The 56,523-nt window shown below is 61.8% G+C and carries 59 protein-coding genes (2 of these 59 running past the window's edge); 41 read left to right on the forward strand and 18 right to left on the reverse strand.

The genetic code is table 11. The features are described from left to right. The 3 genes in view from hemB to GY725_05115 are tightly spaced (each overlapping or abutting the next) and all read left to right on the forward strand, a layout consistent with a single transcriptional unit that may run on beyond the window. Positions 1 to 409, forward strand: the end of a protein-coding gene (gene hemB / locus GY725_05105; protein ID MCP4003553.1) for a porphobilinogen synthase. The gene continues 566 nt to the left of window position 1, outside the view; 409 of the gene's 975 nt are visible here — the last part of the coding sequence; its start codon lies off the left edge, out of view; its stop codon occupies positions 407 to 409. Then, complete coding sequence (locus GY725_05110; GenBank protein ID MCP4003554.1) at positions 402 to 593, forward strand: DUF4177 domain-containing protein; 192 nt, start codon at positions 402 to 404, stop codon at positions 591 to 593. The genes hemB and GY725_05110 overlap by 8 nt, the downstream gene beginning before the upstream one ends. Continuing rightward, on the forward strand, positions 580 to 1,941 hold the full coding sequence (locus GY725_05115; protein ID MCP4003555.1) for a hypothetical protein: 1,362 nt from the start codon (positions 580 to 582) through the stop codon (positions 1,939 to 1,941). Before GY725_05110 ends, GY725_05115 begins: the two co-directional genes overlap by 14 nt. Here GY725_05115 and GY725_05120 read toward each other — a convergent pair. From GY725_05120 to GY725_05135, 4 genes are read right to left on the reverse strand one after another with little or no spacing between them, the layout of a single operon-like run. Next, positions 1,906 to 2,883, reverse strand: coding sequence for an LLM class flavin-dependent oxidoreductase (locus GY725_05120; GenBank protein ID MCP4003556.1), 978 nt, complete (start codon positions 2,881 to 2,883; stop codon positions 1,906 to 1,908). The two genes, GY725_05115 and GY725_05120, sit on opposite strands and share 36 nt — an antisense overlap. Further along, entirely contained in the window at positions 2,880 to 4,238 is a 1,359-nt protein-coding gene (locus tag GY725_05125) for an AarF/ABC1/UbiB kinase family protein (GenBank protein MCP4003557.1), read from the reverse strand. Before GY725_05125 ends, GY725_05120 begins: the two co-directional genes overlap by 4 nt. An 8-nt stretch (positions 4,239 to 4,246) precedes the next feature. Continuing rightward, entirely contained in the window at positions 4,247 to 5,599 is a 1,353-nt protein-coding gene (locus tag GY725_05130; protein ID MCP4003558.1) for a hypothetical protein, read from the reverse strand. 55 nt (positions 5,600 to 5,654) lie between these two features. After that, positions 5,655 to 6,104 (reverse strand): hypothetical protein, encoded by a 450-nt coding sequence (locus tag GY725_05135; GenBank protein MCP4003559.1) that lies wholly within the window; start codon positions 6,102 to 6,104, stop codon positions 5,655 to 5,657. Positions 6,105 to 6,218: 114 nt separating this feature from the next. On the opposite strand from GY725_05135, the gene GY725_05140 reads away from it, so the two are divergent. Next, positions 6,219 to 6,611, forward strand: coding sequence for a CBS domain-containing protein (locus tag GY725_05140; protein ID MCP4003560.1), 393 nt, complete (start codon positions 6,219 to 6,221; stop codon positions 6,609 to 6,611). A gap of 6 nt (positions 6,612 to 6,617) precedes the next feature. On the opposite strand, the gene GY725_05145 is transcribed toward GY725_05140, so the two are convergent. Next, entirely contained in the window at positions 6,618 to 7,922 is a 1,305-nt protein-coding gene (locus GY725_05145) for an MATE family efflux transporter (GenBank protein ID MCP4003561.1), read from the reverse strand. Here GY725_05145 and GY725_05150 point away from each other — a divergent pair. The 8 genes from GY725_05150 to GY725_05185 all read left to right on the forward strand — a co-directional run bounded on the left by GY725_05150 (position 7,852) and on the right by GY725_05185 (position 14,896). Continuing rightward, complete coding sequence (locus tag GY725_05150) at positions 7,852 to 9,735, forward strand: aldehyde dehydrogenase family protein (protein ID MCP4003562.1); 1,884 nt, start codon at positions 7,852 to 7,854, stop codon at positions 9,733 to 9,735. The genes GY725_05145 and GY725_05150 overlap by 71 nt on opposite strands. Positions 9,736 to 9,745: 10 nt before the next feature. Continuing rightward, complete coding sequence (gene lpxD / locus GY725_05155) at positions 9,746 to 10,792, forward strand: UDP-3-O-(3-hydroxymyristoyl)glucosamine N-acyltransferase (GenBank protein ID MCP4003563.1); 1,047 nt, start codon at positions 9,746 to 9,748, stop codon at positions 10,790 to 10,792. A gap of 65 nt (positions 10,793 to 10,857) precedes the next feature. Then, complete coding sequence (locus GY725_05160; protein ID MCP4003564.1) at positions 10,858 to 11,589, forward strand: ribonuclease HII; 732 nt, start codon at positions 10,858 to 10,860, stop codon at positions 11,587 to 11,589. An 87-nt stretch (positions 11,590 to 11,676) separates the two neighbouring features. After that, on the forward strand, positions 11,677 to 11,967 hold the full coding sequence (locus GY725_05165; protein MCP4003565.1) for a hypothetical protein: 291 nt from the start codon (positions 11,677 to 11,679) through the stop codon (positions 11,965 to 11,967). Continuing rightward, positions 11,964 to 12,917 (forward strand): cysteine synthase A, encoded by a 954-nt coding sequence (gene cysK, locus GY725_05170; protein ID MCP4003566.1) that lies wholly within the window; start codon positions 11,964 to 11,966, stop codon positions 12,915 to 12,917. Before GY725_05165 ends, cysK begins: the two co-directional genes overlap by 4 nt. Positions 12,918 to 12,935: 18 nt before the next feature. Then, positions 12,936 to 13,574: a TetR/AcrR family transcriptional regulator gene (locus GY725_05175; protein ID MCP4003567.1), complete on the forward strand. Its 639-nt coding sequence runs from the start codon at positions 12,936 to 12,938 to the stop codon at positions 13,572 to 13,574. A gap of 96 nt (positions 13,575 to 13,670) precedes the next feature. Beyond that, positions 13,671 to 13,916 carry an acyl carrier protein gene (acpP, locus tag GY725_05180; GenBank protein MCP4003568.1) on the forward strand — a complete coding sequence of 82 codons (246 nt, stop codon included), beginning with the start codon at positions 13,671 to 13,673 and terminating at the stop codon, positions 13,914 to 13,916. Next, a complete protein-coding gene (locus GY725_05185; protein MCP4003569.1) occupies positions 13,913 to 14,896 on the forward strand; it encodes a ketoacyl-ACP synthase III in 984 nt (327 codons plus the stop codon). Before acpP ends, GY725_05185 begins: the two co-directional genes overlap by 4 nt. A 6-nt stretch (positions 14,897 to 14,902) precedes the next feature. On the opposite strand, the gene GY725_05190 is transcribed toward GY725_05185, so the two are convergent. Beyond that, a complete protein-coding gene (locus tag GY725_05190; protein MCP4003570.1) occupies positions 14,903 to 15,346 on the reverse strand; it encodes a gamma-glutamylcyclotransferase in 444 nt (147 codons plus the stop codon). Then, positions 15,343 to 15,615: a hypothetical protein gene (locus tag GY725_05195; GenBank protein ID MCP4003571.1), complete on the reverse strand. Its 273-nt coding sequence runs from the start codon at positions 15,613 to 15,615 to the stop codon at positions 15,343 to 15,345. The genes GY725_05190 and GY725_05195 overlap by 4 nt, the downstream gene beginning before the upstream one ends. Positions 15,616 to 15,692: 77 nt before the next feature. Between GY725_05195 and GY725_05200 the strand changes: the two genes are divergently transcribed. Genes GY725_05200 through GY725_05220 form a run of 5 tightly spaced genes read left to right on the forward strand, consistent with a single transcriptional unit; the run spans position 15,693 to position 21,421 of the window. After that, on the forward strand, positions 15,693 to 16,820 hold the full coding sequence (locus GY725_05200; GenBank protein ID MCP4003572.1) for a hypothetical protein: 1,128 nt from the start codon (positions 15,693 to 15,695) through the stop codon (positions 16,818 to 16,820). Between the two features lie 7 nt (positions 16,821 to 16,827). Beyond that, entirely contained in the window at positions 16,828 to 19,485 is a 2,658-nt protein-coding gene (gene polA / locus GY725_05205; GenBank protein ID MCP4003573.1) for a DNA polymerase I, read from the forward strand. A 54-nt stretch (positions 19,486 to 19,539) separates the two neighbouring features. Then, a complete protein-coding gene (locus GY725_05210; protein MCP4003574.1) occupies positions 19,540 to 20,226 on the forward strand; it encodes a sigma-70 family RNA polymerase sigma factor in 687 nt (228 codons plus the stop codon). Beyond that, a complete protein-coding gene (locus tag GY725_05215; GenBank protein MCP4003575.1) occupies positions 20,223 to 20,843 on the forward strand; it encodes a hypothetical protein in 621 nt (206 codons plus the stop codon). Before GY725_05210 ends, GY725_05215 begins: the two co-directional genes overlap by 4 nt. Continuing rightward, positions 20,843 to 21,421 carry a hypothetical protein gene (locus GY725_05220; protein ID MCP4003576.1) on the forward strand — a complete coding sequence of 193 codons (579 nt, stop codon included), beginning with the start codon at positions 20,843 to 20,845 and terminating at the stop codon, positions 21,419 to 21,421. Before GY725_05215 ends, GY725_05220 begins: the two co-directional genes overlap by 1 nt. A gap of 35 nt (positions 21,422 to 21,456) precedes the next feature. Here GY725_05220 and GY725_05225 read toward each other — a convergent pair whose 3' ends face one another. The 5 genes from GY725_05225 to GY725_05245 form a co-directional block, all read right to left on the reverse strand. After that, positions 21,457 to 22,551, reverse strand: coding sequence for an aromatic ring-hydroxylating dioxygenase subunit alpha (locus GY725_05225; GenBank protein ID MCP4003577.1), 1,095 nt, complete (start codon positions 22,549 to 22,551; stop codon positions 21,457 to 21,459). Between the two features lie 78 nt (positions 22,552 to 22,629). Next, positions 22,630 to 23,067, reverse strand: a complete 438-nt coding sequence (locus tag GY725_05230) for a hypothetical protein (GenBank protein ID MCP4003578.1) — start codon at positions 23,065 to 23,067, stop codon at positions 22,630 to 22,632. Between the two features lie 117 nt (positions 23,068 to 23,184). Beyond that, positions 23,185 to 24,816, reverse strand: coding sequence for an amidohydrolase family protein (locus tag GY725_05235; protein MCP4003579.1), 1,632 nt, complete (start codon positions 24,814 to 24,816; stop codon positions 23,185 to 23,187). Between the two features lie 20 nt (positions 24,817 to 24,836). Then, positions 24,837 to 25,676, reverse strand: coding sequence for a histidinol-phosphatase (locus GY725_05240; protein ID MCP4003580.1), 840 nt, complete (start codon positions 25,674 to 25,676; stop codon positions 24,837 to 24,839). A gap of 39 nt (positions 25,677 to 25,715) precedes the next feature. Continuing rightward, positions 25,716 to 26,867 (reverse strand): glutathione S-transferase, encoded by a 1,152-nt coding sequence (locus GY725_05245; protein MCP4003581.1) that lies wholly within the window; start codon positions 26,865 to 26,867, stop codon positions 25,716 to 25,718. Positions 26,868 to 26,993: 126 nt separating this feature from the next. On the opposite strand from GY725_05245, the gene GY725_05250 reads away from it, so the two are divergent. Next, entirely contained in the window at positions 26,994 to 27,455 is a 462-nt protein-coding gene (locus GY725_05250) for a hypothetical protein (protein ID MCP4003582.1), read from the forward strand. A gap of 4 nt (positions 27,456 to 27,459) precedes the next feature. Here GY725_05250 and GY725_05255 read toward each other — a convergent pair whose 3' ends face one another. Continuing rightward, positions 27,460 to 28,440 (reverse strand): alpha/beta hydrolase, encoded by a 981-nt coding sequence (locus GY725_05255; protein ID MCP4003583.1) that lies wholly within the window; start codon positions 28,438 to 28,440, stop codon positions 27,460 to 27,462. Positions 28,441 to 29,155: 715 nt separating this feature from the next. Between GY725_05255 and GY725_05260 the strand changes: the two genes are divergently transcribed. Continuing rightward, a complete protein-coding gene (locus GY725_05260) occupies positions 29,156 to 30,646 on the forward strand; it encodes a hypothetical protein (GenBank protein ID MCP4003584.1) in 1,491 nt (496 codons plus the stop codon). Positions 30,647 to 30,804: 158 nt separating this feature from the next. Then, positions 30,805 to 30,978, forward strand: coding sequence for a hypothetical protein (locus tag GY725_05265; GenBank protein ID MCP4003585.1), 174 nt, complete (start codon positions 30,805 to 30,807; stop codon positions 30,976 to 30,978). Positions 30,979 to 31,027: 49 nt separating this feature from the next. Here the strand turns inward: GY725_05265 and GY725_05270 are convergent, their stop codons facing one another. Further along, complete coding sequence (locus tag GY725_05270; GenBank protein MCP4003586.1) at positions 31,028 to 31,567, reverse strand: MarR family transcriptional regulator; 540 nt, start codon at positions 31,565 to 31,567, stop codon at positions 31,028 to 31,030. A gap of 231 nt (positions 31,568 to 31,798) precedes the next feature. Here GY725_05270 and GY725_05275 point away from each other — a divergent pair, with 231 nt between their 5' ends. Continuing rightward, entirely contained in the window at positions 31,799 to 32,209 is a 411-nt protein-coding gene (locus GY725_05275; protein MCP4003587.1) for a GNAT family acetyltransferase, read from the forward strand. A 12-nt stretch (positions 32,210 to 32,221) separates the two neighbouring features. On the opposite strand, the gene GY725_05280 is transcribed toward GY725_05275, so the two are convergent. Then, entirely contained in the window at positions 32,222 to 32,983 is a 762-nt protein-coding gene (locus GY725_05280) for a hypothetical protein (protein MCP4003588.1), read from the reverse strand. 260 nt (positions 32,984 to 33,243) lie between these two features. On the opposite strand from GY725_05280, the gene GY725_05285 reads away from it, so the two are divergent. The 3 genes from GY725_05285 (at position 33,244) to GY725_05295 (ending at position 36,793) form a co-directional block, all read left to right on the forward strand. Continuing rightward, entirely contained in the window at positions 33,244 to 34,212 is a 969-nt protein-coding gene (locus GY725_05285) for an SDR family NAD(P)-dependent oxidoreductase (protein MCP4003589.1), read from the forward strand. Positions 34,213 to 34,395: 183 nt separating this feature from the next. Next, positions 34,396 to 35,856 carry a M20/M25/M40 family metallo-hydrolase gene (locus tag GY725_05290; protein ID MCP4003590.1) on the forward strand — a complete coding sequence of 487 codons (1,461 nt, stop codon included), beginning with the start codon at positions 34,396 to 34,398 and terminating at the stop codon, positions 35,854 to 35,856. Between the two features lie 94 nt (positions 35,857 to 35,950). Further along, positions 35,951 to 36,793: a hypothetical protein gene (locus GY725_05295; GenBank protein ID MCP4003591.1), complete on the forward strand. Its 843-nt coding sequence runs from the start codon at positions 35,951 to 35,953 to the stop codon at positions 36,791 to 36,793. Between the two features lie 51 nt (positions 36,794 to 36,844). Here the strand turns inward: GY725_05295 and GY725_05300 are convergent, their stop codons facing one another. Both GY725_05300 and GY725_05305 read right to left on the reverse strand, forming a co-directional pair. Then, the gene (locus GY725_05300) at positions 36,845 to 37,219 is read right to left on the reverse strand and encodes a VOC family protein (protein ID MCP4003592.1); all 375 of its coding nucleotides are present in this window, start codon (positions 37,217 to 37,219) and stop codon (positions 36,845 to 36,847) included. Between the two features lie 70 nt (positions 37,220 to 37,289). After that, entirely contained in the window at positions 37,290 to 38,225 is a 936-nt protein-coding gene (locus tag GY725_05305; protein MCP4003593.1) for a heme A synthase, read from the reverse strand. 389 nt (positions 38,226 to 38,614) lie between these two features. On the opposite strand from GY725_05305, the gene GY725_05310 reads away from it, so the two are divergent. The 9 genes from GY725_05310 (at position 38,615) to GY725_05350 (ending at position 47,102) form a co-directional block, all read left to right on the forward strand. Beyond that, the gene (locus GY725_05310) at positions 38,615 to 39,031 is read left to right on the forward strand and encodes a nitroreductase family deazaflavin-dependent oxidoreductase (GenBank protein MCP4003594.1); all 417 of its coding nucleotides are present in this window, start codon (positions 38,615 to 38,617) and stop codon (positions 39,029 to 39,031) included. Between the two features lie 268 nt (positions 39,032 to 39,299). Further along, positions 39,300 to 40,175: a PstS family phosphate ABC transporter substrate-binding protein gene (locus GY725_05315; protein MCP4003595.1), complete on the forward strand. Its 876-nt coding sequence runs from the start codon at positions 39,300 to 39,302 to the stop codon at positions 40,173 to 40,175. A 48-nt stretch (positions 40,176 to 40,223) separates the two neighbouring features. Next, positions 40,224 to 41,309 (forward strand): phosphate signaling complex protein PhoU, encoded by a 1,086-nt coding sequence (gene phoU / locus GY725_05320; GenBank protein ID MCP4003596.1) that lies wholly within the window; start codon positions 40,224 to 40,226, stop codon positions 41,307 to 41,309. Further along, positions 41,309 to 42,241 (forward strand): phosphate ABC transporter permease subunit PstC, encoded by a 933-nt coding sequence (pstC, locus tag GY725_05325; protein ID MCP4003597.1) that lies wholly within the window; start codon positions 41,309 to 41,311, stop codon positions 42,239 to 42,241. The genes phoU and pstC overlap by 1 nt, the downstream gene beginning before the upstream one ends. A gap of 77 nt (positions 42,242 to 42,318) precedes the next feature. Further along, positions 42,319 to 43,116, forward strand: coding sequence for a phosphate ABC transporter permease PstA (gene pstA, locus GY725_05330; protein MCP4003598.1), 798 nt, complete (start codon positions 42,319 to 42,321; stop codon positions 43,114 to 43,116). Between the two features lie 28 nt (positions 43,117 to 43,144). Next, on the forward strand, positions 43,145 to 43,909 hold the full coding sequence (locus GY725_05335) for a phosphate ABC transporter ATP-binding protein (GenBank protein MCP4003599.1): 765 nt from the start codon (positions 43,145 to 43,147) through the stop codon (positions 43,907 to 43,909). Then, positions 43,909 to 44,694 (forward strand): phosphate ABC transporter ATP-binding protein, encoded by a 786-nt coding sequence (locus GY725_05340; protein MCP4003600.1) that lies wholly within the window; start codon positions 43,909 to 43,911, stop codon positions 44,692 to 44,694. The genes GY725_05335 and GY725_05340 overlap by 1 nt, the downstream gene beginning before the upstream one ends. 32 nt (positions 44,695 to 44,726) lie before the next feature. Then, the gene (locus tag GY725_05345) at positions 44,727 to 45,887 is read left to right on the forward strand and encodes a lipase (GenBank protein ID MCP4003601.1); all 1,161 of its coding nucleotides are present in this window, start codon (positions 44,727 to 44,729) and stop codon (positions 45,885 to 45,887) included. Positions 45,888 to 45,962: 75 nt separating this feature from the next. Beyond that, positions 45,963 to 47,102 carry a class I SAM-dependent RNA methyltransferase gene (locus GY725_05350; GenBank protein MCP4003602.1) on the forward strand — a complete coding sequence of 380 codons (1,140 nt, stop codon included), beginning with the start codon at positions 45,963 to 45,965 and terminating at the stop codon, positions 47,100 to 47,102. Positions 47,103 to 47,138: 36 nt separating this feature from the next. Here the strand turns inward: GY725_05350 and GY725_05355 are convergent, their stop codons facing one another. Beyond that, positions 47,139 to 47,975 (reverse strand): glutathione S-transferase family protein, encoded by an 837-nt coding sequence (locus GY725_05355; protein ID MCP4003603.1) that lies wholly within the window; start codon positions 47,973 to 47,975, stop codon positions 47,139 to 47,141. Between the two features lie 354 nt (positions 47,976 to 48,329). On the opposite strand from GY725_05355, the gene GY725_05360 reads away from it, so the two are divergent. The 8 genes from GY725_05360 to GY725_05395 form a co-directional block, all read left to right on the forward strand. Then, positions 48,330 to 48,851 (forward strand): hypothetical protein, encoded by a 522-nt coding sequence (locus GY725_05360; protein ID MCP4003604.1) that lies wholly within the window; start codon positions 48,330 to 48,332, stop codon positions 48,849 to 48,851. Positions 48,852 to 49,018: 167 nt separating this feature from the next. Beyond that, entirely contained in the window at positions 49,019 to 50,329 is a 1,311-nt protein-coding gene (locus tag GY725_05365) for a DUF1214 domain-containing protein (GenBank protein ID MCP4003605.1), read from the forward strand. Positions 50,330 to 50,536: 207 nt separating this feature from the next. After that, entirely contained in the window at positions 50,537 to 51,691 is a 1,155-nt protein-coding gene (locus GY725_05370) for a pyridoxal phosphate-dependent aminotransferase (protein MCP4003606.1), read from the forward strand. A gap of 133 nt (positions 51,692 to 51,824) precedes the next feature. After that, positions 51,825 to 52,481, forward strand: coding sequence for a TetR family transcriptional regulator (locus tag GY725_05375; GenBank protein ID MCP4003607.1), 657 nt, complete (start codon positions 51,825 to 51,827; stop codon positions 52,479 to 52,481). After that, positions 52,478 to 53,383, forward strand: coding sequence for an SDR family NAD(P)-dependent oxidoreductase (locus GY725_05380; GenBank protein MCP4003608.1), 906 nt, complete (start codon positions 52,478 to 52,480; stop codon positions 53,381 to 53,383). The genes GY725_05375 and GY725_05380 overlap by 4 nt, the downstream gene beginning before the upstream one ends. A gap of 9 nt (positions 53,384 to 53,392) precedes the next feature. Further along, the gene (locus GY725_05385; protein MCP4003609.1) at positions 53,393 to 54,250 is read left to right on the forward strand and encodes a 3-alpha,7-alpha,12-alpha-trihydroxy-5-beta-cholest-24-enoyl-CoA hydratase; all 858 of its coding nucleotides are present in this window, start codon (positions 53,393 to 53,395) and stop codon (positions 54,248 to 54,250) included. Between the two features lie 13 nt (positions 54,251 to 54,263). After that, positions 54,264 to 55,454, forward strand: coding sequence for a lipid-transfer protein (locus GY725_05390; GenBank protein ID MCP4003610.1), 1,191 nt, complete (start codon positions 54,264 to 54,266; stop codon positions 55,452 to 55,454). 128 nt (positions 55,455 to 55,582) lie between these two features. Continuing rightward, positions 55,583 to 56,523, forward strand: the 5' portion of a protein-coding gene (locus GY725_05395; protein ID MCP4003611.1) for an MATE family efflux transporter. The gene runs 556 nt beyond the window's last position; only the first 941 of its 1,497 coding nucleotides appear in the window; its start codon is at positions 55,583 to 55,585; its stop codon lies beyond the right edge, outside the window.

Raw genomic sequence — 56,523 nt, forward strand, 5'->3', positions numbered from 1 at the left:
CCTCTCGTACGCCGCCAAGTACGCTTCCGCTTTCTACGGTCCTTTTCGCGATGCGGCCGAGTCTGCGCCCATGACCGGAGATCGCCGCGGCTATCAGATGGATCCGGCGAACGCGCGCGAAGCGCTGGTCGAGATCGAAGAGGATCTGATCGAAGGTGCCGATATGGTGATGGTGAAACCGGCCATGCCCTGTCTCGATATCGTGCGCGCTGCGCGGGATCGCCTCGATGTGCCGATTTTCGCGTATCAGGTCTCGGGGGAGTACAGCATGATGCAAGCCGCGATCGCCCAGGGTTGGCTCGACGCGGAGCGCGCAATCGACGAAAGCCTGATCGCGATCCGGCGCGCAGGCGCGGACGGCATCATCAGCTATTTTTCAAAGAGTTGGGCGCAACGCTTCCGTGGCTGACCTCGAGTACAAAGTCGTCGAGACTTCGTCGGTGACCGACGACGACCTGCAGCGAATCATCAATGAAACGGTCAAGCAGGGGTGGACGCTCGAGAACATCCAGTTCGCGATGCGCGAAGCGTCGAAGCGTCCTTCGATGGCGTTCGTGATTTTCACGCGCCTCGAAGAGCATGCCTCTTCCTGATGCTGCCGGCCGCTGCACGCGGATGGTCAGCCGGATCGTCGCGCTGGTCTTCACGCTGTCCTGCGCCAGCACGCAAGCGCCGCTTCCCATCCTTCCTCACCTGACCTGGGCGACGCCCGTCGAGCGCGATCCCTCGCTTCCCAGTATCGGTCTTGCCCGTTTCGAGGACACGCGGCCCATCGAAGTCCGGAACGGATCGTCTCCCGGTATTCAGTTCGGCTGGTTCAGTATCCGTCGCGAGGGAGATCACCGGACAGGGGATGCCGCATTTGCAGGCGATCTTGTGATGGGTCTGCGCCGAGATGCACGCGAAACTCTGGTGCGTTCCGGTGATTTCTCGGATGTCCAGACAGTCGAATTTGATCCCTTGGCGCTCGACGAGGCGGAATTGGCGCACGCGCTGAGTTCTGCGCAACTCGACTACGCTCTCTCTGCGACGCTCGATGAGTTCGCTGGAGTCCAGTATCAGAGTTTCAGCATGACACCTATGCGTGTCGGTTGGATCCGCAATCGCTTTGGCCCGGCCTCGGGCCGGGTTTCAGTCAGTTACCGCTTGTATGATAAGAAGGGGATCGTTTGGAGCGAACGCATCAACACGGACCACGAGAGTCCGGACGCAACGATCGTACAAGCCGCCCTCGATTCCATGGCAATTACCAACGAGGCGTTGGCGCAAGCCGTCCACACCCTGGTTGCGGCGCAGCGCCCCCGTAGTATGCGTGTCATTCCGGTACGCGTGCTCGACGGGTGTGATCTCGGTCGAAAGCGGGCGGCCAGGCTGATTGCCGAAGTGAGTCGAGTGTTTTCTCGCGAAGCCGACTTGCTCTTTCGTCCCGAATACCAGATCTGGGACCCACCCGATGCACCCTGGCATCCCGCTCCACTGCTCGATGCTCTGACGCAGATCGATCCCTCCGAGGGAGGTTTCGTCGTCGGTCTGGCTCGATTCGGAAAAGGGCAGACCCCGGGTCTGCCCGATGACCGTTACGGGCTTTCCCGGTCATTTGGCCGCCACGCGATCGCGCGTTGTGAAAGCCGCAAGGTGGAGCCGCTGACGGTGATTCACGAGTTCGGGCATCTGATGGGTGCGGTGCACGTGTCGGATCGTGCTTCGGTCATGCATCCGAAGGCGGTGTTCGACGCGCGCTTCTTTGATCCGCTCAACCGACGGATACTGCTCGCAATTCGCGATCGCGAAATCGGCCGCCCTCTGTCGCGAGAGGTGATCAACCGGCTCGGAGCGATCTATCGGGCCGCATCCAGATTCCCCGACAAGGTCGAACCCCGAGGACTCGAACTGACGCTAAACGCGCTAGAGCGTATTCCCAGCTCGAAGCTCGGCCAGTAGCTCCAGCGAATTTTCAATGTCGACTTCGCTCGCACCGGGTACTCGCAGTCGCGCCACGAGATGGGTCATGGAGATCTGCTCCCGGTAACGGTGGATGCCTTCGGCTACTTGCTCGGGCGTTCCTACCAGGGCCACGGAGTCGATGTCGGCACCGGCCGCCCTCCGCAGGCTGGCGGCTCCCGCTTGCGCGAGAGCTGCATTCTGTTCCGCGAGCGACTTGCGCACACGTTCGACGACGGGTTCGCTATGACTGATGAAGACGGTGCGCATGACCGGTACCGCCAGATCACGGATCTGCACCTCCGGTGGAATGGCTTCGCGGTGCCGCGCGTAGTTGTCGATGAGGACCGGCAAGGGTTCCATCGGTGATGCGAGATAGGGAAGGCCGAGTCCGCCGACTTGTGCCAAAGCCTTCGGTCCGAAGCCAGCGACCCAGATCGGCGGGTGCGGCTTCTGCACCGGAAGCGGGGCGAGGCGAACCGGGCGCTCATCCATCTCGCCTTCGAATGCCACTGGCTCGCCGCGCCATGCACGCGTCATCAGTTCCAGGGCCAGGCCAAAACGATGGCGCTTCTCCTTTTCCGGGACGTCGAAAGCCTTGAACAGCGCCGATCGGAAACCGCGACCAGCGCCGAGGATCACACGTCCGTTCGACAACCGGTCGAGTACGGCAATCTCTTCAGCGACATGAATCGCGTGTCGGACCGTTAGCAGGTATGAGGTGGTTGCGAGCTTGAGTCGACTCGTTCGCGCCGCTACTGCTGCGAGCAGTAGTAACGGTGCCGGTAAGGCAGCTTCGCCGACGAAGTGACTTTCGGGCAGCCAATAGGAATGGAAACCGAGTTCTTCGGCTCGTTCGGCCTGCGAAGTGTGCAGCGCTGCGGAGCCGCTTCCATCGTCACGCCAAGGAGTCAGTCCGACCTCGAGCGGTGTTCGACTCACGATTGGCGAGCCAGCCAGGGGAGCAAGCCTTTGACCAGGTCGAGAGGCGTCCCCAGTTGATGTGCGACGCCGGTGATCAGTCCGAAGACGCGCCCCAATAACCACAGGTGCGGCGGAATGCTGGCGACCGGGTCGTCGCGCAGTAAATCCGCGAGTTGCTGGCCGATTTCACGGGTGGTTTCGTGCCAGCCGTCTTCGCTGCCGCGCTTCACCAGGGCGACCAGCAACTCGGCGGCGCACTCCACGGTTCCCGACTCGGGATCGCTGGTGCGCAGGCCCAGATTGCGCAGATTCGCCGACGTCGCTGCGACGTTTCGCGACAACAATCCCGTGGCGAGAAGCATCACCTGCTCGCGGAAATCTGCTGGCACTTCCTGCATGAGGCCAAAGTCGAGAAAAACCAGCTCGAACTCACCGTCATCGGTGGGGACCACGAGCAGATTGCCGGGGTGTGGATCGCCGTGGAAAAATCCGTGTTCCAGAATCTGCTCGGCGAACGCATTCAGTAGTCGCGCGACGATTGCCGAGGGGTCGATATTGGCACGCTGTAGACGGCGTGTGTCCGTCACTTTGATTCCCGGAATGTACTCCGTGACGAGCAGACGTCTACGCGTCAATGAGGGGACGATCTTGGGAATGCGGATACCCCGACCGTCTGCAAAATTGTCTGCTATGCGCAGAGCGCTCGACGCTTCGAGTCCGAAGTCGAGTTCGCGCTTCAGATTCTCTTCCAGCTGATCGAGCAGGTGCGCGTATCCCAGCGTGCCTTCGATCCTCTCGATCGCGCGCGTGGCCACGCGCAGGTTCCGCAGGTCAGCTCGCACGGCGGCCTCGACCTCGGGTCGTTGCACCTTGACCGCGACCTCACGGCCGTCGAACAGTGTGGCGCGATGCACCTGTGCAAGAGATGCAGAGGCGATCGGTCGGCGCCAGAAGCGCGCGAAGACCTGTTCTGGCGGTGCTCCGAGTTCCTCTTCGATCACTCTGCGAACGACCGGATAGCGATTGGGTCGCACCCGGTCCTGGAGATGTTCGAGTCGGTCGATATAGGCTGGCGGCAGCACATCGGCGCGCGCACCGAGGAACTGTCCCGCCTTCAGCAGCACGCCACCCAGGTCTTCAGCTGCGCCGTGCAGTGTGCGCGCGCTGATCTTGTGCCAACTGTGGCGCGCCCGACGTACAACGCCTCGCAACACGCCGTGGTCCAGAAGGTGAAGCCCTTTGTAGCCGAGGTAGACCTGTGCGATGGCCGCGCCCGTGCGCGTGGCGCGACGAACGCGTTCGCTGCGCCCCAGGAGTGCGTCGGGACTCTCCTGTCGTGGAGCCTCTTCGTTGTTCGTGTCGGCGTCGGTCATATCGCCTCCTACCAGAGAGTAGGCGGCGTCTTCGAACAGCTCCAGGATCCATTGAGTTCGTGCTCAGCCAGGAGGGCCTGGGCGGCCAGATCATCGGCGTTGGGCACGGCGCCGGAGGCGACGTCGGGTTCGTCGAGTTCCCAGGTTTCTGCCTCCTCGGGATTCTCGCTCGGGCCTTCTGCTTCGTCGAGGTCATCGGCGTCGTACTCGAACGGGGGGCTGTACTGACACTGAACCCAGAGGACGCTCGCGAATTCCAATGCGTAGGAGTCGCCAAAACTCGTGTACGTGAACCCATCGTCATCTGCGAGCAGGCCGATGCGAGGCCGCGGGACTCCGTCCAGAAACTCCGGTACCAGCTCCGCGATGTCGTCCGGGTAGGTCTGCTCTGCTGCCTTGAACTCCTCGAGTGCGACCAGCAGGCGAAGCGCGGTCGTGTCGCGCGCCTGGACCTGGAAGGAGGAAGCCGCCGAATTGGAAAGTGAGATCGCCACGAAGACGAAGAGACCGACAGCCATACGCAACAAACCGGCGCGAGAGGCTTCGTTTCGATCGCTGGGTCCGAGCCAGGCGACGGCGCCTGCGTAGGCGAGCGCGGCCAGACCGACTCCGATGCGCGCGGCCGATAGCTGGAAGATCGGGAACGCGAGGACGAATGCAGCAATCGCACTGCAGACCGCACCCGCGGCAAACCCGGCCCCTCCCCCCAAGCGCTTGCCGAGCCAGACTCCCGCCCCGGCAGATGCGTGTAGCGCGGACAGCCAATAACCCACCAGGAGCAGACCGAAGAGCGAAACGATGGGCCACGGACTCACGTTGAATGCGATAGCCGGGTTGGTTCCGGTGATCTCGGTCATCAAAACGAAGATCGTGGCAAATGTGAGTACGGCGATGGCGATGAACGCCAGTGCGCCCCGGCGCAGGGCCGAATGGGCCAGCGACGGCGCGAAGACCGCGCCGGCCACGATCCCGGAGAACACGAGTACGACGGCGGGGAAGCGCCACTCGAAAAAACGCCAGACGCTCTCTGCGGTATAGCCGTAGAAGACGAATACGCACATGACCAGGACCAGAGAAAACAGTCCCGCACGTGCGAGGGCATTTCGGAACAGCCCGAAGCCGATTGCGAGCAGTACCAGGAGCGGTGCCGTGAAAACCGCGATCGGCAACGCGGCGGCAGGAAATCCCTGACGCGCCATATCGGCCAGGGCTTTCGCCGGTAGCCAGCGCAGAGCCCAACCCTTTGGCCGCCACCACTCCAGGTCACTGAACATCTGCGATGCCGTCGGACCGGCGCCGAAGAAGTAGTGGTAGAAAATGACCAGACCGACAAGGGCGATCCAGAGGGCAGCACGCAACATCGAAAGGGCTCCGTGAAGGGAACCCCGATTCTACTCCTTTTCGCTCCTCTCGGAGCTACTTTCGCCGCGGGACGATCTGCAAGGAGGAGCCCTGTTCCGAGTCCTTGGGCTTGGCGGAAATGCTCACGTTCACATTGAACTCGTAACCGTCGAGCAATCCGCGCACGAGCTCGTCGAGGTTTGCGCTCTGCAACCATTCGCCGAATTCCTTGCTGACGCGGGCGATCATCTGCTCGCGCAACTCTTCCCCCTGCTGGCTGACGAAGCTCGTCCAGTCCTTGGGGGCGACCTCGGCGAAAGCCCGGCGCACCGCTTCTTCGGTCATGAAGAAACTCGAGAGCCCGACTCCGGCGGCCCGGCGCACCGCCTCCTGGAAGATGGCTTCGAGAGGACCGGCCCTTCGCCCGTCCTCAGGGATTTCCCCCTCCAGCGGATCTCCTTCCGCGGGGGGCTCGTGGAGAGGTTCCTTCGGGGTGCGGGTCCGCTTGTCTCGCTCGCGTGCCATGCCGGAAATACTAGACCATATGGAGCCAGTCACTCCACAGGGCCTCGCGGCTCGCAGAACGAATTTGGCAGGGCTTGGCTGTCGTGGTACTTCGGAGCGGTGATACACGACATCATGAAAACCAAGATTGCCGCGCTCTCTGCTGGCGACAGCCTGTGGACCGTCAAGGAGATCATGGACCTGGGCAGTGTTCGCCATCTGCCGGTCGTGGGCGGTGGGACCCTCGTGGGGGTAGTTTCCCAGCGCGACCTCCTGCGCGCCTCTCTCTCGAGTGTGATGGGCATCGGCGCCGAGGAGCAGCAGGTCTTTCTGGAAGGCGTGAAAATCGCCGAGGTGATGTCGAAACCGCCGATCTCGACCAAACCCGATGCCTCGATCCGCGAGGCCGCCCTGACGATGGCGCGCTACAAGATCGGCTGCCTGCCGGTGGTCCAGGACGGCAGCTTGATCGGGATCGTGACCGAGACCGATATTCTGAACCACTACGCCGGGATTCCCTCCGTCTGATCCGTCTCAGACCTCGACCAGCTTCCAGGTGCCGCGATAGAAGCGCGCGCCGAGCAGAATCGCCTTGATGAGGTAGTCGAAGACGAGCATGCCCCAGACCAGCAGTAGCGGGGCCTCGAATACGAGTGCGGCGATGCTTCCGGGGAGCAGGCGAAAGCAGAACAGGCCCACGAAAATGGCGAGCAGCGGAAAACGGGTATCCCCGGCACCGCGCAGTGCGCCGCCGAGCGCGAACTCGACCGCCATCAGCGGTTGGACTGCGCCGAGCAGCCAGATGAACTCCACGGTCAGAGATATGACTTCCGTGTCGTCGGTAAACTGTCGTGCGATCGGCTCGGCAGACCAGACGACGATCGCGCCGAAACAACTCATCGAGACGACGGCGCCCGCCAACGAACGCCAGCCTGCGCGTGCAGCACTGTCGGGATCGCCTTCGCCGAGGTGTTGGCCCACCAGAGTGGCTGCTGCGGTTCCGAAGCCAATGCCGGGCAAGAACGACAGCGCGAGGATCTGCGCACCCACATTGTACGCCGCGATGGCTGCAGTTCCGTAGCGTCCCAGCAGGCGCATGAACAACATCAAGCCGACCTGGAACAGTCCGCCTTCGATCGCGGCCGGGTAGCCGATGCGGAACATACGCCGAATTACCTCACGGTCCGGTCGAAAACTCGCCGGTCCGGGTTTCACCTGCAGCCTGCCGGATTGCCACAACACGGCGAAGATCAGCAATTGCGCGAGCATGGCCAGGCTCGACGCGATGGCCGCCCCGCTGACACCCAGCGCGGGGAAACCCCAGTTGCCAAAGATCAGCAACCAGTTCAACAGCACATTGAGCGCATTCGCCACCACGCCGATCACCAGCGGTGTGCGCGAGTCACCGGCGGCGCGCAACGCGGCGGCGAATACGAAGCCCACCGCCATAGGAATTGTTCCCCAGACCAGCCAATACAGGTATTCGGACCCGTACCCGACGACTCTCGCTTCGACTCCGTACAGGCTGATCCAGAAGGCCGACGTTGGAAGCATGACGGCCATCGTCAACGCTCCCACGACAGCGGCCAGCCAGATTCCCTGACGCAGTGCCGCATCGGCCAGATGGCGATCGCGCGCGCCCACTGCGCGGGCGAGCAGAGCCACCATCCCGGTGGGGATCGCAGCCCCCAGTGACTGAACCAACCAGAAGAACTGTCCGCCGACCCCCACTGCTGCGAGCGCCTCCGGACCCAGGGAGCCGACCATCATGAAGTCGACCCAGCGCACCAGGGTCTGGGTCGTGAAGCTGAGGATCGTCGGCCAGGCGAGTTCCCACACTCCCAGGGCCTGCGGTGCCGGTGCGAGCGGTTCGGGCGGTTTATCGCGCAGGTCGAGCAGATCGGAAGCGAACTCCGGGATCTCGTCTGCGGGAATCTGGGAGGGGCTTGGGCGCTCGGGCACGGAAGCTCTGTTTACACTCAGGTGCGACCCGACGTCAAAATTGTTCTGGGGTCTGGCGACGCGAAAGACGCCACAGCGCTCTGGCTGTATATTCCCGGACCAGAGGAACAGCCCCGAAAGAGGGCTTTGGAGGGAGGATCTCGTGGCGCTGCTTCAGACCGTGGACGGTCCGCGCGACCTGCATGGCCGGCGAAAGCTGGAAGTCTTCAACCCGGCGACCCTTGAACGTCTGGGCGCGATCGAGGTGGCCGGCGAGCAGGATGTTCGCGAGGCGGTCGAACGCGCTCGAGAGGCCCAGAAAGATTGGGCGCGCAGGGGATTCGGGGAACGCGGCCGCTTTCTCTTGAAGGCACGCGAACTCCTGCTCGAGCGCCTCGATCAGGTCGTGGACACGATCTGCGCGGATACCGGCAAACCTCGAATCGAGGCCATGAGCGGCGAAATCCTGCCCGCCTGTGATGCACTGACCTTCTACGCCAAGCGCAGCAAACGACTGCTCGAGGACGAGCGCAAGCCCCTCCACCTGCTCAAGCACAAGAAGCTGGTGCTCTCGTATCGACCGATTGGAGTGATCGGCATCATCACACCCTGGAATTTCCCGTTCATCCTCTCGTTGAACCCGGTCATACAGGCGCTGATGGCCGGGAACAGCGTGGTGCTCAAGCCCAGTGAAGTCACGCCCTTTGTCGGTCTGGTGTTGGGCGAAATCTTCCGGGATGCGGGCCTACCCGACGGAGTTCTGCAGGTCCTGACCGGTGATGGCAGCACGGGCGCGGCACTGGTCGAGGCCGGGTGCGACAAGATCTGTTTCACGGGATCGGTGCGCACGGGTCGGGAGATCGCCGAGTCCTGCGGACGTCAGTTGATCCCTTGCACACTCGAACTCGGGGGAAAAGATCCGATGATCGTGTGCGAGGATGCCGACCTCGAGCGCGCCGCAGCGGGCGCTGTCTGGGGGGCGTTCAGCAATAGTGGTCAGGTCTGTATGTCGACCGAGCGAGTCTATGTGGTCGAGTCCATCGCTGGGGAATTTGTGAATCGCGTGGTCGCGCTCACGAAGGAACTGCGCCAGGGGCCAGAATCCGAAGGTGAGATTGATATCGGCGCACTGTCTTACCCGCCACAACTCGAGATCATCGAGCGACACGTCGCCGACGCCGTGTCAAAGGGAGCAAAGGTGCTGACCGGTGGTCGACGCAATCCCGCCTACGAGGGCTACTTCTACGAGCCTACCGTTTTGACCGACGTCGATCACAGCATGGCGATCATGCGCGAGGAAACCTTCGGTCCCTGCATGCCCATCCAGGTGGTCAAAGACGAAGATGAAGCGGTGCAACTGGCCAACGAATCCAGCTACGGCCTGCAAGCCAATGTCTGGACGCGCGACACCTACAAGGCCACGCGCATCGCCAATTCGATCGAATCGGGAGGCGTGACGATCGACGATTGCATGGTGACCTACGCGATTTCCGAGAGCCCATTCGGCGGTGTGAAGAACAGTGGCATCGGTCGGGTCAACGGAGAGATCGGTTTGAAGAGCTGCTGCAATCTGCAGACGATCGTTTCGCCGCGTTTCCGCGCGGGTGGCCCGTCGGGTGGCTATCCGTACAGCGCCAAGGGACTGCGTGGCATCCGTCGCATGCTAGGTCTTTTCTATCGCTCGCCGATCGGGAAGCTCCTGGGCAACTGAGGTCCACGAAATGCTACTTCGCGAGATCGCCAGTGCCCTGAAGCTACCGTTTGACGGCGACGGTGAGCAAGAGATCCACGGCCTGGCCGGACTCGAGGAAGCGGGTCCGTTCGAGCTGAGTTTCGTCACCGGTTCGCGCTATCAGCGTTTGTTCAAGTCCTCGAGCGCGGGGGCGGTCTTTGCACCGCTCGATTTCGACACGATGGGGCGACCCTGCCTGCGTTCGACCGCACCCTACGCGGAGTTCGGACGCGCGACCGCGCTCTTCTATCCCCGTGTGCCCGCAGTTCCGGGCGTTCACCCGAGTGCGGCGATCGGCGAAAACGTGGAACTGGGCAAGGAGGTGTCGATTGGAGCACTGGTATCGATCGCAGCGGGTTCGCGTATCGGCGATCGCACCTGCATTCACCCCCATGTGACGATCTACCCGAACGTACAAACCGGAGCGGATTGCGAACTGCATTCCGGCGTGCACGTGCACGAAGGAGTTCGGCTCGGCGATCGCGTGACGATCCAATCCGGCAGCGTGATCGGAGGGCAGGGATTCGGTTTCGCAGTCGATGCGCAGGGACGCAATACGCGCATACCCCACACATGCCCGGTTCTGATCGGCGATGATTGTGACATCGGCGCGAACGTGACCATCGATGCTTCTCATCCCGGTCACCTGCGGCGCAGCCACGACAGCGTGGCCACGCGCCTGGGCAATGGAGTCAAGCTCGACAATCAGGTTCACATCGGCCACGGTTGCGAGATCGGCGACTCGAGCGTGTTGTGTGCGAAGGTCGGACTCGCCGGAGGCACATCGGTCGGACGCGGGGTCTATATGGGTGGCACGGCGATCGCCGCTGGTCATCTGCACATCGGAGACCTCTCCCTGGTCGGGGCCGGGACCGGGGTGAGCGGCGATCTGGAGCCGGGCTCGCAGGTACTCGGCTCGCCGCACATGGAGCGTCGTCTGTGGGGGCGCTGGGCCGCTGCCCGCAAGCGGCTGCCCGAACTGCTCAAGCGCGTAAAGCGCATCGAAGACAAACTCGAGATCTCACAAGAGGACTGAGCGTGAAACTGGGGGGTGTATCGCTCGCAGAGCTGCGTCGTCGCTATGCGCTCGGAAACGGGGAACTGGATCCATCGGTGCTGCACGCTCTGCGCGAAGACGGGCGGGCCGGGGCCAGGGAACTGGCCGCCCGGCACGAAGCACGGAGCGAACGACAAGCCCGCGAGCTCCAGCGCCTCGGGGTTCTATTTGCAGAGGAGGCCGAGCAGCACGCCCTCGGGATCGCGCGGGTCGCCGGGATCGACGAGGTCGGTATGGGACCGCTTGCGGGACCGGTCGTTTCAGCGGCCGTCGTACTGCCCGAAAACGCCCAGTTATTCGGTCTCAACGATTCGAAGAAGCTGTCGAGAGCGGCGCGCGAGAGGCTCGATGGCGAGATCCGCTCGCTTGCGCTCGGGGTTTCGATCGGCCTGGCTGAACCCCGCGAGATCGACGAGGTGAACATCTACCAGGCCGGCCTGCTCGCGATGCGCCGCGCGCTCGAAGGTCTGGCACCTGCCGCAGACTTCGCACTGGTCGATGCGCGGCGCATTCCAGGCGTGAGCATCCCGCAAAAGCCGATCGTCCGCGGAGACACCAGGATTGCCTGCATCTGTGCCGCTTCGATCGTCGCCAAGGTCTGGCGCGACGCCCATATGAGCGAACTCGATCGGCGTTTTCCCGACTACGGCTTCGCCCACAACTCCGGCTACGGGACCGCCGAACACTTGAGTGCGCTCACCCGGCATGGGCCCACGCCCTCGCACCGGCATAGCTTTGAGCCCGTGCGGCTCGCAGCCCGGCCCGGACGGTCCTGAATGCCGCACGCCGTTCTCGAGGGCTCCGTCGACCTCGCGGCCTTTGCAGCGTCTTTTCGACCGATTCTCGTCCGGCGGGGAGGAGATGTGCTGAGAGCGGAGAATGTCTTCATCGACGCTCTGGGGCGCACTGTGCTCGTGGAAGCACTCGTCATCGAGGCGGGCCGAAAACAGTCGTTCTATGTCAAGATGGCGGGACATGAGCGGGGATCGGTGACCGTCCGCATCGATCCCATGACCCATCCGGAACGAAGTCCGGGCGTCCGAGAACTGGTTGCCCATATCGCCGCAGCCGTGATACGAGTCTCTCCAGACGCGAGACTGGGGACCGCGAACATCGTTCTACCGTCCTTGGGCGAAATAGGAGACGAAACATGAGAATCGCAAACAACATCTCGAATCTCATCGGCAATACACCGCTTGTGCGACTCAATCGGGTCACCGAGGGTGTTGGTGCGACGATCGTCGCCAAGCTCGAAGCGTTCAATCCCGCGAATAGCGTGAAGGACCGTATCGGCCTCGCAATGATCGAAGTGGCCGAACGAAACGGCGATATCACTCCGGGTCGCACGACGCTGGTCGAACCGACCTCTGGAAACACGGGCATCGCGCTCGCGATGGTTGCAGCCGCTAAGGGCTACGACCTCGTGCTGACCATGCCCGAGACGATGTCGCGTGAGCGGCGCGCGGTGTTGCGCGCCTACGGTGCCAAGCTCGTGCTGACGCCCGGGGCCGATGGCATGCCCGGAGCGATCAAGACGGCCGAAGAACTCGCGGCCAAGATCGACAACAGCTTCATTCCGCAGCAGTTCAACAACCCCGCGAATCCCCAGGTCCACCGCGAAACGACCGCGCTCGAGATCTGGAACGACACCGACGGCGAGGTCGACTACCTGGTTTCGGGCGTCGGCACCGGTGGAACGATCACGGGTGTCGCGCAGCTGCTCAAGGAGAAGAAGGCGAGTTTCAAGGCGATCGCGGTCGAGCCCGAGGAAAGCCCGGTGCTCTCTGGCGGTGGACCGGGCAAGCACAAGATCCAGGGCATCGGAGCCGGCTTCATTCCCAATATTCTCGACACGGCTCTGATCGACGAGGTCGTCAAGGTGAACAGCGACCAGGCGATCGAAATGGCTCGCCGTCTGGCCAAGGAAGAGGCTCTGCTTTCCGGTATATCGTCCGGGGCCGCCGTCTGCGGAGCCCTGCAGATCGCGGCTCGACCCGAGGCCAAGGGCAAGCTGATCGTCGCCATCCTGCCCAGCTTCGGCGAGCGTTACCTGTCGACTGCGCTGTTCGAGAATCTGCAGTACGACGGAAGCGATCCGGTCTAGGGAGCGCCAGCAGCGATCGTGCCGGAATCGAGCCGAAAAGAAGCCAGCCGCCGCCGTATCCTCGATGCGGGGCGCGAAGTCTTCTTCGAGCAGGGCTTCGAGAAGGCGAACCTCGACGAGGTGGCTCGTCGAGCCGGAATCGCGAAGGGCACGATCTACCGCTATTTCGACAGCAAGGCCGAGTTGTACGTGGAAGTGCTGCTCGTCAACGCGGACGTCTTCGACGAGCGACTCCTGGCGACGATCGACACCACACTCACGCCCGAGCAACAGATCCGGCGCTTGGCGACCTTCTACTTCAACCATTACAGCACCCATCGCGACTACTTCCAGATCTTCTGGGCCGTGGAGAATCAGCGGCTGATCGGCGATCTGCCGCCGGCGCTGGTGCAGGCCGTTACCCAGGTCTGGACCCGCTCGCTGCGGGTTCTGACGGGCTTGATCGAACAGGGGATCGAGCAGGGCGACTTTCACCCCTGCGACGCCTGGGAGATGGCCAATATCCTCTGGACGACCGCAAACGCGCTGATTCGCACCAACGAGGTCACGGAGCGGCGCGAACTCTGGGAACGAGATATCGCCAAAGTTTACGAGGATGCGATCGATTTCCTCGTAGGAGGCCTGCTGCGCCGCTCCGGCCCGGCCGAATCCCGTTGACAGATCCGCCAGGGTCCACGACATTAACCGCGAGAAAGTGACCCAGAGTCATTTAGTTATTACGGTCGTCCGCGACGACGGCCAGGGGAGGAGAGAATGAAGGCGCTCGAGGTACGGGTAAACGAGATCGTTGCTGAACAGCTCGATGCTGAGAAGGACGCGCTGGTTCCAGAAGCGAATTTGCTCGACGATCTGGGGGCCGATTCTCTCGACGTTGTCGAATTGGTGATGGCGATTGAGGAAGAGTACGGAATCGAGGTTACCGACGAAGATGCGGAGAACATCCGCACGATTCAGGACATCGTCAGCTACATCGAGGCGCGTACAGAGAACGCCGCGTGAACATAGTCATTCGGGGAACCGGATCCGCGCTTCCCGAACGCCGTCTGACAAACCGCGACCTCGAAAAGCTCGTCGAAACTTCCGACGAGTGGATCGTGGCGCGGACCGGCATCTCCGAGCGCCGCATGGTCGCGAGCGACGAAGCCACGAGCGATCTGGCGATTCGCGCGGCTCACGGCGCGCTGGAGATGGCCCAGATCGAAGCGGAAGAACTCGATCTGATCGTGGTTGCGACGCTGACCCCCGACACTCTCACGCCGTCCACGGCAAATCTGGTCCATCGGAGTCTACTTCGCGGGCGCTCGATTCCGTCATTTGACCTGAACGCCGCGTGCTCGGGTTTTGTGTACGGCCTCGAGGTTGTTTCGAGCCTGATGAAGGCGGGTCTCTATCGCCGGGTGCTGCTCGTAGGCGCCGAGGCGATGACCCGTTTCATGGACTACGAAGATCGCGGCGTCTGCATCCTATTCGGCGATGCCGCAGGTGCGGTGGTGCTCGAGGCGACCGAGGACGCCGGTGGCATCCTCGTGACCCGACTCGCATCCGACGGTCAGTTCGCCGATCTGATCGAAATCCCCGGTGGCGGTTCGAGGCGTCCGCCCTCTCAGTACATGTTGGCGCAACGCCAACCCTACGTGCGCATGAACGGGCAACAGGTATTCAAGGTCGCCGTGCAGTCGATGGAGCAGGTCGCGCGCGACACGCTGGCCCAAGTAGGCTGGGAACTCGACGATGTCGATCACGTGATTACCCATCAGGCGAACCGCCGGATCCTGGATGCCGTGGCCGATCGACTGGGTGTCGAGGAAGCGCGTATGCCTCTCAACGTCAATAAATGCGGCAATACCTCGGCTGCGTCGATTCCCGTCCTGCTCGACGAGTGCAATCGCGAAGACCGCTTCGAGCGGGGTGACAAGCTTCTGTTGATCGCCTTCGGTGGCGGTCTGACCTGGGGCGCGGCTGCGCTTGAGTGGTCCTGACGAAGTTCAGCGCCGTCCGCGTGCGCAGGCCATGAGCGCCCGGTATTCCTCTGGGAAGTTCCAGCGCTCCGACCAGTTCAGCATCTTGTTCAGGTAGATCTCGCTGGGTTCCAATGAGTCCAGCTTCGCCCGCACCGTGTAGCTGATGGCATCGTGAGCCGTTGCGTCCGCGCTGAAGATGTCGAGCGTGATCCGGTCGTACCCGGCCTCGTAGTGATCGAGCAGGTCGAGGTCTGTGGGCGTGAGTTCGTAGGCCATCCCCCAGACCTGTGCACCGGGGTGCTCGACGATATCCGCGGCGGCGCCCGACCAGCGCCTGGAGTAATGAGTGAAACCGAGCCGATAGTCGTCCAGTCGGGCGGGAAACAGGGGTCGGGAACGCGGGCAGCGCTCAGCCATCTGATCCGCATCGAGATTCGAGCCATAAGCGAAATAGAGGAGCGGCCTCACTTGCGACGCGTTCCGGGCAACCAGCCGCGTCCGGCGAACAACGCCATCGAAAGGAACGATCCGGCCAGAAACCACGGGACCTTGCCATCCAGGCGGGCAACTACGCGTTCTCGCTGGTAATCGGGGATCGCACCCGGTGGAGCCGGTTCTAGAAGGACCGGCAAGACGTAGAGCCCGGATGTGAGCAGGAACAATGCGATCCCGCCCAGCACCATGATGGTGACGCGTGGAAAGAAGCGGCCCAGGTCTTCCTCGTTCGTTGTGCGCATGCCGTCATGATCCGCGGGCTTGAGCAAGCTCGCAAGGCCGGTCAGAGTATTGTCCTGCCGGGAGAGGGGAGAGGTGCATGGAGTTCGACTGGGAGGAGATCGAGGCGGATTTCCGCAAACAGGTCCAGGACCTGCCCGGTCTGGAGTTGGATCGCGAGCGCATCGAGTCCTGGACCCAAGATATCGCCGCGGGGCGGCTTTCTTTCGCCAGCAATCAGGTCCGCGGCGAGATGCGACTGGCTGATGCCGCGGCCGTGTCCCCACTGGATGCGATTGCTCCAGACGAACGAAGCCGCCTGACCGAACTCGGCAGCGCCGCGATCTCAGCCGGAAAGGTGGCCTGCGCCGCGCTCAATGGGGGCATGGCGACGCGCTTTGGCGGAGATGTGAAAGGCATCGTCGAGGCCTTGGGAGGGCGGAGTTTTCTCGAGATCAAACTCGCGCAGGCCCAAGCTCGTGGCCGGGTCCCTTTCTTGATCATGAACAGCTTCGCAACGCACCGGCGCACACTCGAGTTCCTGGAGGAGCGCGGCCTCGGGGACGACGTGCATCCTTTCGTGCAGGACGTGGCGCTGCGTCTCACGCCGGACGGGGAGGTATTTCGCGGAGACGACTCTCACGTCTCGCTCTACGCACCAGGCCACGGTGACTTTCCCGGCGCGATGAATCGTTCGGGTCTGCTCGGGCAGCTTCGCAGTCGGGGCGTCGAGCTGGTGACGCTATCGAACATCGACAATCTGGGTGCGGAACTCGATCCGCTCGTGATCGGTTCGCATCTCGACAGTGGGTTGCAGTTGACCGCCGAGGTTGCGCCGACCGAGCCGGGAGATGTCGGTGGCGCACCGGCCTATGTCGATGGTGTGTTGCAGGTCGTCGAGGGCTTTCGCTACCCGGATGGCTTCGACGCGACCGGCCAGCCCTATCTGTCGGCCAATACCTTCACGATCGCGCTCGATCTTCTGGAAGCCAATCATCCGCTCACCTGGTTCTATGTGGAGAAGTCGGTCGACGGTCGCAAGGCGGTGCAGATGGAACGCCTGGTCAATGAACTCTCCGCGCACGTCGAAACCCTGTTTCTGGGCATTTCCAGGGACGGTGCCGAAGGTCGCTTCTTTCCCATCAAGTCGCGGGAAGATCTCGATGCGCTGCGCAGCGACCCGGCGCTCGTAGCTCGCTTCAGTTCAGCTGCGTCCAGGGGGCTATGATCTGACGATGGCGCGCAAGCTGGTCCTGATCGATGCGAGTTCGAACATCTTTCGGGCTTTCTACGCGATTCCTCCGCTGACGAACGCGGCCGGTGTTCCAACCAACGCGACGCTGGGTTTCGAGACCATGCTGCAGAAAGTCCTGCGCGAAACCCGGCCCGAGTTTGTCGTCGTGGTCTGGGATGCACCCGGGCCGAAGCGCCGCAAGGAGATGTACGCCGACTACAAAGCCACGCGCGAATCGACGCCCGAAGACCTGCTTGCGCAGTTTGCGAACATACGTCGGCTGGTCGACGCGCATCGCATCGCAGCGTTCGAGTTCGAGGGTGAGGAAGCGGACGACGTGATCGCCACTCTCGTGCATCACGCGCGCAAGGAGAAGCTCGACGTCGAGATCGTCTCGACCGACAAGGACCTGATGCAACTCGTGGATGAACGAGTGACTCTCGTCGATACCATGCGTGAGAAGCGCTTCGGTCCCGCCGAAGTCGAAGCTCGTTTCGGCGTCCCGCCCGAAAAGATGCTCGACCTGCGCTCGCTCGTGGGGGATAGCTCCGACAATATTCCCGGTGTGAAGGGTATCGGCGAAAAGGGCGCAGCGAACCTGATCAACGAGTACGGGAGTCTCGACGAGTTGCTGGCCAGAGTCGCTGACATCAAACAGAAGCGCGCGCGCGAAGCCCTGGAACAAGGCGCCGACATGGCGCGACTGTCGCGCGATCTGTCGCGCCTGCGCGAAGACCTGCCTGTGCCCTTCGATCTGGAACAGATCGCCCTTCGCGAGCCAGATCGTGAATCGCTGGTACAGATCTTCAAAGAACTCGAGTTCACGCGACTGCTCGACGAGTTCGGCGAAAGCCGCGACCCCGGACCTGCGCTCGAAACGACGACCGAGATCGTCCGGGACGCATCCGCATTGCGAGCGCTGGTCGAGCGCTTGCACTCAAACCCGTCTCTGGCTGCGAGTTGCGTGCTCGAACCCGAAAGCGCAATGAGCGGCGAACTGATCGCCCTGTGTGTGGCGGAAGACCGCGATCACGCCTGGCTGATCGCAACACGCGAGATCCCGGAAGAAACAGCGCTCGAGATCCTGAAACCCGTTTTCGCAGAAGCGGATCGCAGCTGGTCGGGACACGATCTGAAGCGCCTGGCCGTCGCGCTCAGTCGGCGCGGAGTCGAAATAGAGGGACGATTGCTCGATACCTCGGTCGCCGCATACGTGGCCAATCCTTCCCAGCCGGTGAGCAAGCCCGAGGTGCTGACCCGCAGCTATCTGGGCCTGGAGATCTCCAGTGCAGAGGTCGCCTTCGGCAAAGGCGCGAAGCGCCAGACCGCCGACTCGCTCTCTCTGGAAGACCTGGCGGCCTTCTGGGGTACGCACACGGCGGTCGCGCTCGAACTGGAAGCGAAGATCGAGGAGCAACTCGAGTCCAGCGACCAGCAGCGCCTGCTCCGGGAGATCGAATCTCCGTTGATCCGCGTACTGGCGGACATGGAACGCTTGGGAGTGCGCATCGACGAAGATCGACTCGCGGTTCTATCGACACGGCTCGGAAGCGATCTGGGCCAGCTCGAGGCGCGGATCTACCAGTTAGCGGGTGAGGAGTTCAAGATCAGCTCTCCCAAACAGCTGCAGAAGATCCTGTTCGAGAAGCTGGCCCTGCCTCCCACGAAGAAGACCAAGACCGGCTTTTCGACCGACGAATCGGTGCTGGAGGAACTGGCTTCCCAGGGTTTCGAACTGCCGTCCGAGATCCTGAGTTATCGCCGCATGTCGAAGCTCAAGAGCACCTATGTGGATGCCTTGCCCAAAGACGTGCATCCGGAGACCGGGCGCATCCACACCACCTTCAACCAGACCGTGGCCGCCACTGGTCGGCTCTCTTCGACCAATCCGAACCTGCAAAACATCCCGATCCGCACCCCAGCCGGGCAGGAGATCCGGGCGGCCTTCATTCCCGCCGAAGGGCTGCGCCTTCTCTCGGCCGACTACAGTCAGATCGAGTTGCGCATCCTGGCGCACGTTTCCCAGGATGATTCCCTGGTGAAGGCGTTTCGGGAGGGGGCGGATATCCACGTTCGAACGGCCTCTCAGGTCTTCGGGATCGCCCCCGAGGACGTCAGCGACGAGCAGCGCTCGCGCACCAAGGCGATCAATTTCGGGATCATTTACGGGCAGTCTTCTTTTGGGCTGGCCCGGACTCTGCGCATCGCCCAGGCCGAGGCCAAACAGCACATCGATTCCTATTTCGAGCGCTATCCGGGCGTGAAGGCCTTCTTGAAGGACTCCGTGGCTCGCGCCAAGCAAAGCGGATTTGCGGAAACCCTTGATGGTAGAAGGCGTTACCTACCCGACCTGCACTCCAGGAATCGTGTCGTGCGCCAGGCGGCCGAGCGCATGGCCACCAATTCCGTCATCCAGGGCACCGCAGCCGACTACATAAAGAGAGCCATGATCGCCGTCTGGCAGGCGCTGCGGGCCGGTGCAGTGCCCGGTGCGCGCATGATTTTGCAGGTCCACGATGAACTTCTTTTCGAAGTAAGTGCTGCTGAGGAGCCCATTCTGCGGGCCCTGGTGCTCGACAAGATGCAGAATGTGGGGAACCTCAGCGTTCCGCTGGAGGTTCATCTGGGCAGCGGTGGAAGCTGGCTCGAAGCTCACTGAAAAGCGAAAAAGGCCGTTGTGGAGCGAATTTACGTTTGGGGGGGGGCGTCCCACGTGAGCGATGAAAAAGAAGACGAGGAGCCTGAGGAGAAACGTGTGGACGCGGTGACCACTTTTGGAGCTGGACAGATTGCTGGAATGGCGCAAACGGACAAGGAGCTGACGGACCTTCAGCTGGTCAAGCAGGCTCAGGCCGGAAGCCACCCCGCTTTCGAGACCCTGGTTCGGCGCTACTCCGAGCGGGCCTATCGGGCGGCCTATCGGGTCGTGCGCGACTCGGACGTCGCCGAAGACATCCTTCAGGAGGGCCTGATCAAGGCCTACCGCGGGCTGCGCAAGTTCGAAAACCGCTCCTCGTTCTATACCTGGCTGTATCGGATCGTGGTCAATCTGGCGCTCGATCGGCGAAGACGCGAAAAACGCGCGCCCAGCGTAGAGTGGGATGACGCAGTTGCGCATCAGGTAGAGCCCCGATCCACGATCGCAGCGCCGGTGAACCCGGAGTTGTCTTCGCGACGCCTCGAGGTTCGTGAACTCGTCGCCGAGGGGATTCAGAAGTTGCCCGACGGGCAGCGGGAAGTCCTGCTCTTGAGAGAGGTCGAGGGATACTCCTACGAAGAGATCGCTCAATCCATGAAGATTTCCAAAGGAACCGTGATGAGCCGGCTACACTACGCCCGAAAGAAGATGATCTCCTTTCTGAGCGAACACGGAGTCGAGCCAGAGGATGTGACGGCATGAAACGGCGTGACCAGAGACAATTGGACGAATATCGCGACGGGGTGCTCTCCGGGCGCGAGCGCGAGCGGATCAATGCCGACCCCGAGCTCCGCGAGCAGTTGAACCTCGATATGGGGCTCGGTGCCCTGGTCAAGGAAACCTGGACCGAGGGTCCGCCCGCTCCGAAGCCCGAGAATCTGATCAGCGTGCTGCGGCCCGCCATGGCGCAGATCGACGCTGAAATCGCAGCTGCATCGCCGTGGGCGCGCATGCGCGAGTGGTGGAGCGAGGCCCTCACCCCGGCGCCCGTCGCTGCCCTGGTCGGCGTGGCTGCTCTGCTGATGCTGGCCGTGCTTCCGGACGGCGCTGGCGATGTGTCGCCCGAGTTGCTCAGGACCAACGTGGCCGCCGTGCAGAATGTACAGCAGGCCATGGATCAGTACGCGAATACGGAAGTGCGGACCATCGCATCGGTCGTCGAAGGCTTGACCGCATCGGCTGATGATGGGCCCTCCGTCTACGACCTGGGGCAGGGCAAGGACCCGCTCATGCTCTTCGAGTCGGATGACGCTACCGTCATCTGGGTCCTGCCCGACGGAAGTATCTCGCAGGGAACCAACGGAGGCGGTTGGGTCTGATGATCGTTCGAGTTTCGCAGGGCGTCCTCGCCGGGGTGATGTTCGCGATGTTCCTGGTTCTTCCAGCTGCTCCCGTTGCGACGGCGCAGGAAGTGGAGGCGAGTGCGCCCCGTCGCGGTGCGCCACCGATCTCTTTCAGGGTCACCGTCGTCTACGCGACGCAGAAACCGGGCGAGGTCGATGCGCGCGCGTTGCCTCTATCCAATCGCCTGCCCATGAAATTTGGCTCGGTCCAGATGCTCGAGCAGAAGGCGTTGAGCGTCACTTTTGGTGAGCAGGTGAAGCTGGGTCTGTCGACTGGCGGCGAAGTGCGATTGTTGCCGGTGGCCGTGCACCAGAATCAGCTGCACATGCAGTTCCAGATGCCCGATGTCGTGAACACGCGGCTCAAGATGACCAACGGTCGGCCCATGATCCTGGGCGGAGTTCCGCACAAGGACGGCTACCTGATCATCGAGGTGCTTCCCGATTTCACGAAGTACCTCGTGGATCGCAAGCCGAATCAGCAGACCGGACCGCAGACGATCAGTATCGGTGCCAAGAAGCGCGCGGCACCGATCCGCAGCGAGAAGCGCTAGCGTTCCCCAGCTGAGGCTCGATGAGGAGTCCCGGCTCACGCCCGAGGTGGACCTTCTCCGTCGATCGTTGCCAACTCCGGGTCTTTATCCGGTAGCTCCTGCCAGGGCACCTTCCGGCCTTCCTCACCGGCAAGGCGCGCGTACAGCGTCCGGAAGGCGAGAGTGGCATCGTCGGCCGCAACATTCACGGAATTTTCAAGCCCGCCCGGGTCGCACGCGAGCATCGTGGTCAGGGCACGGTGGTCCTCACGTGTGAGTCGCCGGGTGACGAACCGCTGAAGGATCTCGCCGAGCAGGTGCGGAGCGCGCGTGCGCACCAACTCCGGGAACACCCAGGTCTGGCTCTCGTTTGCCGGCGTGATGTTTACCAGGATCACGTCCCATGTGCCGTTGTCGTAGGCCTGGTGATGGAAGACCAGGCCCGGTAGCTCGAAGCGGTAGTGGTACTCGCTCTGTGGTCGCGACAACCAGCCCATCAAGATGCCGAGCCACGAGTTCGTGCCCGCAGTCTCGACCCGCTCCGCAGTCCACGGCGATTCGGGATCGTCATCGCCAGTAAATCCTCGAGCGTCCTCATCGATCAGAATGCGCTGTCTCGGAATCCGTTTCGGGTAGCCCGGCAGGGTTTGTCGGTGGACGAAGCTCAGATGCGAGTTGTCGATCGCGTTCTCGACGACGTGAAGAAACGGTGCGTCGATGAGTTCAGGCTTTCCGAAGCTGCGCCGCTGGCGCGGTGCCGGTTCCCAGAAGGAATGCCAGGGCGGCTGCGGTCGGCTCTGCTCGTGTTCACCGAGCCAGATCCAGAGGAGTCCCTGCTGTTCCCGCACGGAGTAGCTGCGGGTGTGTGCGCCGCGCGGAATTGCCAGATCGCCCGGTTGTGAGGGAATGCACTCGCAACGTCCATCGGTCGAGAAGCGCCATCCGTGACCAGGACACTCCAGGGTGGAGTCGACGACACGGCCCCGCCCCAGGTCCGAACCGCGATGTGGGCAGACGGCGTCCAGCGCATGTGCGACCCCTTCGGCGTTGCGAAACAGGGCGACACTGCCGCCCAGAAGGCGGCGAGTGAGCGGTTTCCGGTCGAGTTCGCGACTCCAACCGGCCATGTACCAGGCGTTTCGAGCAAACATCGGCGCTTCACTCGGCGGCTGAATCGCTTGTCGACTTTAGTCGCGCGGCGTTTTTCGGGCGCGTTCTTCCGCAACCGGCTAGACGGGCTTAGCCACCATCGAAGCGAAGACGACAATCAGCAGCAGGACATGCCCCACCTGCAGCCCCACCTGCAGCCCGACTTTGCCTTCGCTGCTCCCCTCCGCAACGGCCATCCGCGCCGGTCGGGTAATGAACTCCAGGGCGATACTGTAGAACACCACGACCACCAGGCTGATCCACAACCAGAACTGGGAGAACGACCAGGCCCCCATGAACACGGCGACCACCCCCGTCAGGCCGACGACCCCGACGACGAGGTTTTCGATCCGGCCGACGATATTGGCTTTCCCTCGCAGTCCCTTGTTGGCGCTGTCGGCGGCTGGCTTTACCGCGATCAATACCGAGATCAGCATGGAGGCGATGGCCAACGTCAGAAGCAATACCGCGGCACCGCTGTGAGCCCAGCTCAGAATCTCATAGGAATTCAAGATCACCCACCTTCCATTTCCGGATCCTACCAGCGGATTCGGCAAAGCCCTGAGTCCGCGATCATCCCACTCCGGGCAGGGGATGACCAATCTCCGCAGTCGCCTCTCCGAACAACCAGCCGCTCAGTGCCGGAGGATGCGGCCCGCGCGGACTCCCCGCACGGCTGTGCCTTCCTTGACGACTTGATGGCCGTTCAGGAAGACGTGCTCGATGCCTGTCGGCCGACCGGCCGGTTGATTGCCCTGCGGGGGTCGGTCGCTGATGCGATCTGCGTCAAATACGACGACGTCGGCTGCTTTGCCTGGAGCGAGCACGCCTCGATCCGCCAGGCCGAAGCGCTGGGCGCTCGCGGAAGTCATGCGTTGAATGGCCGGACCGAGTTCGAACAGCTTTCGATCGCGGCGCATTGGTCCCAGGATTCTGGGGAAAGTCCCGAGTGAAGCCGGGTTCGGATAGCCGCTGCTTCGCACCACCGTGTCGGTTTCGAAGAGACAGGCCGGGTGCCGCAGGACGCTTTCCAAAGCCGTTTCCCTGCCGGGTTCACCGCTGTACGTGTGAAAGAGCATCAATGTGGCGCCATTGCTCTTTTCGGCGAGCCGGAGCAGGGCGTCGAAGGAACCGGTTCCCCAGAGCCTGGCGATCTGATCGATCCGGAGTCCGTTCAGTTCTTCCCACCCCTCGACACCGCTATCCATGACCTGGAAATCGGGGTAGCTGAAACCGACGAGCCGGAAGCCCGCCTCCAGTTCGATGCGCAGCCGCGCGCGTGCCGTTCGACTGCGGAACGCATCCGGGAGCCGCGCGAGAAACCAATAGGGCAGCGGCGCAAAAATCGTGGTGTTGCCGCAGGTATAGGGGAAGGCGTCGATCATCACGTCCAGCCCCTGTTCGCGGGCGCGCTCGAAACGGGCCAGTGCCTTTTCCGCGGTCGACCAGCTCCGGCGGCCCACGAAGATGAAGTGGGACAGTTGTAGCTGGACTCCGGTCGCGAGTCCGACCGCGAGCATCTCATCGAGAGCGCGCAGATTATGGGCGCCGAAGCTCGTCAACGGATAACAGGGTGAGATCCTGGAGAGGGCCTTCAGGTGAACGGTGACCGGTTTACCGGCCTGCGCGGCGACACGGCACAGCGCTTCCAGTTCTTCTTGTGGTGAGTACATACCCGGGTCGTAGCCGAGGCCGAAGCTGAGTCCACAGGCCCCTTGATCCAGCGCCAGTCGCGCAGCTTCGAGTGTGGCGTCGAGATCCTCCTTCGACATCGCTCCACGCGCCGTGTCGGAGACCGCATAGCGAAGCGAGCCGTGGCCGACGAGTTGCGCGAGGTTGAGGCAGGGGCCCACCGCCTCGAGACGATCGAAGAAATCCTTGACCGAGTGCCAGGAGGTTTCGAAGGGGAGATCGATCAATGCCTCGGCGGACTCGAGCAGCCTGCCGCTCGCTACTTCGCGCAACGGTGCTGGAGACGTGCCACAGTTTCCTCCGACTACGGTTGTCACCCCCTGCTCGAGCATGCAGGCGAGCAGATCGGCGTGCTCGACGGCCGGAAGCAGCCAGTCTGCGTGGGAGTGCATGTCGATGAAGCCGGGTGCTACCGCCAGTCCAGTGGCATCGATGACCAGATCAGCATCGGGAAGGGGCGATTCGGCGGGGAGCAAAGCTCTGACCGCGTCGTCCTGAAGGAGCAGATGTCCTTCTCGAGCGGGTCCGCCGAGTCCATCGAGTATCTGGCCGGAGTGGATCAGTGTCGTCGACACGTATTGTCTCCCGTTCCTGGTTAGCCCGAGTCCCGAAGCTTCTGTCGAGTACCAACGGTTGTCAGATCCATGTACGTCAGCTGCAGCTTCTCGACGATCTGTTTCGCCTCTCCCGTTCTGGCCTGCAGGTCTATGGGACGATGGGCGTCGGAGTTGACGACGACCTTGACGCCAAAGCTCGTCGCCTCTTCCCAGAAGGGGATCCACGGGTAGAGAGCAAAGGAGCTGTCCTTGTTCCGGTAGGCCTGTTTTCTCAAACCGAGGGCGTTGATTTCCATCCCGACATCGAGATCAGCAGCGGCCTGCAGCAGGTCTCGTGAGCAGGCAGCCACATCCGGATCCCACCTCGGGCAGCAATTTCCGAAGATGTCCGGATGGGCGATGAAGTCGAACAGTCCGGTTTCCATCATTTCGATGTTGTAATCGGTGAAGGTCCGGAGCACCTCGGACGAGAACGGACGGCCGTATGTATCGCGCCATCTCTCGCCGATCGGGAAGAGATGGGCGGCGCCGATGAGATAGTCGAACTCGTATTTGCCGAGGAGTTCGTCTTCGTAGAATGAATGAAATTCCGGAACCCACTCGCATTCCATGCCTTTCAGGATGGTGAGTTCGGGGAATTCGATCCTGGCCTGATCGATCGCGCGGACATAACCAGGAAGTTCTGCGTATTCCATTCGTACTGCAATCCAGCGATCGTCGGGGAAGGCTGAATGATCCGTGAAGCCCAGGGTTTTCATTCCCCTTTTCCGGGCTTCCTCGCAGTAGTCGGCTACGTCCCCCTGTGCGTGCTTGCACCGGTAGGTATGCGTATGAAAGTTATGCAGGTGCTCTTCGTTAGTCATTCGGGTTTCGCTCATGCGTCTCCGGAGGTGTGAGCCTGAGAAGCGTCTTCTCCATCATTCATCGACAGCCATGCGATTGCGCACGCGTGTGAGTCGGCGCCCCAATTGCAGTTTCAGCAGCACTTCGCCATCGCATTTCCGCAGCAGGGTTTCGCAACTCTTGCGCTCGCCCGGCGGGAGAGTCTGGAACCAGTCCAGCGTTCGCTGCAGGACCCAGAGGGGATACACCCCGGCCTGGGACTGAGCGGGGACGCCGCGCAGTTCCGATTCGAAGTGCCCGACAGCGGGTTCATCGAACTCCTTTTCGGACACGAAACTGCCTGCGGACAGGCCGGAATGCTCCGCGGCCCAGGCGTTGAAGAGTTCGGCTGAACGGATCAGGTTGTCGCCTACGTCGCGCAGGAACATCTGCAACAGTTCGATCGTCGTCTCCGGGATCTCGTCGTTGGCCAGGTAGCATTCGGCTGCATCGGGAAACTCGGGCGATGCGATCTCTGGTGTGTTCATCTGTTCCGTCCAGCGGAACACCCGCGGTGCCCTTTGCTTCATCAGCATGGAGGGGACCGGGTCACGAGCGAGGTGTCCGAACAGAGGTCCCATCAAGACGTGGTCGGCGATGCTCGGCAGACCGCCGAAGAGATACGGGTGAACCGTGAAGTGCCGCTCCAGGATATCGAGAGTGTCGAAGTAGATCGATTCCAGAACGGTGAAGTGCTTCTCATTGACTCCGACCGCCGTTCTCTTGCCCTCCATGCGATCGGCAATCACGCGTCCATAGTGGTCGAGTTCTTCATTCGTACCGCCCGGTCGGAAGGAGCGACCAAATTCCCGTCCTACGAAACCGTAGTTCTCATCCATGAAGTTCCAGCGGTAGTGCCACGCTGTACGGCCGAGTCCGAAATCGAGGAGCGATTCGAAGAGTCGCGCGATGAGTTGCTGGCGCGGCCCCGGTGGGTACGCCGGCGGCTCCGGATGGCGCGCCTCCAGATAATCGAAAATCGCAGTCGTGTCCTGCACGACTGTGCCGTCCGGTGCTTCGAGTTGCGGAATGCGATGGTTCTCACTCGCGGGTCGGACGTACTCGCGGAATCGAGCAACTCCGGGGACGCGTTCAACGAATGGGATTCCCTTCTTTCTCAGATAGCTGCGCGTCTTCGCTGTTGCGTAGGAGGCGTAGGAACCGTAGAGGACATAGGGCTCGCTCATGCACTTCACCTGTTGGATCGGGTTCAGGGGACCACGGAAGACTCTACGAAATCGCCGCTCTCGTCCAGCGGGCGAGTATGACCTGAGCCGGGTCACTGGCCGGGGAAGCCGCTCGCCTGAATGAGAATGGAAAGCCGGAACAGGTCGCTCGCAGCTTTCCAGACCTTTTCCGAGACGCATTCGATCGAAGATCTGGGCCTGGTGCCCTTTGTAGGCATCTACGATGAGCCGGCGAAAGACGCCGGTGACGTCGTCGTCGCCGTCCTCAACCTCGACAACGGAGCACATAACATCGGGGTGTCGAGTGTTGCATACTCTCCAGCTGAAGATGCCGAGGTGCAGTTTGCTACTTCCCCGATCGGACAAGCGCGTGGGATCTTCAAGAGTCGAGTAGAGACCGGTGCGCCTGTGGGAATTGCTGGCCCGTCATCCAGGGTTCAACTGGCTGAGGAGGTCTACCTGGAAGTAGCGTACATCGGTCGCATGCCCGACACGAAAAAGGCTCCCAGCTACACGGTGCTCTTCGAGTGTGGCGTGCATCGCGACATGCTTCAGCTCCAGCTCGTCCGTCCCTGGGACGGGAACTGATGGGTCAGTTTTCGGCATTGAGGACATCCGCGATGTCCTCAATGCATGCATCCGCATAGCCCCAGACGCCGACCTTGTCCAGGAATGCGTGGTTGAGGCCGTTGTAGCGGATCGCGCGGGTGGGGACGCCACCCGCCACGAGCTTTCTCGCATAGCCTTCGCCCTGATCGCGAATGAAGCAGTACTCCGCTGTCATTACCAGAGCGGGCGGCATGAAGGACACGTCCTCGGCCAGCCAGGGTGAACAACGCGGGTCGCTCACTCGATCGGGTCGATCGACGTAGACGGATCTCATGAAGTCACCGAGATCCATCTCTTCCGCACCTTCTTGCGGACCGTGTTCTTCGACGTAGCGACCCGAAATGTCAACTCCGGGATAGATCAATACCTGGTAGGCAATCGCGGGACCGCCGCGTTCGTGCGCGAGCAGGCAACAGACCGTGGCGAAGTTTCCTCCAGCGCTATCTCCCGCCACGACAATGCGAGACGGATCGCCGCCCAGTTCATGTCCGTGTTTCGCAGCCCATTCCACAGCGGCATAACAGTCTTCAAGGCCCGCGGGAAAGCGGTGCTCCGGGGCGAGGCGATAGTCGACATTAATGACGATATGCCTGGCTCGATCTGCGATACCGCGGGCAATATTCTCCACTACATCGACGCTGCCGCCAATCCACCCGCCCCCGTGGAAGTAGAGAAGGATCGGAAGATCCTTTCCCTCCGGTGTGTAGATGCGTACGGGAACATCGCCATCCGGTCCAGGAATGGACGTGTGATCAGTTTTGACCGGGTCTCTTACGATATCTTTGTTAGGGAAGCCCATCATCTTGCGGATCAGCTTCACCATGAGCCTGTCCGGGATCAGTCGTGCCAACGATGGCCGCAAGATTCGCCGGCCTTTCTGGATGCGCGCCATTTCTTCTCGGACTTCCGGAAATGGCTCGCCCCCTTCGCTGCCGAGGGGGCCTGGGCGGATTTCGATTTTCATCGTTTACGGCTTTCCTGGCTCGTGCCTGGTTCAGGGTTGTTCTCACTCTATCGCAAACCTCCGTATTCCAGCCCCCAGGGTCTTGTCTACGGGATCCGCCACCTGGAGCGCGGCCAGAGGTTCGCAAAGATCGGCATTCGCAAAAGTGGGGCCGGTGCCAGAACACCCCCATCTAGCGATTCGCCTGGCGCTTCCTTCCACTCGCTCCAAGAGATGGGTCAAAGCGCCCAATATTGACGTTTCCGCGAGTGGATTTTTGTCTTTTTGACGGAATACGGCCAAAAGTTGGTTTTTTCACACACTATTTCACTACAAACTGCTTAGATATGGGCACATAGCCCAGTAGTGTTTGTGACGCAGGCGACTCCGGTATCTGTGAACCGGCCGTCGCGTCTGGACCGTATCCAGCGAGGGAGGGAGATACCTTGAGTTTGACTAAATCAAGCTGTGCCATTCTGGTGCTAGCCGTGAGCCTGTCGCTGCCGCAAGCGGCTCAAGCCGCACCGGACTTCGAGCACGTAGTCATCGTTCCGCAAGTGGACGGTGCATTTACAGCGACAAAGACGGCCAGGGTCTATTTGGACAACAACCCAGAAGACCCATTTCCGGGCGATGGTGAAGTCACCTACATCTGCAGCCTGCAAAACGACGTGGGCAGCTTCGTTGCTCTGAATTCGTTTTTGTCAACATCATGGCGTCTTGCCCGATCACCGGAATGGGGTATTTCCCCGGCACGGGTGATCACGATCCGGACGCGCCGGGCGGTGAGTTCTTCCCTCCGGCGGACCCGAACGGCACTGTGCGCTGGAACTTCAATCCGCCCGGAGGCATCTCCGCGGGACAGAGCAGTTCCGAGATGTACGTTACCTCGGTCTGCGCGCCGGGTACCGGCCAAGACACGATCGTCTCGCTCGGCGGTGAGTTCGGCTTCGATGCAAGCAGCGATTGTCTTGGACCGATGGTCCAGCCGAGCTGCGATCTGGATATCGAGAAGTTCTGTTTTGTCGAGCCCCCAGCTCCGAGTACGGGTGACGACTGCCAGTGCAAGGTGATCGAAACCGTGTTCGAGTACACGGGGGATGCGTGCTCGGCCACGACCAACTACCAGGAAGGCAAGTTCGAGTGCAGCGGCGATCCAGGTTTTGCGACTCCGGTAGAGATCACTGAATCGATCTCGAGCATCGACGTGGCGCCGACTGGTCAGGTGACTGAGATTCTCGATCGCGTCACGCTGCGCGCCACGAGCGGGAACTTTCCTTCGAACACAGGGGTTTCGGTCAAGCAGGCCAGATCTTCCGTACAAGATCTCGTGATTCACGCCTCGTGCTCCAAGGCCCTGAACGTGGGCGATCAGTTCGGCTCGCTCAAGCTAGTCAAACTCGAAACGACAAATGGAGGCGTGGTCGAACTCCAGGATCCGAACGCATCAGCGGAAACCAATTCGTGCTCGGTTCCCGTTGCACCCATCGGAACCCCCTGTAGTTCCCGACCTTCTGCGGTCTCGATCCGCTATGTGGGCGGAGGCTGCGCAGACACCACGAACGACCAGAGTGGCGCGTACACCTGCGTGGGGGATGCCGGTACGGCCGAGCCCGTTCGGATCATCGTCTCGGAGGGTGGGAGCACCTATCTGGATACCGGCCTGCCGGCGACTCAGGAACTCGGCGATATCTCCGACGCGCTGGCAAGTGCGGCGGGTGAGTCCAAGTTCCCGACGAACACGGACATCCGGATCTACAATTCGGTCGGGACCGAGATCGAGATGCTCAGGATCCACACGTCCTGCTCGAAGAGCCTGGCCATCGGTGACCGGTTCGGTGCCATCCAGATCGTTGGTTTCGACGATGTGAACTTCGGCGATACCGTCGAGTACACCTACAATGTGACCAATCCCAACGGTGAAGACGTGGTCAACGTGGCCGTGACCGACGATAAGATCAGCAATGTGATCTGCCCGTCGACGACGATCCCCGCGGCTGCAACGATGACGTGTACCGCAGACCAGTTCATTTCTCTGGACACTCTGAACACGGCTACGGTCACCGGCCAATCGGTGAGTGGAGCGATCTGCGATCCGGGCTTCGCCGGTGCGAACGTCACGATCGATGAGGTCGACGTCAGCACGACCAAGAAGAAGAAGAAGAAGAAAAGCAAGAAGAAGGTCCGGAAGAAGGTCGACAAGAAGAAGCGCCGTCACCGTCACTAGACGTCGGCTAGCGTTCTCTTAGAAGGCGTGGAGGCTCGGGAACGAGTCTCCGCGCCTTTTCTTTTTGGGCGCTCGCCTTCGGTGGTCTTTTCGCGCTCGGGATCGCGGGGCTCGTTCTGATCTGGATTCCGCTGGTCAATGCAGTCTGGGCGCTGGCCATGCTCGCGGCTCTGGCCGCATTGCCGTTTCTGGGCGCACGAGCAGCCGTCTTCCGCCTGCGCAAAGGACGCAAGAAGACCTTTCTGCTCGAGTTCTCGGTTGGCGCGCCGACGTGGCAGTCCAACGACGATGCGTTCTGGAAGCCGGTGAGGGACTTCTTCGAGCTGGACTAGCCCGCGGGACGCCGTCCTGGCACGACTCGACCCGAACTGGTTGTGAAAATCACGACGCCACGAACACGGGCGAGAGCTTGTGGAGCAGGCGGCTGAGTTCCGCGAGTTCGCCGCTCTTGAGGCGGGAAAAACGCGAGCGATGCAGTTCGGCGAGGCGTGGAGTGATCTCTTCGACCCGTTCGAGGCCCTTCTGACTCAGGCTTACGCGCACGACCCGCCGGTCGCTCGCCAGGCGTTCGCGGTTGGTGAGCCCCATGCGAAGCAGGCGATCGAGCAGGCGCGTGATGTCCGGGACCCTGTTGGGGAGCCTCGCTGCGACTTCGAGGCACGGCATGCCCTCGGGGTCGCCTAGATACAGCACTCTCAGCACGTTGTATTGCTGCTCGGTGATTCCGTATGCACGGCACAGGCGGGCGCTCTCGGCGAGCAGCCTCGCGTGGGTCCGCCAGACGCTCAGGAACGCCTCGGTCTCGGGCGCGCTCTCAGGGCTCACGGCGGGGTGACTCGTTTCCATTGCGGTGGTAGTGGTATTGGGCATACAGGTGAGTGACAGGGCGCCGTCGGTAGTGAGGTCGGTATCGGGAATCATTAGCGATTCATTCGTTTCGGCCGGAAATTCACTGTTGGCCCGGCTTCTGGCCACCCCGAGGCGTTCATTCGATTCGCAAGACTCTGATGAGACGCTAACCATTTTGATGGTTGCGCGAACCCTCCTGCGCACGAGTAACCCCACGGAAGGCCGACAGGAGCGATTTCGGGATCTTCCCGCTCCTGCCAGCTCTTGTCCCTGCAATCGAAAGGGTCCCCGAACCGTATGGACATCCTGATCCGCTCCTATCGCTCATCGGACGAAGCTCTGCTCATCGATCTGTGGCGGCGCTGCAATCTGGTCGTTCCCCAGAACGACCCCGCGCGCGACATCGCCGCGAAGCTCGCCTTCCAGCCGGATCTCCTACTGGTCGCCGAACGGAACCAGTCGATCGTCGGTTCCGCCATGGTCGGCTATGAAGGCCATCGAGGCTGGATCCACTACCTGGCGGTGGCTCCCGAGTTGCAGCGAGAGGGGCTGGGAGCCAGGCTGATGACGGCGGCTGAAAGCGAACTGCGCAAGCTGGGTTGCCAGAAACTCAATCTCCAGGTGCGAGGCACGAACCTCGACGTGGTCAGCTTCTACGAGCAGATCGGGTATAGCATCGATGACTGCGTGTCGATGGGCAAGCGATTGACCTGATAGGCCGCTCGCTCAGTATTCGCCCTCACCGCGGTCTGGTTTCGCCATTCCAACGCGTGAGTAGTAACTCTCCGGAATGTCGTCGGCGTTCTTGTAGAAGCGCCACTCACAAGGCCGGGTCGGCTCTTCGGTGTACTCCGTGACCCACAACGGATGCCCGCCCCACTGCATCGGAAGGATCTCGTTGTGCGCACAATGGAGGCAGTAGTACGGCACGCCTGATTGGCCCCAGCTCTCGCGATGTGCATCCCGTGTCTTTCCGAAGCGATAGGGTAAGTCGAGACGGGATGGCGTTCGTTCAATCGGATCGCCGCGGCGCATACGCCCGCCGCTACCGCAGGGGTCCATGACGATGGTGATGTAATCGCCCTGGTCGACAACCTCCAGTGAACCGTCCTGGTCCGGACCGCCATAGTGCGAACGCATGATTTCCGCGGTGATCTGTACGCGTTCTTCGACCGTCATGTGCAGATACCCCTTCCAAGTTCGGTACATCATCCAGGTCTCCTGAGAGCCCTTGAGAACATCGATCATGGCTCGCTCGCCGGCTTCCTCTGCGATACGGGTCAGCAAGTCCCACACCCAGTCACAGAACAGGGCGTGCAAAGCGCGGCCCTCGTCCAGTGTGTAGTTTGCCAGCGCCTTGGCGTCGTCATAGCGACCCTCATCAATGGCGCGACAGATGAGAGTTGCCGTAGGCAGGCCCAGCTCTTCGGGGTCATCCTGTCGGACCGCTCGGCCACCGGCATTGGCGAGATCTGTGAGCTTCAGCAAGGTCTTACTCCTGTTCCTTTGGCGCGTTCAGAGGCCACTCGACTCCTGACTACTGTACGAGATGCGACACCGGGCTGAAGCTCCCGACCGCGATTTCCGGCTGACAATCTCGCCCGACGTTAGAATCTGATGAAGGCAGCAACCCAATGCTTGCAGCGCGGTCCAGCTGTTTCGCCATCCCAACATCCCAACATCCCAACATCCCAACAGACAGGCCACACACCATGCCTCTGGATATGAGCAACTTCGAGTATCGTGGAATGGCTGCCTATTGGACCGGGCGAAATCTGGCCAATGGATTCGGTTCCGCCACCACCGCAGACACGGTCGCGCGGACTTTCGCCAAGCACCTGCCGGGCCGGCGAGTGCTGGTGACCGGCACGGACTCCGGCCTCGGGCGCGAGACGGCGAAAGCACTCGCCACGCACGGGGCCGAGGTGTGGGTAGCTTCCCAGACGGCGGAGGGGGCGGCCTCGACACGCACGGCGATACTCGCGGAAGCCCCTGAGGCATCGGTCGTAGAGATGCCGGGTCTGGAGTTGAGTGACCGCGGGGCTGTTGAGCGTTTCGCCGCCCGCACTCTCGAGCGGCTCGGATCGGGCGGGCTCCACGTTCTCGTCAATAATGCGGGTGTGATGCTGCAGAACCATCGCACCTCCCCAGAGGGGCTGGAGTTCCACTTCGCAGTCAACTACCTCGGCCCCTGGCACCTCACCAACTTGCTGTTGCCTGCCCTCAAACAGGCGTCCCCCAGTCGCATCGTCACCGTCTCATCGCACGCCATGCGTGGAGCTCACAGCCCCGCCCGAACCCGCCTCGCGTCGGTCGAAACCCTCAACTCCCCCGAGTGGGGCGATCCCTCCGGTGCCGTTCTGTACCCCGACAGCAAGCTCTACACCGCACTGCACTGCCGAGCTCTGCAGCGGCGGCTTGCTGGAACCGGCGTCACGGCCAACGCCCTCAGCCCCGGTTTCGTGCCCCGCACTAACATCGGAGCCAAGGCTCCGCGCGCCAGACAGCTCTTTACACACACGCTCGGTGCCCTTGTGGGCAAGAACATCCCGCAAGGTGCGGCCACGAGCGTCTACGCGGCTTGTGCGCCTGCGCTGGAGGGCAAATCCGGCTTGTGGCTCGAAGACTGCAACATCTTCCTTCCGAGCGATGCCGCGCTGGATGATGAGGCGGCCGAGATTCTCTGGAGCCTGGGCGAGCAGATCTGGAAGACCTGAGGATCCCAACGATTGCTCGTTCGGAAGCTCGAGATCACCGAACGGACCCATGACCGCTGTCAGCGCGGACGCAGGCTTTCACATGCCCGATTCCAGGTGACCGCGCATTGCAGGGGAAACGGAACTCGTATGCGCAATCCGATATGATGCGTACCGCGCCGGACCCTGGCGCCGGAGGACAAGATGTCTCGCATCTCTCGTGCGGCCGTTGCGCTGCTCCTGACCCTCGGCCTGATGGCCACATTCGCGGCGACACCGCGCGCCGATGAGATGCCCGCGGTACGCGTGCTTACGGCCGCACTTTCCAATGAGGCAGAGGCGATTGCGCAACGCCTCGCCGGTGCGCTCCGCTTCAAAACGATCAGCTATCAGGATTCGGCCGACTTCCGGCCCGAGCCTTTCGACGAGCTCAACGCCTACCTGCGCAAAACCTACCCTGCGACCTACGCCGCGCTCGATACCCAGGTGGTTGCCGGATACAGCCTGCTGCTCGAGTGGAAGGGCAGCGATGCCTCGCTTCCACCGGCGCTGTTTCTGTCCCACACCGACGTGGTCCCGATCGAACCCGGCACCGAGGAGGGTTGGAGCCACCCGCCCTTTGCGGGCACGGTGGCCGACGGCTACATCTGGGGCCGGGGCACGCTGGACACCAAGGAAAGCGTCCTTGCCTACCACGAGGCGATCGAGCGTCTGCTCGGTGAGGGTTGGTCCCCGAAGCGCTCGCTCTTTTTTGCGTTCGGTCACGATGAAGAGATCGGCGGACGTGCGGGCGCCGGCGCAATCGCCGCCCTGCTCGCGGAGCGGGGCGTGCACTTCGAGTTCGGCGTCGACGAGGGCGGCTTCATCCTCGATGGCTTCGAGCAGATCCCCGATCGTCACGTCGCGCTGATCAGCACCGCCGAGAAGACCTATTTCACCGTGGAACTCGTCGCGCGGGGGCCCGGTGGCCACTCCTCGATGCCCCCGGTCCGCAGTTCGGTCGGCCGGCTGGCAACTGCCCTCGACAAGCTGGAAAAGGAGCAGATGGATCTGAAACTCTGCGAGCCGGTTCGCGAGCAGCTCGAGCGCATGGCGCCGGAACTCTCCTTCGGCAGGCGCCTGGCGCTACAGAATCTATGGCTCTTCAAGGGTCTGGTGATGCGAGGCCTCACGGGTTCGCGCACCAGCAACGCGATGGTCCGCACCACGACGGCGCTCACGCTGGTCTCGGCGGGTGTCAAGGAGAACGTCGTCCCGCAGGAGGCCCGGGCCTCCGTGAATTTTCGCATCCTGCCCTGTGAGACGCCCGACGATGTGCTCGAACACGTGAGACGTACCATCGACGACCCGGACATCGAGATCAAGCCAAAGGCCTGGAGCGAAACTGCCCGCCCCGCTCGGCTCGACACACGCGCGTGGAATCTCCTGGCCGATGCCGCGCGCGAGGCGTATCCCGACGCGCTGGCGCTACCCAACCAGCTCTCCGGAGGAACTGACACACGGCACTACCGCGAGCTTGCCGATGACCTCTACCGCTTCGTCGGCGTGAAGGTGTCGGCCGAGGACATCACCGGTGCTCACGGTACGGACGAGCGGATCGGTGTCGATAGCTACGTGAACGCCGTCGGCATAACAACTGGGATCTTGCGGCGCGCGGCCGAGTAGCCGCGAGGGACGCGGCGAAACCCGCCTCTGGTTCCCCGATGGGAGCTGAGACAACCACCCTACGATCACTTCCGTCAGCCAGGAGCATGCGGAGATGAGCATCCAGACAGAGTTGCGAGACATGGCTCTCGCTCTGGCATCGACCGAGCAGATCCCCGACATCGAAGAGATCGCATTTCCTCCGCTTTTCGACGAGCGCCAGCCCGCCGATTGCGAGTTCATGGCGCTGGCTCTCGAGGGTGGTGCCGTAGGCCTCAGCTACGTCGCGATTCCAGAAGAGGCCGGGGACCCGTATCGCGCGCTACAGCCGAGTGATTTCGTCGCGACTCACCCCGGCGAACTCGTGGCGGATTTCGGCTGTGGCGATCCGGTTCGAGACATGATTGCCATGGCCGCGCTCAACGCGATCTGTCAGCACGTGATGCGCTTGCGGGGGCTCGCTCTCGAAGACAGTGCTGATTCGCTGGGGTTGATGCGGTTACGAGACGGCGACAAGGTCGGAATGGTGGGCTTGTTCGGTCCGTTGGTGAGGAGGCTGAGGGAAGTCGATGCCGAGGTCATCATCCTGGAGAAGAACGAAACCCTGATTCGCCGCCACCCAGAGCTCCCCATCACTTTCGATGTGAGAAAGCTGCGCGGCTGCAACAAGGTCCTGTGCACCGGAACGACCGTGCTCAATGGCTCACTCGACGAGGTTCTGACTCACTGCACAGAAGCGGAGCACGTCGCGGTACTCGGACCGACGGCCGGCTATTTTCCCGACCCGCTCTTTGCGCGCAACGTCCACGTATTGGGTGGGCGCTTCGTATGTGATGGCCCGCTCCTGATGAAGCGTATCGCCGAGCGAAAGCCTTGGCGCGAGGCAACCCGGAAGCTCTGCTTCGAGAAGAGCAACTACCAGAGTGTGCTCTTTCCTCGATCATCGCAGACGGATTGATCGCCCGAAAAACCTGTTGACGTGATTCTCGCCGGAGCGTAACCCGTCGGCCTAGCCGAGTTTCATCTCGAAGAAGCAGAGCTTGTTGCCGTCGAGGTCGCGCACGTAGGCACCGTAGAAGATCGGCATCCGCTCGCCCGGCGGGCCTTCGTCCGTTGCACCCATCTCGATGGCCTTCGCGTACAGTCGGTCGACGCCGTCCCGGGAGCCTCCGGGAATCGCGATCATCTGGCCGTTGCCTACTTCGTGGGGTTTCTCGTCATAGGGGATGCAGAGCGAGAGCATCGCCTGGTCCGTCGAGGTGCCGTAGAACTTGATGCGATCCATGCCGAAGAGCTGCTTGGCACCGATCTCAGCGAGCAGCGCGTCGTAAAAGGCGACCGCGCGATCCATGTCGCTGGTGCCGATGGTGGTGTATCCGAGCATCTCTGATCTCCTCGTGCAGGGTGCGCGAGCATAACCCACTTCACCCCGCGTGGGGCGCCGGCGGCCTGGTTCATTTTGCCTCTGCGAGCTGTCTCGAGTCGGATGCTCTCTCGTCTTGAGGGGAGAGGATGATCTCGCGGGCCAGCACCCCAACGGTCAGCACGATGATCGCGCCGATGCCGGTGTGGAGGCCCGTTAGCTCGAAAGGCAGGCGGAGAAGCACGTTGGCGACGCCGACGACGATCTGCAGAGTGACCAGACCGGCCGCTGCCTGGCTCAGGCCCGCTGCTCGGGTGGTGCCGCGGGTGGACCACACCATGGCCAGGGTGGATACGAGGAGGAGAAGGCCATTGAGCCGGTGCGCGACGTGCAGCCCGACCGGCCCGACGAGGGTGGGTACGATTGATTCGCCATCGCAGGTCGGGAACGAAGAGCATGCGAGCCCCGCGTACTGACTCGAAACGAGGCCGCCCAGCAGGAGTTGAAGGAGGAGAATGGAGGCGACTAGTGTCACGAGCACGCGAGTGCCGGCCGCAATGGCAGAACGCTCAACCCCGGCCGAGCCCCGTTCACGCAGTTCGCGGTAGAGCAGGAACAGCGTCAAGCAGAAGCCATTGCCCAGGATCAGGTGAATGCTGACGGTCCAGGGGGCGAGCTTGAGCAGGACGGTCAGGCCTCCGAAGACCGCCTGGGTGAGGAGCAGCAGCCAGGCAAAGGTCAACCGCCAACGCATCCGTTCACGCAAGTCGCGGTTTCGCAGGCACAGCCAGGACAACACCATCAGGCCCATGGAGACGGCGCCCGCCAGGGCGCGGTGACTCCACTCGAAAGCCACAAGGACATCGAATTCCGGGACCAGTTCGCCGAAGCAGAGTGGCCAATCGGGACACGCCAGGCCCGCCCCCCGGGCACGAACGCTCGCACCCAGCACGATGAGGCAGAGCGTGACCATGCTCAACGCCGCGAAGCCTCGCGCCACCCACTTGCTACGTGCCGAGACGCTCATCGACGTGACCTGACCCCGATTGTGATACCGGTTCCTATGCTAGAGCAAACCCGGTATTTGGTGCAAAGAACCCCTTCCCCCTTCTTCGGTGGTCTGATTTCGACCGTTTCTGAAGCAGGTGGTCGGCATCCCGACGAGTGGTACGGCCTGAACTCGTCCGTCCCAAAGCTCATCTCTGAGCCTGTCATTGAACGAGCGAATGACTTCAGGAATCCCGCGCCAACCCTCTCTTCGCAGCAGTGACCTGGGCTCGTTTCAGGGAATCAGGTCAGTTCTGCGCAGATCCTCGGACCGGCGTAGACTGTCGCCGTGAACTGCCCAAACGGTGAAGCGGCCCCCCGTCCGAGTTCGGGCGCAGATGCCCACCACTCGCCAAGGATGACAAACTCATGACGCGCATCTTTTCCATGGCAATGCTTTCGACGCTTCTGCTCGTGGCCTGCAGTGGAGGACCCACTGAGCTGATTCCAGGGGCTTTTGCGGTGCCCGGCGGGTCGCTGAGCGGCGAGGTCGTCACCGCCCAATCCTGGTCCGAAGTCGTGCAGGAAGACGGGGTCCTGGACCTCGAGACTCGGCCCACAGACCCTTACTCGGTCCGGGTCGGCTTCGTGAAGAAAGGTGAGGCCATCTACCTCGACCCAGCCGCGGAGCGGAAGTGGAATGTGAACATCAAGGCGGATCCGGCGATTCGCGTGCGCATCGACGCTCGCGTCTACGAGGCGACGGCCGTGACCGTTACGGATCCAGGCGAACTCGAGGGCTTCGACGCCGACCGCGACGTCTACCGCCTGGACCTGAAGCGCTAGGAGCACCGACCCTGAACGGCGTTGGTGCATAGGCGCACGAGATCGAAATTGCCAACGCGCGGGGCGGACTCCAGACAGAAGACAGCCGTCATGGAGATGCGAAAGCTCGTATCTCTCGGATTCTGATCGAGGTCCCCTCTATTACGTTTTGTTGACGATTTCCCGAGCGTCGAGTGCGCCCTTGAATCTGGGCCCGGCGCATGTAATTCAGTTCTCGCAATGCGCGGCTGCATTCTCGTGCTGCATATGCCAAGGAGAAACGGTGGGGATTTTCAGAGCTCTCTTCACATTGGTCGCCGGGCTGACGCTGGCTGCGAGCTTCGCATGTGGTGGGGCCGGTGATCGGACCCTGATTCAGAACAAGGGTTCGGATACCCTCGTGAACGTGGCCCAGGCCTGGGCCGAGGCGTACCAGCAGGTGGAGCCCTCGGTTTCGGTGTCGGTCACCGGGGGGGGGTCGGGTACGGGTATCGCGGCGCTGATCAATGGCACGGTCGATCTGGCAAACGCGAGCCGGGCGATGAAGCCCAAGGAGATTGCTCTGGCCAAAGAGCGCGGCCAGAACCCGATCGAACACATCGTGGGCTACGACGCGCTGGCAGTCTTCCTGCACGCCGCCAACCCAGTGACGAGTTTTTCCGTCGGACAACTCGCCGAGATTTACGGAGAGGGCGGCAAGACCGACAACTGGGCGAACCTCGGCATAGAGGTGCCTGGCTGCAAGGGCCAGGAGATGGTGACGGTCAGTCGTCAGAACAATTCCGGAACCTACGCCTATTTCCGCAAAGCTGTTCTCGGAAAAAACCGCGAGTACAAGCTCGGGACCCGCGACATGCACGGCTCGAAGGACGTGGTCGACCTGGTGGACAAGACACCCTGTGCGATCGGCTATAGCGGCCTGGCCTACGCGACCGAACATTCGAAGCTGGCCTGCATCAGCAAGACCGAGGGTGTTCCCTGTGTGAACCCAAGCGTTTCGACCGCGAGGGACAGAAGCTATCCGATTGCGAGACCGCTGTTCATGTACACCAATGGCGAGCCGAAAGGCGAGATCAAGAAGTATCTGGATTGGGTGCTCAGCGACGACGGTCAGTGCCTGATCCTGAAAAAGGGCTACGCGCCGGCTCGAGATGTGATTTGTTAGAAAAATCAGGTTATCTGTCCGCGCGCTAGGCCCGTTGGAGCACGAGTCATGACGCATTTTGAAGAGCGTGTAGAGCGAGATCTTGCTGACCTGAAAGGGCGCGTAGGTTCGCTCGCGTCCCAGGTGTCGACCGCGCTCGAAAACGCGCTGCACGCCCTGTTGAGCGGAAACCGAAAAACCGCCTATGAGACCGTTCTCGGCGATCGGCCGATCAACCGTTCCGTTCGAGAGATAGACAAGCTCTGCCACAGGTTCATCGCGTTGCATCTGCCGAGCGCGGGCCTCCTTCGGCTGATCTCCTCGATCATTCGCGTGAACATCGAACTCGAACGAATTGGCGACTACGCCGTTACGATCTGCCTTCATGCAGTCCAGCTCTCGGAGCCGCCGAGCGGTTCGATTGCACGCGAAATCGGGGCCATGGGCGAAGAGGGGCAGGGGGTTCTTCGTCAGGCCACCCAAGCTTTTATGGAAGGCAATGCAGAGACCGCCAAGGCCACCATGCCCGCGGCTACTCGCGTCGCGAACAACTATGACATCGTGTTCGAGGACCTGATCGAACGCGACCAGGACCGAAATTTGCGCGACCTCTTCGGTCTGTTTGGCGTGCTCTCCATGCTGGAACGCGTTGCGGATCAGGCCAAGAACATCTGCGAAGAGACCGTATTCGCGATCAGCGGAGAGACCAAGGCGGCCAAGGTCTACCAGGTGTTGTTTCTCGATGAAGACAATTCCTGCATGAGTCAGATGGCCGAGGCCATCGCTCGCAAGAGCTTTCCGGGGAGCGGAAACTATCGCAGCGCGGGACGCACGGCGGCGGGCGCTTTGAACGAAGGTTTGACGGAGTTTCTTCGCGATCGCGGGATCGACGTCGCGAATGCCCAGCCCAAAGGCCTGGACCTGACGCAACCCGAACTCGAAGCCCAGCACGTGATCGTGATACTTCAAGGGTCGATGGAATCGTATCTCGGACGAGCGCCTTTCCACACCGCCGTTCTAGAGTGGGATGTCGCTGAGCAGGCGACCGGGTCTGAAGCCGCCCACAACCGGGAAGGTTTCGAGACGATGTACCGCGATCTTGCGCAGCGTGTCAGCAGTCTGATGGAGACGCTCCGCGGAAAGGATGCACCCTGATGTCCGCCCCGCCCGCGGCCCGGACCTCACGGCTCGCGGATCTCGATCGGCGTGGCTTCGACTGGTATGTCGACCGCTTCATGTTCTACCTGGTCTATGCCGGTGGGATCTCGGCGATCGTCTTCATTATCGGCATCTTCCTATTCATTAGTCGGGAAGGTCTGGGTTTTGCCCTGGGAACACTCGATCTAGGCGAGTTCTTCGGCTCTCCCAACTGGCGACCGACTTCCGAGAGCCATCCCACCTACGGAATTCTGGCGCTGATCGCGGGAACCGCGAGCGTGACGGGGCTGGCCATGATCGTGGCAATTCCCTTTTCGCTCGGAGCGGCGATCTTCATCGCGGAGTTCGCCACAGGCAGGACTCGCGAAACTCTGAAAGTGCTAGTGGAATTGCTGGCGGCGATCCCCTCGGTAGTCTGGGGGTTCATCGCGCTATCCATCATGAACCCTCTGATCATCGAAGTTTTCGATGTGCCCGTCGGGCTCAACGTACTGAACGCCGGTTTCATTCTCGGCTTGATGGCGGCTCCGATCATGACCTCGATCGCCGAGGATGCTCTCAAGGCGGTACCGGACCGCTATCGAGAGGCTGCGGAGGCCCTCGGTGCTACCCGCTGGCAGGTAATCTTCAAGACGGTGATCCCGGCCGCGCGAAACGGCCTGTTGGGTGCAGTGCTTCTGGGCGTCGGACGCGGCTTTGGCGAGACGATGGCCGTGTTGATGGCGACCGGTCACTCGATCCACATACCCGACAGCATCTTCGACTCGGTTCGCGCGTTGACCGCAACGATCGCAGCTGAACTGGGCGAGACGGCCGTGGGCTCGGAGCACTACCAGGCATTGTTCGCGATCGGGATCTTCCTCTTCCTCATCACCTTTGTCATCAACCTCAGCGCCGATCTGATCGTGCGCGGCGTGCGCAGGGGATAGTGATCGTGTTTGCGGCGAGTCAACTGAACGTGCGCAACCGACGGGTCGAGCGACTGTTCCAGTTGCTGTTCGGAATCATGACGGCGTTGTTGATTCTGCCCGTACTGATCATTCTGGGCACTTTGATCTACAAGGGTGGACCGATCCTCTCGATCGAATTCCTGTTCACGGATCCCACCAATGGCATGACGCAAGGCGGGATCTTCCCGGCTCTGCTCGGCACTATCTGGCTGGTCAGCGTCGCCTTGCTCGTATCCGTACCTCTGGGCGTGGCGGCGGCGATCTATCTGAGCGAGTACGCGCCCGAAAACTGGCTGACTCGCGCAATCAATCTGGCGATCATCAACCTGGCTGGCGTGCCTTCGATCGTGCATGCGCTGTTCGGCGTAGGCGCGTTCGTGCTCTTCTTCGGTTTTGGAACCAGCATCCTGGCCGCGAGCCTGACGCTCGCCATCATGACCTTGCCGGTCGTGATCGTGGCCACGCGTGAGTCGCTCCAGGCCGTGCCAGAAGCGTTTCGCGAAGCCTGCTGGAATATGGGGGCCACGCGCTGGCAGACGATCCGGAACGTGGTCCTGCCGAATTCGATCAGCGGGATTCTTACCGGCGTCATCCTCGAGGTATCGCGCACTGCGGGCGAGACCGCTCCGATCATGTTCACGGGTGCCGCCTTCTTCCTGCCTTTCCTCCCACAGGGGGTTCTCGACCAGACCATGGCGCTCTCGTTGCATCTGTTTGTCGTCTCGACTCAGATCCCGGGTGTGCCCGAGGAACTGCCCTACGGTGTCGCGCTGGTTTTGATCTTGCTCGTGTTGCTGATGAACAGCCTGTCGATTGCGCTGCGAACCTATCTGCGAGGTCACAAGAAGTGGTAGTGAGCGACTCAACGCGAGGTCCGAAGAAGTGGTAGGCGAGCGACTCAAGCTCGAGATCCGCAATCTGTCGATCTCCTACGACGGGAAACCGGCTCTATCCGACGTGAGCCTGGGGATTCGCGAACACGAGATCTTTGGCGTCATCGGTCCCGCCAATGCGGGCAAGACTTCGTTCCTCAAGGCGCTCAATCGCATGGACGAATTCGATTCGGCCATGAAGGTTCGCGGCGAGATCCTGTTCGACGGGCGCGATGTTCGCGATTGCCGCAACGTCTATGCTCTGCGCCGTCGCATCGGAGTGGTCTTCCCGCTTCCCGTGGGTTTGCCTTTGAGCATCTACGACAACGTGGCCCTGGCTCCGCGGCTCTCGGGGGTCAAGAAGCGCACGGATCTCGACGTGATCGTGGAGCGCTGCCTGCAGCGGGCCGCGCTCTGGGACGAGGTCAAGGACCGACTCGACTCGCTCGGCAGTCTGCTCTCGGGCGGCCAGCAACAGCGGCTGACGATCGCTCGAGCCTTGTCTCAAGAGCCTGATCTGCTCTTTCTGGACGAGTTCTCGATCGCGGTCGATCCGGTTACCACCATGCGCATCGAAGACGTGCTGAAGGAACTCCGCCAGGAGATGACGATCATCCTGGTTACCAATCTGGTTCAGCAGGCCCGCAGACTCGCCGATCGCACTGCGTTTTTCATGGACGGTGCCTGCGTCGAGGTAGGCGAGACGGAGGAACTGTTCACGGGCGAAGTCAGTGATTCGCGCACTCGGGACTACGTGGAAGGGCGCTTCGGCTGATGAGTGAAACCGCAGAGAAGACGAAGTGCGCGATTCGCACACGCTCCCTCGACCTCTGGTACGGCACCTTTCAGGCGCTCTACGACGTGAACATCGAGATCAAGAGTGGCCAGATTACGGCTCTGATCGGGCCCTCGGGTTGTGGCAAGTCGACCCTTCTGCGCTGCGTCAACCGCATCATCGAACGCCTCGACTACGTACGAATTGAAGGGGGTATCGAGGTTCACGGCCAGGACGTCTACGCCTCCGACGTCGAGGTCGTACAGGTTCGCAAACAGGTCGGCATGGTCTTTCAGCGCCCGAACCCACTGCCAATCTCGATTTACGACAACGTCCTTTTCGGTCACGGTCTGCACTCCGAGGCTCGCCGCGCGACGCGCGACGAGAAGGATGCGATCGTCGAGGAGGCGCTTCGCGGCGTGCTGTTATGGGACGAGGTGAAGGATCGGCTGCAACGCAAGGCCACCGAACTCTCGCTCGAAGAGCAGCAGAAACTGTGTATTGCCCGACTCCTTCCCGTAAAGCCGAGCGTATTGCTGATGGACGAACCCTGTTCTGCGCTCGACTCCCGAGGAACAGAAGCCATCGAGGAGTTGATCTGGAACCTGCGTGGCAAGTACACGATCCTGATCGTGACGCACAACATGGCGCAGGCGCGTCGCGCCAGTGAAGAGTGCATTTTCATGTTGCTCGGGCGTATGATCGAACACTCCGAGACCGCGGAGATGTTCGTTACACCGACCCGCCGGGAAACGGCCGACTACATCGAAGGTCGCTACGGTTGATCCAGGGATGCCGATGAAGTCAGAGAGTGCGCTTGCAAACTAAGATCATGCAGTCGATCCCATTGGTAGATTTGATTCCCGAGACCGTCGCGGCGCACGGTGCATTGGATTTCGACTATCGCGGCGATGGGCTCAGCCCCCGTCGATTGCCCGCCTGGACGCGAGCTCAGCTATCCACCGAAACCGACGTAATGGTGCGCATGCCTTCCGGTGTTCGCCTGCGATTCAAGACGGACTCGACCAGGATCGGCATCTCATTTCTCGCTACGGCAATCCAAGTCCTCCCCAACGAGCGCCGACCGATCACCTTCAGTCTCGAGGATGACGGGCGACTCACCGCTGGCTCCTCGGTCCGCGGCAATACCATCGTCCTGCAGCAGAGCAAGCCGGGAGAATTCGATCTCGTGCGCGGCGAGGCGGATACGGTCTGGTTCGAAGATCTGTCTCCCGATGGGGTCTATGAACTCTGGCTGCCTCACAATGCATTCTTGGAGTTGCGCGCTTTCGAGATTGAAGCAGGCGCATCGATCTTTCCCGCCGAAGCCGATCCCAGGCCCCGCTGGGTTCACTACGGAAGCTCGATAAGCCACTGCATGGAGGCCGAACAGCCCGGCGAGATCTGGCCCGCGGTGGCCGCACGTCGGGCGGGCGTCGCATTGCAGAATCTGGGATTGGCGGGACAGTGTCACCTGGACCAATTCGTAGCCAGGACGATTCGAGATTCGGATGCGGAGATCATCAGTCTCAAGCTGGGCATCAACATCGTGAACGCGGATTCCATGCGTGAGCGTGTCTTTGGCTCCGCCCTTCACGGGTTCCTGGACACGATCAGAGAGGGCCAGCCCGACGCGCCGATCATCGTGACCTCGCCGATCCACTGTCCGAGCGCCGAGCAGAACCCGGGTCCCACGATTTCCGACGAAGGAGGCAAATTCCGAACCTTCAAGGGCAACGACGCGCTCCGGGTGGGATGTCTCTCCCTGGTTCGCATTCGAGAAATCATCTCCGAGATCGTCGAGAGACGTCGGGCAGATGGCGATGACGCTCTGCAGTACTTCGACGGACTGCAGCTCTTTGGCCAGGCGGACGCCGGTGATCTCCCCGATGACTTGCATCCGAATCCGGCTGGCTACATCAGGATGGGAGAACGCTTCGCAGATCTCGGACTGAGCCCAATCCTGCAGCGCTGCTAGGAAGGTTCGTCGTTTCGAACTCCTGGAACACGGCGGCATGCGGCGCATGAGCTCTGTGGACGATAGGGTTGGGCTGTGAGATCACAGATCCAGCCCTGCTCGCATCGTCCGCCCTGTCCCGGTTGCCCGCGCTACGGCGAGCCGGGCATCGCCCCGCAAGTCGAAGAGCGGCTCGCAGAACTCGCCACACGCGCGGGTCTTCCCGCCCCGATCCCGGCCGAGGCCGCGGCGCTGGGTTTCCGGACGCGCGCGCGCCTGGCCGTGCGCGGGCGAGCGAATTCTCCGAAGCTCGGCATTTTCCAGTCGGGTACGCACCGCATCGTCGACATCCCGCGCTGCGGCATCCACCACCCGAGCATCAACGAAGCCGCGCGTCAGCTACGCGCCGCGATCCGCGCCTGCGCCGTTGCGCCGTACGCGGACCTTCCTCATCGCGGTGCGTTGCGCTACGTGCAGATCGTCGTCGAGCGCGTATCGGGCCGCGTGCAGCTGGTACTGGTCGGCAACGCGACGAGCCCCGAGTCGCTCGCACCCCTTCTCGACGCGGTCAGAAGCGAGCTTGGCGAGCGCCTGCAGGGCCTGTGGTGGAACGGAAATCCCGAGCGGAATAACGCGATCTTCGGACCCCACTGGCAGCACGTCGCCGGTGCCGAGGCGTTGAATGAGACCATCGACGGTGTGGAGGTCTCGACACCTCCCGGTGCCTTTGGCCAGAGCCACCCCGAGTTATTCGAGTCGCTCGTGCAACGCGCACGCGCGGCGGTCCCCGATGCCGCGCGCGTGCTCGAACTCTACGCCGGAAGCGGCGCGATCGGCCTGGGGCTTCTCGCGCGCAGCAAGCAGGTCATCTTCAACGAGCTCTCGGCACACGGCCTGCGTGGGCTCGAACTGGGCCTGGCCGCTCGCCCCGAAGCGGAGCGCGCCCGCGCGAGAGTCCTGCCCGGCGACGCGGTCGACTTTCTTGACGCCGTCGAGGAGTCCGACTGCGTGATCGTCGATCCGCCGCGCCGCGGCCTGGACGCGCGCATCGCAGAGCGGCTCCGCACGTCGACACCGGCCACGCTGGTCTACGTGAGCTGTGGCCTCGACTCGTTCCTGCGCGAAGCCACTGAATGGCTCGACTCGGGCCGGCTTCGCCTGCGCACTCTCGACGCGTTCGCGCTATTCCCGTACACGGAGCACGTCGAGACCCTGGCGGTCTTCGAGCGCTCCTGAAACGCGGCTTCATCTCGACCGCACGCTGCTTGCCGATCAGGTCGGAGGGCCGTCTGTTCGCGAGCCAGAAATCACTGATCTCAACATCGCTAGCTGAGCACTCGGGGAGGGAGTGACTTCCCAGATATCGGCCAGATCGAAACTCGGGCGCAACCTGAGTTGCTCGTAGTAGTTTTTGAGATGGGGTGCCTGGCCATCTCCCCAAAGCGACGGTGCGAGCCCCAACATGGTCAGACGGGCGAGGACACACGTCCAGACGACGTCCGCCAGCGAATAGCTATTCCCTGCCAGGTAACGGGTCTTTTCGAGTTGATCTTCGACGCGCTGCAGTACCTCCGCCAGATGGTTCCGAATCTCGTTGATCTCTGGCACGCTGGCCAGGCTCGCCCGCCAGCGGTGGACGTCCTGGATTTTTGCCTCGTACAACTCGGCAAGATCTGGATTCCTGTTTCGCAATCGGTGCAGCTTTCGCATCCGTAACGGCAGGCTGACCCTCCGGAGGAGGAGACCAAGCGCCCCACCGAAGGTCGCGTAGCTCAGTTCACGCATATGGATGAGGTCCTGCTGCTCGATCCACTGCTCCATGCACTCACGCTCGTACGCTCCTTCCGGAATCAGAGCCGGACCCTCGAAAGCTTCGTCGATGTAGCGAATGATGCGCGCGGAGTCTGTCACGATCGTGTCACCGTGAACCAGAGTCGGAACCACTCCCTTCGGGTTCAACTGCAGGTACCATGGTTCGTAGTTCACCAGTCGAAGCTCGATATCTACGAAATGTTTCTCGTAGGAGACGCGCTTTTCCGCCAGCGCCAGGCGGACTTTTTGCGAGCAGAGTGATCCCGGAAACGCATAGAGCCTAGGCTCGGATCCCATACGATCTCCTTCCGATCAAACTCGACCCAGTGTCAGGGTTTCATCCTAGCATGCGTCCAAATCGTGAAAGGGCTTCAATTCAAGAGTGTCCCTTGAACATCCTCCGGAACTCCATCACGTTCGGAGTTCTGGCCCTCATTGTTGCACTACTCAGCTTCGCCCCACTCCCAACGCCGCCGCGGTCGTGGCGGTCGCCCGGCTCGGGTAACAGTTCTCCGTCGGGTGCCAGGTTCGGGTGCGAGGTTTCCGCTCAACAAGCCGTTTCCGACTGACAGCGAACCGCTTCCCTCGTTCTGCGGCCGTGATACTCTGGCGAAATTGAACGACCTATCTGTCGGATGACTCGGGATCCAAGTGGCCAACCTGGAAACGCTCGCCAATATTGCAGAGATCTTCGGCGCCATCACGATCATCGGCGGCGCGGTCTTCGCGATCGCTCAAATTCGAGAGTTTCGTGCCCAGCGCCGCCTCGCGGTTACCGTGGAGCTGACCCGATCCTTTCAAAATCCCGACTTCGCCGACGCGATCAACCTGATCAGGGATCTTCCAGACGGCCTATCCGGAAGCGAGCTTCGCTCGAAAGGTCCGGAATACCAGCGAGCGGCGGTCATGATCTGTACTACGTATGAGACCATCGCGTTTCTCGTTTTCAAAGAGATGGCTTCCCTATCGATGGCACGCGAACTTTCCGGAGGCATCGCCCTGGTTCTCTGGCGAAAGCTGGAAGGTTGGACCGAGCACGTTCGCGAGGAACAGGACCAGCCCTCCTGGGCAGAGTGGTTTCAGTGGCTCGTCGAGCAGTTCAAACGCGATAGCGTGCAAGAGGAAACGCACCCAGCGTACCAGCGCCACGCGGACTGGCGCCCCCGTTTCTAGAGGGTGTAGCCTGAGAATGCGTTGCAGCTAGAAAAGACCCGCGACCCGGTGGAACTCTGGGTTCCGGGCTCGATGCACACTAGATGGTGTGGGTCCTCTCCGGGTCGGTAATGTTCGGCCTGACCACCCGCCTCGGCCAGAGTGCGTGAACAGGGTAGGATGCCCGCATGCGTATTCGCACTGCTCTCATCTCGATCGGGGTTGTAGTTGTGGTCGCGGTCGTCGCGTTCCTGTTCGGTCGCCTGAGCGCGCCCGCTCCGACTTTCGAAGCAGGTGCCTCCGCCGAACTCGACGATGATCTTTCGGCTGCGTGGGGCGACTTCATCCGTGCGCAGGACGAAGCTCTGCAACTGATGCAGGCGAGCGAGTTCTTCGGCGATGACCAGGAGCGTGCGGAAGCCTATCGAGGCGTTCTCTACGCGCTGGTCGGCGCGATCAAGACGGGCGGGCTCATGGACCGCGACCGGCCGCGCTTCATGCGCGCGGTCGACTGGACTTCCAAGAGCGGTCTCGACAACCCCGACAACAAGTACTACCTCGCGCTGATTCGAGACGACGCAGAGTATCGGGTGACAGGGACGCGTGGCACGACGAAGTCGCTCGTGTTTCAACTCCTGGTTGGTCAGCCCGGCGTTCGAGGCGCCGGAACCAGCACCCATGTGAGCATGCTCGACGCACGCGACATGGCCATCGACCGGAATGGAAGCTTCGAGATCTACATCGGACGCAACGATCCCGGACAAGGCAGGAACTGGTTGCGAGTGGGGGACGGCGCCGAGACGCTGATCGTACGCTTCAGTCACGGTGACTGGGATCGCGAGCAGGCCGGCCGGTTGCGTATCGAGCGCATCGGTAGTGAAGGAGAAGCCGCGCCAGCACTCGACTCCCGACAGATGGCCTTTCGATTGCGCGACGTCGCGACCACGCTCTTCGACAGGACGGCCACCTGGCTCGATTTTGCGGGCAAAGCGTGGCGCTTCATGCCGCGAAACGAAGTTTCGCAGGCTCGCGAGACGCGGGGCGGACTGGTCGGTCAGTACTCCGCCTTCGGCAGTTTCGAGCTGGGTCCGGACGAGGCACTGATCGTCACGACTCATCCCTCGAACGCGGATTACCAGGGCATTGAACTGGGCAATCTCTGGTTCGTGAGCTTCGATTACGAAACGCATACCTCGAGCCTGACGACAGACCAGGCGTATCTGTCGAGCGACGGTCGCTACCACTTCGTCGTCTCCGCGCGGGATCCCGGCATCCAGAACTGGCTTGATAGGGAAAGGCACCGTCGCGGTCTGATCATGCTGCGTTGGCAGGGTCTCGACGCGGCATTGAACGATACTCAACAGCCAAGCGCCCGCGTCGTGAAACTCGATCAACTGCGAGCGGAGTTGCCCGACGACACCCCCGACTTCAGCGTCGAGCAGCGGCGTGAGCAGATCCGGAAACGCCGCCTGCACACACAGCAGCGCTTTGACGGTTGAACCCCGTGGTTCGGTTCTTCATAGAACATCTCGATGGACTTGAAGATGTCGGCTTCTGCGAGTCGCCAGGTTCGGTAGACTTTCTTTCTGTTTCTCTCCTGTTTTTGGCGTCCGACACACCCACTCGGGGGTTTCCGCGCAAGTCGACGTCTCTGGAGGCGTCGTGCGACACTGGGCCGGTCGCGCCTTTTCGCGACGGGAGATCTCATGGCATTGGAGCTCAGCCGGTTGGCCCGCGGATCGCGAACCTCACCGATTCGCAGCATGACTGTGGAGTGTGCGCGACTCGGAGGCGTGAATCTGGCTCAGGGCGTTTGCGATACACCGGTTCCCGAGGAGGTACGGCGCGCGGCTCGGGATGCGATCGAAGCCGGTGCGAATACCTATTCGCGCTACGACGGGCACGAAGAACTGCGCCGTGCGCTCGCCGCAAAGATGAAGCGCGACAACGGGCTGGACTACGACCCCGAAGGTGAGATCGTCGTGACCTCCGGTGCGACAGGAGCATTCTACGTCGCTGCGCTGGGGCTGCTGGAGCGCGGAGACGAGGTCGTGGTGTTCGAGCCTTACTACGGCTACCACACGAACACTCTCGAAGCCCTCGGGATCACACCTCGCTTCGTGCAACTGAAGCCGCCTGACTGGGATATTCCTCTAGACGAGTTGGAAGCTGCGATCACCGAGCGCACCCGCGCGATCATCATCAACACGCCGGTGAACCCGTCGGGCAAGGTCATCAGCCGATCGGAGCTGGTCGCGCTGGGAGAGATCGCGCAAGAGCACGATCTGTTCCTGTTCACCGATGAAGTCTACGAACATTTCATGTTCGACGGCCGCCAACACATCAGCCCCGCCTCGCTCCCCGGACTGCGCGAGCGAACGATCACGATCAATGCGCTGTCCAAGACCTTCGCGATCACCGGCTGGCGGATCGGCTGGGTCGCCGCCGACCGCCGCTTCGCCAGCGCGTTCGGCAATCTGAACGATCTGGTCTATGTGTGTCCGCCGTCTCCACTCCAGTTGGGTGCGGCTGCGGGACTCGAGCAGCTCCCTCGGGACTACTACACCGGGATCGGTACGGAGTTCGCCGAGAAGCGGGACATTCTCTGCGCCGCATTGGAGCGCGCGGGTCTTCATCCGTTTCGACCCCAGGGTTCGTACTTCACGCTGGCCGATATCTCGCGTCTGCCCGGCCAGACCAGCGACGAGCGCGCGATGTACCTGTTGAAGGAGGCCGGTGTGGCCGCGGTCCCGGGCAGCGCCTTCTTCCGGGGCTCGGCCGGGGACTCTCTGGCCCGTTTCTGCTTCGGAAAGACTGATGCCGAACTGGCCGAAGCCTGTCGCAGGCTTGAAAACCTTTGAAAATCAACCGCTTACGCTTCTTGTCGGGAGTTCCATGGTTACGTTCAGTATTGACTGTATGTTTCTGCCTGGGCTAGTCTGATCGCGTCGCCGGGAAATCCCGGGAGCCACCAGGGCTTGTCCCGGAGGACCCTTGTCTACCTCGACCCCCCAGCCGCGAGCGCGGCGCACCCAGGAGGAGCGCAGCGCAGAGACGCGCGAGCGCCTGCTCGACGCGACCATTGAGTCGTTGATCGACGCCGGGTACGCGCGTACCACGACGACCGCGGTGTGCGAACGCGCAGGTCTGTCGCGCGGGGCGCAACTGCATCACTTTCCCACGAAATCGGATCTGGTGATCTGCGCGGTCACGCACCTCGCCGCAAAACGGGGAGACGAGATCCGCGCGCAGCGGGAGCGACTCGCCGATGGGAATGAAACGCTGGGAACGGCGCTCGATCTGGTCTGGGCGAGTTTTTCCGGCCCCCTGTTTCACGCCGCCCTCGAACTCTGGGTCGCGGCGCGAACGGATCCGGAGTTGCACGCGAACCTGTATTCCGTGGAACGCCGAGTCGGTCGAAACATGGCTCAGCTCTTTCGGGAATTTGCCGGTCAAAGGCCGGAGGGCGAGCACCAGATCGAAGACGTTCTCGAACTCACTTTCTACGTGATGCGCGGCATGGCCTTGCAACGCATCCTGCGGGACGACGACACCGAGCGACTGCGCTTGTTCGAGCTCTGGAAGCACATGGTGTCGACCGTCTTGCACGAACCGATTTCATTGAACACGAAACAAAGGAGCAATTCATGAGTGAAATCCGATTTGAGGATCGCGTCGCCGTCATCACAGGTGCCGGGGGCGGTCTTGGAAAAACCTACGCACTCGAACTCGGTCGACGCGGAGCAAGCGTCGTCGTCAACGATCTGGGTGGCAGCGCAGACGGCACGGGCGGTGGCAGCTCCATGGCCGACGAAACCGTCAAGACGATCATTGACGCCGGTGGGGCCGCAGTCGCGAACTACGATTCAGTGGCGACCCCCGAAGGCGGCGAGGCCATCATCAAGAGCGCGATCGACAACTTTGGCAAAGTCGACATCGTCATCAACAATGCGGGCATCCTGCGCGACAAGACCTTCATCAAGCTCGAGCCGAAAGACCTCGAAGCCGTCATCGACGTGCATCTGAAGGGCGCCTTTTATGTTTCCCAGCCCGCTTTCCGCGTCATGAAGGAACAGGGCTACGGACGCTTCCTGTTCACGGCCTCGGCCGCTGGAATCTTCGGCAACTTCGGCCAGTCGAACTATGGAGCCGCGAAGATGGGACTCGTGGGACTGTCCAACGTCCTTGCCGTTGAAGGTGCGAAGTACGAAATCAAGTCGAACGTGATCGCGCCCATCGCCAAGACGCGCCTGACCGAGAGTTTGCTCGGACCCGCAGCCGATGCGCTCGATCCTTCGCTGGTGACACCGCTTTCCTGCTACCTGGTTTCTGAAGACTGTCAGCTCACGCACGAAGTGATCTCTGTTGGTGGTGGCCGTTTCGCGCGCGTCTTCGTCGGTCTGGCACCGGGTTGGTACGCGGGCAAGGACAAGTCCGTATCGCTCGAAGATATCCGCGACAACCTGGACGAGATCATGAACGACGACGGTTATATCGTTCCGAAGAGCATCGGTGACGAGATGAGCATCCTCATGAAAACTCTGGCGAGCTAGGAGGCGAATATGCCGATCGACCTCGAAAAAGCACAGGGCGCGACGCTTCCGGAGAGCAAGTCTTCCTGGAGCGCAGATGACGTGATTCTGTACCACCTCGGGCTTGGCGCGGGTGCGGGCAAGCCGCTCGATTCCAAGGAACTCGAGTACACCTACGAGAAGAACCTGAAGGTGCTTCCGACCTTCTGCGTCACTCCGGTATTCGGCGCCATCGGACAGATGGGTGCCGTGCCCGGTATCGATATCAACTTCGCGTTGGTCTTGCATGGCGAGCAGGAGATCGAGATTCATCGACCGCTGCCGACTTCGGCGAACATCGTGTCGAAGGGCAAGATCGCCGGTATCTACGACAAGGGAAAGGCCGCGCTGGTCGTGATCGAGATGCAGACTTCGGAGGAGGGCGGCGATCCGCTCTTCACCAACCGCTTCTCGATTTTCGCGCGCGGGGAAGGCGGCTTCGGCGGCGAGTCGGGTCCGAAGGCCGGCAATATCGCACCCGATCGGGCACCCGACGCCATCGTCGAGAGCCCCACGGTGAGCCATCAGGCGCTGCTCTATCGCCTGTCGGGCGACAAGAATCCGCTACACGCAGATCCGGACTTCGCGAAGCTAGGCGGCTTCGACACGCCGATCCTGCACGGGCTGTGCTCGTACGGAATCGTCTGCAAGGCCGTCGTCGACGAAGCTCTTGGCGGAGACGTGGACAAGGTTGCGGGCTATAGCGCGCGTTTTGCGGGCGTCGTATTCCCGGGTGAGACCATCGTCACTTCCATGTGGAAGGAAGACGACCGAATCCTGATCAGCGCAGTGTCGAAGGAACGCGAAGCGCCGGTCATTTCCAACGCAGCGATCAAGCTGAGAGCATAAGGGGATCGAATCAATGGGACGAAAAGTATTCGTAGTCGGTGTGGGGATGACCAAGTTCGAAAAGCCCGGAGGTCGTGAATGGGACTATCCGGACATGGCGCGAGAAGCGGGACAGAACGCCCTCGCAGACGCCGGTGTTCCTTTCGAGGCGATCGAGCAGGCTGCAGTCGGTTATTGCTACGGCGATTCGACGGCGGGTGAGCGCGCGTTTTACGAACTCGGACACAGCGGAATTCCGATCTACAACGTGAATAACAACTGCTCGACGGGATCGACCGCGCTGTTCATGGCGAAGCAACTCGTCGAAGGCGGACTGGCCGAGTGCACCATGGCCCTGGGTTTCGAGAAGATGGAAAAGGGTTCACTGGGCATCAAGTACACCGATCGCACGACGCCCATGGACAAGCACTTCAAGGCCATGGTCGATGAGAGAGGCTTTGCAAAGGCGCCCGCAGCTCCGCAGATGTTCGGCAATGCCGGCATCGAGCACATGGAGAAGTACGGCACCAAGCCGGAGCAATTCGCGAAAATCGGCTGGAAGAACCACAAGCACTCCGTCAACAACCCGTACTCGCAGTTCCAGGACGAGTACTCCCTACAGGACATCCTCGATTCGCCGACGGTCTACGGACCGCTGACCAAGCTGCAGTGCTGCCCGACTTCGGACGGCTCCGGTGCTGCAATCCTGTGCAGTGAGGACTTCGTGAAGAAGCACAATCTGCAAGACAAGGCGGTCGAGATCCTCGGCATGGCCATGACGACCGATTATCCCAGCTCATTCGAGAAGAGCATGATCAAGCTCGTCGGTTCCGATATGACCAAGGCTGCGGGCCAGAAGGTGTACGAGCAGTCCGGTCTCGGACCGGAAAACGTCGATGTCGTGGAACTCCACGACTGCTTCTCGTGCAACGAGATGATCACCTATGAAGGACTGGGCCTTTGCCCCGAGGGCAAGGGTGGCGAGTTCGTCGACTCGGGCGCCAATACCTACGGTGGGAAAGTCGTCGTGAATCCGTCCGGCGGACTGATCTCCAAGGGACATCCCCTGGGAGCAACCGGTCTCGCACAATGCGCCGAACTCAATTGGCAGTTGCGCGGAGAGGCCGAGAAGCGTCAGGTCGACGGTGCAAAGGTTGCGCTTCAGCACAACCTGGGCCTCGGCGGTGCTGCGGTCGTCACCATGTATCGCAAGGCCAGCTTCTAGTCAGAAAGGCATTCGGCGGGGCTCGACCTGCCTCCTAGACTCGCCGATGCCAAGGGCTCCGGGGTGCGCAACCCGGAGCCCTTTTCCGTTTCTCTAACCAATCAAATCCACTTCAACCCAGGACGCCCTTGAGCGACGAACCGCGAAGTACAGACCCTCTGCGAAGCACCGACCTTCTGAGGAGCACGGACCGTCTAGACGATCCCGAAGTCTCGGGATCGATCCCTTCGGCGACCGTGGCCGCCGCGGCCGGTCAGCTTTCGCGCACGGAACGGCGGCGCCGCGCCGACCGCGACATCCTGCAACTCGCGTGGCCCGCAGTGGTTTCGCAGCTACTGGCGAGCTTCGTGAGCCTGGTCGATATCGCCATGCTCGGACGTCTGGGAACCGAGTCGCTGGCTGCGGTCGGGTATGCAGCCCAGTTCTTTCATCTGGCGCAGTCCTGTCTACTGGCTCTGGGCATCGCCTGCGTGGCCCAGATGGCGCGCTCGATCGGAGCCGGAGATCCGGCCCGCGCCCGTCAGGCACTGGCGACCTCGATTGCACTCGCGTTCGTGGCCTCGGCGGTGATCACGGCGATCGTTCTGGTCTTTCCCCGCGAGCTTCTGCTTCTGCTCAACGCGACTCCCGAGATCGCCGAGATCGCGGTTCCCTATTTTCGTCTGACGATCGGGTCCACGACCATCCTGGCCATCGCGTTGATGTACGAGAGCGGTTTCCGCGCCGCCAAGAACACCCGGACTCCGTTGCGCATCGCGATGTGGGTTACGGGCATCAAACTCGTGCTGAACGGACTGTTGATCTTCGGTGCATTTGGTCTTCCCCGCATGGAACTGGTGGGCGCGGGGCTTGCGACGGTCGCGTCGCAGGTCTTTGCGATCGTGGCATTCGTGTACGTGAGCCGACGAGCGACCGAAGAGGTCGGGAGTGCGGTTCGCCTACGCAGGGCAGACTTCGCCGGGATTCCCGCCATGCTGCCCGAAACCCTGCGACTGGCCCTCCCGGCACTCGGAGAGCGCCTGGGTATGAACCTCGCACTCATGACCTATTTCTGGATCCTCGGAGATTA

The sequence above is a fragment of the bacterium genome (genome assembly GCA_024226335.1).
Taxonomy (GTDB): domain Bacteria; phylum Myxococcota_A; class UBA9160; order SZUA-336; family SZUA-336; genus JAAELY01.

What these genes read in the sequence shown, in the direction of transcription:
- GY725_05355 (MCP4003603.1), bottom strand. Translation starts at nt 47,975, where the DNA reads ATGGGATCCGAGCCTAGGCTCTATGCGTTTCCGGGATCACTCTGCTCG.
- GY725_05290 (MCP4003590.1), top strand. Translation starts at nt 34,396, where the DNA reads ATGTCTCGCATCTCTCGTGCGGCCGTTGCGCTGCTCCTGACCCTCGGC.
- GY725_05240 (MCP4003580.1), bottom strand. Translation starts at nt 25,676, where the DNA reads ATGAGCGAAACCCGAATGACTAACGAAGAGCACCTGCATAACTTTCAT.
- GY725_05310 (MCP4003594.1), top strand. Translation starts at nt 38,615, where the DNA reads ATGACGCGCATCTTTTCCATGGCAATGCTTTCGACGCTTCTGCTCGTG.
- GY725_05285 (MCP4003589.1), top strand. Translation starts at nt 33,244, where the DNA reads ATGGCTGCCTATTGGACCGGGCGAAATCTGGCCAATGGATTCGGTTCC.
- cysK (MCP4003566.1), top strand. Translation starts at nt 11,964, where the DNA reads ATGAGAATCGCAAACAACATCTCGAATCTCATCGGCAATACACCGCTT.
- GY725_05245 (MCP4003581.1), bottom strand. Translation starts at nt 26,867, where the DNA reads ATGAGCGAGCCCTATGTCCTCTACGGTTCCTACGCCTCCTACGCAACA.
- GY725_05255 (MCP4003583.1), bottom strand. Translation starts at nt 28,440, where the DNA reads ATGAAAATCGAAATCCGCCCAGGCCCCCTCGGCAGCGAAGGGGGCGAG.
- pstA (MCP4003598.1), top strand. Translation starts at nt 42,319, where the DNA reads ATGACGGCGTTGTTGATTCTGCCCGTACTGATCATTCTGGGCACTTTG.
- GY725_05390 (MCP4003610.1), top strand. Translation starts at nt 54,264, where the DNA reads ATGGGACGAAAAGTATTCGTAGTCGGTGTGGGGATGACCAAGTTCGAA.
- GY725_05200 (MCP4003572.1), top strand. Translation starts at nt 15,693, where the DNA reads ATGGAGTTCGACTGGGAGGAGATCGAGGCGGATTTCCGCAAACAGGTC.
- GY725_05365 (MCP4003605.1), top strand. Translation starts at nt 49,019, where the DNA reads ATGCGTATTCGCACTGCTCTCATCTCGATCGGGGTTGTAGTTGTGGTC.
- acpP (MCP4003568.1), top strand. Translation starts at nt 13,671, where the DNA reads ATGAAGGCGCTCGAGGTACGGGTAAACGAGATCGTTGCTGAACAGCTC.
- GY725_05305 (MCP4003593.1), bottom strand. Translation starts at nt 38,225, where the DNA reads ATGAGCGTCTCGGCACGTAGCAAGTGGGTGGCGCGAGGCTTCGCGGCG.
- GY725_05295 (MCP4003591.1), top strand. Translation starts at nt 35,951, where the DNA reads ATGAGCATCCAGACAGAGTTGCGAGACATGGCTCTCGCTCTGGCATCG.
- GY725_05215 (MCP4003575.1), top strand. Translation starts at nt 20,223, where the DNA reads ATGAAACGGCGTGACCAGAGACAATTGGACGAATATCGCGACGGGGTG.
- GY725_05340 (MCP4003600.1), top strand. Translation starts at nt 43,909, where the DNA reads ATGAGTGAAACCGCAGAGAAGACGAAGTGCGCGATTCGCACACGCTCC.
- GY725_05225 (MCP4003577.1), bottom strand. Translation starts at nt 22,551, where the DNA reads ATGTTTGCTCGAAACGCCTGGTACATGGCCGGTTGGAGTCGCGAACTC.
- GY725_05300 (MCP4003592.1), bottom strand. Translation starts at nt 37,219, where the DNA reads ATGCTCGGATACACCACCATCGGCACCAGCGACATGGATCGCGCGGTC.
- GY725_05260 (MCP4003584.1), top strand. Translation starts at nt 29,156, where the DNA reads ATGGGGTATTTCCCCGGCACGGGTGATCACGATCCGGACGCGCCGGGC.
- GY725_05195 (MCP4003571.1), bottom strand. Translation starts at nt 15,615, where the DNA reads ATGCGCACAACGAACGAGGAAGACCTGGGCCGCTTCTTTCCACGCGTC.
- GY725_05250 (MCP4003582.1), top strand. Translation starts at nt 26,994, where the DNA reads ATGGAAAGCCGGAACAGGTCGCTCGCAGCTTTCCAGACCTTTTCCGAG.
- GY725_05370 (MCP4003606.1), top strand. Translation starts at nt 50,537, where the DNA reads ATGGCATTGGAGCTCAGCCGGTTGGCCCGCGGATCGCGAACCTCACCG.
- polA (MCP4003573.1), top strand. Translation starts at nt 16,828, where the DNA reads ATGGCGCGCAAGCTGGTCCTGATCGATGCGAGTTCGAACATCTTTCGG.
- GY725_05130 (MCP4003558.1), bottom strand. Translation starts at nt 5,599, where the DNA reads ATGTTGCGTGCTGCCCTCTGGATCGCCCTTGTCGGTCTGGTCATTTTC.
- GY725_05265 (MCP4003585.1), top strand. Translation starts at nt 30,805, where the DNA reads ATGCTCGCGGCTCTGGCCGCATTGCCGTTTCTGGGCGCACGAGCAGCC.
- GY725_05140 (MCP4003560.1), top strand. Translation starts at nt 6,219, where the DNA reads ATGAAAACCAAGATTGCCGCGCTCTCTGCTGGCGACAGCCTGTGGACC.
- GY725_05125 (MCP4003557.1), bottom strand. Translation starts at nt 4,238, where the DNA reads ATGACCGACGCCGACACGAACAACGAAGAGGCTCCACGACAGGAGAGT.
- phoU (MCP4003596.1), top strand. Translation starts at nt 40,224, where the DNA reads ATGACGCATTTTGAAGAGCGTGTAGAGCGAGATCTTGCTGACCTGAAA.
- lpxD (MCP4003563.1), top strand. Translation starts at nt 9,746, where the DNA reads ATGCTACTTCGCGAGATCGCCAGTGCCCTGAAGCTACCGTTTGACGGC.
- GY725_05220 (MCP4003576.1), top strand. Translation starts at nt 20,843, where the DNA reads ATGATCGTTCGAGTTTCGCAGGGCGTCCTCGCCGGGGTGATGTTCGCG.
- GY725_05385 (MCP4003609.1), top strand. Translation starts at nt 53,393, where the DNA reads ATGCCGATCGACCTCGAAAAAGCACAGGGCGCGACGCTTCCGGAGAGC.
- GY725_05115 (MCP4003555.1), top strand. Translation starts at nt 580, where the DNA reads ATGCCTCTTCCTGATGCTGCCGGCCGCTGCACGCGGATGGTCAGCCGG.
- GY725_05270 (MCP4003586.1), bottom strand. Translation starts at nt 31,567, where the DNA reads ATGATTCCCGATACCGACCTCACTACCGACGGCGCCCTGTCACTCACC.
- GY725_05150 (MCP4003562.1), top strand. Translation starts at nt 7,852, where the DNA reads ATGAAGTCGACCCAGCGCACCAGGGTCTGGGTCGTGAAGCTGAGGATC.
- GY725_05380 (MCP4003608.1), top strand. Translation starts at nt 52,478, where the DNA reads ATGAGTGAAATCCGATTTGAGGATCGCGTCGCCGTCATCACAGGTGCC.
- pstC (MCP4003597.1), top strand. Translation starts at nt 41,309, where the DNA reads ATGTCCGCCCCGCCCGCGGCCCGGACCTCACGGCTCGCGGATCTCGAT.
- GY725_05135 (MCP4003559.1), bottom strand. Translation starts at nt 6,104, where the DNA reads ATGGCACGCGAGCGAGACAAGCGGACCCGCACCCCGAAGGAACCTCTC.